49 protein-coding genes, 2 tRNA genes and 1 pseudogene (1 of these 52 running past the window's edge) are annotated in these 57,671 nt (G+C 36.8%); 29 read left to right on the forward strand and 23 right to left on the reverse strand.

Annotation, left to right across the window (positions count from 1 at the left end; genetic code table 11):
* The first annotated feature begins 74 nt into the window (after positions 1 to 74).
* The 6 genes from pspF to ACU5DF_RS03810 all read left to right on the forward strand — a co-directional run bounded on the left by pspF (position 75) and on the right by ACU5DF_RS03810 (position 6,458).
* The gene (gene pspF, locus ACU5DF_RS03785) at positions 75 to 1,091 is read left to right on the forward strand and encodes a phage shock protein operon transcriptional activator (RefSeq protein ID WP_446711841.1); all 1,017 of its coding nucleotides are present in this window, start codon (positions 75 to 77) and stop codon (positions 1,089 to 1,091) included.
* A gap of 84 nt (positions 1,092 to 1,175) precedes the next feature.
* The gene (gene sapA, locus ACU5DF_RS03790; protein WP_446711842.1) at positions 1,176 to 2,801 is read left to right on the forward strand and encodes an ABC transporter substrate-binding protein SapA; all 1,626 of its coding nucleotides are present in this window, start codon (positions 1,176 to 1,178) and stop codon (positions 2,799 to 2,801) included.
* Positions 2,801 to 3,763: an ABC transporter permease gene (locus ACU5DF_RS03795; RefSeq protein ID WP_045103653.1), complete on the forward strand. Its 963-nt coding sequence runs from the start codon at positions 2,801 to 2,803 to the stop codon at positions 3,761 to 3,763. The genes sapA and ACU5DF_RS03795 overlap by 1 nt, the downstream gene beginning before the upstream one ends.
* Entirely contained in the window at positions 3,750 to 4,637 is an 888-nt protein-coding gene (gene sapC, locus ACU5DF_RS03800; RefSeq protein ID WP_045103652.1) for a putrescine export ABC transporter permease SapC, read from the forward strand. Before ACU5DF_RS03795 ends, sapC begins: the two co-directional genes overlap by 14 nt.
* On the forward strand, positions 4,637 to 5,650 hold the full coding sequence (locus tag ACU5DF_RS03805) for a peptide ABC transporter ATP-binding protein (RefSeq protein ID WP_045103651.1): 1,014 nt from the start codon (positions 4,637 to 4,639) through the stop codon (positions 5,648 to 5,650). The genes sapC and ACU5DF_RS03805 overlap by 1 nt, the downstream gene beginning before the upstream one ends.
* Positions 5,634 to 6,458, forward strand: coding sequence for a peptide ABC transporter ATP-binding protein (locus ACU5DF_RS03810; RefSeq protein WP_045103650.1), 825 nt, complete (start codon positions 5,634 to 5,636; stop codon positions 6,456 to 6,458). The genes ACU5DF_RS03805 and ACU5DF_RS03810 overlap by 17 nt, the downstream gene beginning before the upstream one ends.
* Before the next feature lie 100 nt (positions 6,459 to 6,558).
* On the opposite strand, the gene ACU5DF_RS03815 is transcribed toward ACU5DF_RS03810, so the two are convergent.
* From ACU5DF_RS03815 to ACU5DF_RS03840, 6 genes are all read right to left on the reverse strand, one after another.
* A complete protein-coding gene (locus ACU5DF_RS03815) occupies positions 6,559 to 8,298 on the reverse strand; it encodes a glycoside hydrolase family 36 protein (protein ID WP_446711843.1) in 1,740 nt (579 codons plus the stop codon).
* Positions 8,299 to 8,585: 287 nt separating this feature from the next.
* On the reverse strand, positions 8,586 to 10,379 hold the full coding sequence (locus ACU5DF_RS03820) for a methyl-accepting chemotaxis protein (RefSeq protein ID WP_446711844.1): 1,794 nt from the start codon (positions 10,377 to 10,379) through the stop codon (positions 8,586 to 8,588).
* 316 nt (positions 10,380 to 10,695) lie between these two features.
* Positions 10,696 to 13,158, reverse strand: a complete 2,463-nt coding sequence (torA, locus tag ACU5DF_RS03825; protein ID WP_446711845.1) for a trimethylamine-N-oxide reductase TorA — start codon at positions 13,156 to 13,158, stop codon at positions 10,696 to 10,698.
* A gap of 22 nt (positions 13,159 to 13,180) precedes the next feature.
* Complete coding sequence (gene torC / locus ACU5DF_RS03830; protein ID WP_045103646.1) at positions 13,181 to 14,359, reverse strand: pentaheme c-type cytochrome TorC; 1,179 nt, start codon at positions 14,357 to 14,359, stop codon at positions 13,181 to 13,183.
* Between the two features lie 58 nt (positions 14,360 to 14,417).
* A complete protein-coding gene (gene torE, locus ACU5DF_RS03835; protein ID WP_045103645.1) occupies positions 14,418 to 14,591 on the reverse strand; it encodes a trimethylamine N-oxide reductase system protein TorE in 174 nt (57 codons plus the stop codon).
* Positions 14,592 to 14,917: 326 nt separating this feature from the next.
* A complete protein-coding gene (locus ACU5DF_RS03840) occupies positions 14,918 to 15,226 on the reverse strand; it encodes a cysteine-rich CWC family protein (protein WP_446711846.1) in 309 nt (102 codons plus the stop codon).
* A gap of 86 nt (positions 15,227 to 15,312) precedes the next feature.
* Between ACU5DF_RS03840 and ACU5DF_RS03845 the strand changes: the two genes are divergently transcribed.
* Together ACU5DF_RS03845 and ACU5DF_RS03850 are read left to right on the forward strand one after the other, a co-directional pair.
* Positions 15,313 to 15,831 carry a DUF2058 domain-containing protein gene (locus ACU5DF_RS03845; protein ID WP_045103643.1) on the forward strand — a complete coding sequence of 173 codons (519 nt, stop codon included), beginning with the start codon at positions 15,313 to 15,315 and terminating at the stop codon, positions 15,829 to 15,831.
* A 4-nt stretch (positions 15,832 to 15,835) separates the two neighbouring features.
* Positions 15,836 to 16,024, forward strand: coding sequence for a DUF2986 domain-containing protein (locus tag ACU5DF_RS03850; protein WP_446711847.1), 189 nt, complete (start codon positions 15,836 to 15,838; stop codon positions 16,022 to 16,024).
* Positions 16,025 to 16,159: 135 nt separating this feature from the next.
* Here ACU5DF_RS03850 and yjjG read toward each other — a convergent pair.
* The 5 genes and pseudogenes from yjjG to ACU5DF_RS03875 all read right to left on the reverse strand — a co-directional run bounded on the left by yjjG (position 16,160) and on the right by ACU5DF_RS03875 (position 20,916).
* Positions 16,160 to 16,841: pseudogene (gene yjjG, locus ACU5DF_RS03855) on the reverse strand (pyrimidine 5'-nucleotidase).
* A 37-nt stretch (positions 16,842 to 16,878) separates the two neighbouring features.
* Complete coding sequence (modC, locus tag ACU5DF_RS03860; protein WP_446711848.1) at positions 16,879 to 17,973, reverse strand: molybdenum ABC transporter ATP-binding protein ModC; 1,095 nt, start codon at positions 17,971 to 17,973, stop codon at positions 16,879 to 16,881.
* Positions 17,974 to 18,663, reverse strand: coding sequence for a molybdate ABC transporter permease subunit (gene modB / locus ACU5DF_RS03865; RefSeq protein WP_045103639.1), 690 nt, complete (start codon positions 18,661 to 18,663; stop codon positions 17,974 to 17,976).
* Positions 18,663 to 19,397, reverse strand: coding sequence for a molybdate ABC transporter substrate-binding protein (gene modA / locus ACU5DF_RS03870; RefSeq protein WP_446711849.1), 735 nt, complete (start codon positions 19,395 to 19,397; stop codon positions 18,663 to 18,665). The genes modB and modA overlap by 1 nt, the downstream gene beginning before the upstream one ends.
* 13 nt (positions 19,398 to 19,410) lie before the next feature.
* A complete protein-coding gene (locus ACU5DF_RS03875) occupies positions 19,411 to 20,916 on the reverse strand; it encodes a cobyric acid synthase (protein WP_446711850.1) in 1,506 nt (501 codons plus the stop codon).
* Positions 20,917 to 21,125: 209 nt separating this feature from the next.
* Between ACU5DF_RS03875 and ACU5DF_RS03880 the strand changes: the two genes are divergently transcribed.
* From ACU5DF_RS03880 to ACU5DF_RS03905, 6 genes are all read left to right on the forward strand, one after another.
* On the forward strand, positions 21,126 to 21,506 hold the full coding sequence (locus tag ACU5DF_RS03880) for a YgiW/YdeI family stress tolerance OB fold protein (RefSeq protein ID WP_446711851.1): 381 nt from the start codon (positions 21,126 to 21,128) through the stop codon (positions 21,504 to 21,506).
* Between the two features lie 83 nt (positions 21,507 to 21,589).
* Positions 21,590 to 22,129, forward strand: coding sequence for a hypothetical protein (locus ACU5DF_RS03885; RefSeq protein ID WP_446711852.1), 540 nt, complete (start codon positions 21,590 to 21,592; stop codon positions 22,127 to 22,129).
* Between the two features lie 115 nt (positions 22,130 to 22,244).
* On the forward strand, positions 22,245 to 24,131 hold the full coding sequence (locus ACU5DF_RS03890; protein WP_446711853.1) for a methyl-accepting chemotaxis protein: 1,887 nt from the start codon (positions 22,245 to 22,247) through the stop codon (positions 24,129 to 24,131).
* A 152-nt stretch (positions 24,132 to 24,283) separates the two neighbouring features.
* Positions 24,284 to 25,702 (forward strand): MltF family protein, encoded by a 1,419-nt coding sequence (locus ACU5DF_RS03895; protein WP_446711854.1) that lies wholly within the window; start codon positions 24,284 to 24,286, stop codon positions 25,700 to 25,702.
* Between the two features lie 142 nt (positions 25,703 to 25,844).
* Entirely contained in the window at positions 25,845 to 29,072 is a 3,228-nt protein-coding gene (locus tag ACU5DF_RS03900; RefSeq protein ID WP_446711855.1) for a hypothetical protein, read from the forward strand.
* Positions 29,066 to 29,968, forward strand: a complete 903-nt coding sequence (locus ACU5DF_RS03905) for a hypothetical protein (protein ID WP_446711856.1) — start codon at positions 29,066 to 29,068, stop codon at positions 29,966 to 29,968. The genes ACU5DF_RS03900 and ACU5DF_RS03905 overlap by 7 nt, the downstream gene beginning before the upstream one ends.
* Before the next feature lie 245 nt (positions 29,969 to 30,213).
* Here the strand turns inward: ACU5DF_RS03905 and ACU5DF_RS03910 are convergent, their stop codons facing one another.
* The 4 genes from ACU5DF_RS03910 to nrdD all read right to left on the reverse strand — a co-directional run bounded on the left by ACU5DF_RS03910 (position 30,214) and on the right by nrdD (position 34,815).
* Entirely contained in the window at positions 30,214 to 30,879 is a 666-nt protein-coding gene (locus ACU5DF_RS03910; RefSeq protein ID WP_446711857.1) for an ATP-dependent zinc protease family protein, read from the reverse strand.
* Positions 30,880 to 30,946: 67 nt separating this feature from the next.
* Complete coding sequence (locus tag ACU5DF_RS03915; RefSeq protein ID WP_446711858.1) at positions 30,947 to 32,134, reverse strand: amino acid aminotransferase; 1,188 nt, start codon at positions 32,132 to 32,134, stop codon at positions 30,947 to 30,949.
* A gap of 90 nt (positions 32,135 to 32,224) precedes the next feature.
* A complete protein-coding gene (nrdG, locus tag ACU5DF_RS03920; RefSeq protein ID WP_446711859.1) occupies positions 32,225 to 32,695 on the reverse strand; it encodes an anaerobic ribonucleoside-triphosphate reductase-activating protein in 471 nt (156 codons plus the stop codon).
* Positions 32,695 to 34,815 (reverse strand): anaerobic ribonucleoside-triphosphate reductase, encoded by a 2,121-nt coding sequence (gene nrdD, locus ACU5DF_RS03925; RefSeq protein WP_446711860.1) that lies wholly within the window; start codon positions 34,813 to 34,815, stop codon positions 32,695 to 32,697. The genes nrdG and nrdD overlap by 1 nt, the downstream gene beginning before the upstream one ends.
* 240 nt (positions 34,816 to 35,055) lie before the next feature.
* On the opposite strand from nrdD, the gene ACU5DF_RS03930 reads away from it, so the two are divergent.
* The gene (locus ACU5DF_RS03930) at positions 35,056 to 35,943 is read left to right on the forward strand and encodes an endonuclease/exonuclease/phosphatase family protein (RefSeq protein ID WP_446711861.1); all 888 of its coding nucleotides are present in this window, start codon (positions 35,056 to 35,058) and stop codon (positions 35,941 to 35,943) included.
* A 70-nt stretch (positions 35,944 to 36,013) separates the two neighbouring features.
* On the opposite strand, the gene ACU5DF_RS03935 is transcribed toward ACU5DF_RS03930, so the two are convergent.
* Complete coding sequence (locus ACU5DF_RS03935; protein WP_446711862.1) at positions 36,014 to 37,183, reverse strand: tetratricopeptide repeat protein; 1,170 nt, start codon at positions 37,181 to 37,183, stop codon at positions 36,014 to 36,016.
* Positions 37,184 to 37,589: 406 nt separating this feature from the next.
* Here ACU5DF_RS03935 and ACU5DF_RS03940 point away from each other — a divergent pair, with 406 nt between their 5' ends.
* The 6 genes from ACU5DF_RS03940 (at position 37,590) to ACU5DF_RS03965 (ending at position 41,495) form a co-directional block, all read left to right on the forward strand.
* Positions 37,590 to 38,534 (forward strand): TerC/Alx family metal homeostasis membrane protein, encoded by a 945-nt coding sequence (locus ACU5DF_RS03940; RefSeq protein ID WP_446711863.1) that lies wholly within the window; start codon positions 37,590 to 37,592, stop codon positions 38,532 to 38,534.
* A gap of 162 nt (positions 38,535 to 38,696) precedes the next feature.
* Positions 38,697 to 39,194 carry an ATP-dependent zinc protease family protein gene (locus tag ACU5DF_RS03945; protein WP_446711864.1) on the forward strand — a complete coding sequence of 166 codons (498 nt, stop codon included), beginning with the start codon at positions 38,697 to 38,699 and terminating at the stop codon, positions 39,192 to 39,194.
* Positions 39,195 to 39,276: 82 nt separating this feature from the next.
* Positions 39,277 to 39,367: transfer RNA gene (locus ACU5DF_RS03950), tRNA-Ser, on the forward strand.
* 38 nt (positions 39,368 to 39,405) lie between these two features.
* Positions 39,406 to 39,482 (forward strand) — tRNA-Asp (locus ACU5DF_RS03955).
* Positions 39,483 to 39,949: 467 nt separating this feature from the next.
* The gene (locus ACU5DF_RS03960; RefSeq protein WP_446711865.1) at positions 39,950 to 40,360 is read left to right on the forward strand and encodes a hypothetical protein; all 411 of its coding nucleotides are present in this window, start codon (positions 39,950 to 39,952) and stop codon (positions 40,358 to 40,360) included.
* Between the two features lie 4 nt (positions 40,361 to 40,364).
* Complete coding sequence (locus ACU5DF_RS03965) at positions 40,365 to 41,495, forward strand: diguanylate cyclase domain-containing protein (protein ID WP_446711866.1); 1,131 nt, start codon at positions 40,365 to 40,367, stop codon at positions 41,493 to 41,495.
* A gap of 51 nt (positions 41,496 to 41,546) precedes the next feature.
* On the opposite strand, the gene ACU5DF_RS03970 is transcribed toward ACU5DF_RS03965, so the two are convergent.
* Positions 41,547 to 42,068 (reverse strand): type II secretion system protein, encoded by a 522-nt coding sequence (locus ACU5DF_RS03970; RefSeq protein ID WP_446711867.1) that lies wholly within the window; start codon positions 42,066 to 42,068, stop codon positions 41,547 to 41,549.
* Between the two features lie 67 nt (positions 42,069 to 42,135).
* The gene (locus ACU5DF_RS03975; protein ID WP_446711868.1) at positions 42,136 to 42,408 is read right to left on the reverse strand and encodes a hypothetical protein; all 273 of its coding nucleotides are present in this window, start codon (positions 42,406 to 42,408) and stop codon (positions 42,136 to 42,138) included.
* 434 nt (positions 42,409 to 42,842) lie between these two features.
* Here ACU5DF_RS03975 and ACU5DF_RS03980 point away from each other — a divergent pair, with 434 nt between their 5' ends.
* Positions 42,843 to 43,592 (forward strand): substrate-binding periplasmic protein, encoded by a 750-nt coding sequence (locus tag ACU5DF_RS03980; protein WP_446711869.1) that lies wholly within the window; start codon positions 42,843 to 42,845, stop codon positions 43,590 to 43,592.
* Positions 43,589 to 45,781 carry an HD-GYP domain-containing protein gene (locus ACU5DF_RS03985; protein ID WP_446711870.1) on the forward strand — a complete coding sequence of 731 codons (2,193 nt, stop codon included), beginning with the start codon at positions 43,589 to 43,591 and terminating at the stop codon, positions 45,779 to 45,781. The genes ACU5DF_RS03980 and ACU5DF_RS03985 overlap by 4 nt, the downstream gene beginning before the upstream one ends.
* 48 nt (positions 45,782 to 45,829) lie before the next feature.
* Here ACU5DF_RS03985 and ACU5DF_RS03990 read toward each other — a convergent pair whose 3' ends face one another.
* On the reverse strand, positions 45,830 to 46,261 hold the full coding sequence (locus ACU5DF_RS03990) for a TetR/AcrR family transcriptional regulator (RefSeq protein WP_446711871.1): 432 nt from the start codon (positions 46,259 to 46,261) through the stop codon (positions 45,830 to 45,832).
* Positions 46,262 to 46,455: 194 nt separating this feature from the next.
* On the opposite strand from ACU5DF_RS03990, the gene ACU5DF_RS03995 reads away from it, so the two are divergent.
* Positions 46,456 to 47,688 (forward strand): sensor domain-containing diguanylate cyclase, encoded by a 1,233-nt coding sequence (locus tag ACU5DF_RS03995; protein WP_446711872.1) that lies wholly within the window; start codon positions 46,456 to 46,458, stop codon positions 47,686 to 47,688.
* A 27-nt stretch (positions 47,689 to 47,715) separates the two neighbouring features.
* Here the strand turns inward: ACU5DF_RS03995 and ACU5DF_RS04000 are convergent, their stop codons facing one another.
* Positions 47,716 to 47,952: a DUF3389 domain-containing protein gene (locus ACU5DF_RS04000; protein ID WP_446711873.1), complete on the reverse strand. Its 237-nt coding sequence runs from the start codon at positions 47,950 to 47,952 to the stop codon at positions 47,716 to 47,718.
* 299 nt (positions 47,953 to 48,251) lie between these two features.
* Between ACU5DF_RS04000 and ACU5DF_RS04005 the strand changes: the two genes are divergently transcribed.
* Positions 48,252 to 49,379 (forward strand): acyl-CoA desaturase, encoded by a 1,128-nt coding sequence (locus ACU5DF_RS04005; protein ID WP_446711874.1) that lies wholly within the window; start codon positions 48,252 to 48,254, stop codon positions 49,377 to 49,379.
* Between the two features lie 73 nt (positions 49,380 to 49,452).
* Here ACU5DF_RS04005 and ACU5DF_RS04010 read toward each other — a convergent pair whose 3' ends face one another.
* Positions 49,453 to 50,415 (reverse strand): S1 family peptidase, encoded by a 963-nt coding sequence (locus ACU5DF_RS04010; protein ID WP_446711875.1) that lies wholly within the window; start codon positions 50,413 to 50,415, stop codon positions 49,453 to 49,455.
* Positions 50,416 to 50,613: 198 nt separating this feature from the next.
* On the opposite strand from ACU5DF_RS04010, the gene ACU5DF_RS04015 reads away from it, so the two are divergent.
* Positions 50,614 to 51,630, forward strand: a complete 1,017-nt coding sequence (locus ACU5DF_RS04015; protein WP_446712472.1) for an acyltransferase — start codon at positions 50,614 to 50,616, stop codon at positions 51,628 to 51,630.
* Between the two features lie 3 nt (positions 51,631 to 51,633).
* Here ACU5DF_RS04015 and ACU5DF_RS04020 read toward each other — a convergent pair whose 3' ends face one another.
* Positions 51,634 to 52,539: a LysR family transcriptional regulator gene (locus ACU5DF_RS04020; protein WP_446711876.1), complete on the reverse strand. Its 906-nt coding sequence runs from the start codon at positions 52,537 to 52,539 to the stop codon at positions 51,634 to 51,636.
* Positions 52,540 to 52,733: 194 nt separating this feature from the next.
* Here ACU5DF_RS04020 and ACU5DF_RS04025 point away from each other — a divergent pair, with 194 nt between their 5' ends.
* Both ACU5DF_RS04025 and ACU5DF_RS04030 read left to right on the forward strand, forming a co-directional pair.
* A complete protein-coding gene (locus ACU5DF_RS04025; protein ID WP_446711877.1) occupies positions 52,734 to 54,785 on the forward strand; it encodes an alkyl/aryl-sulfatase in 2,052 nt (683 codons plus the stop codon).
* Positions 54,786 to 55,057: 272 nt separating this feature from the next.
* Positions 55,058 to 55,858 (forward strand): M48 family metallopeptidase, encoded by an 801-nt coding sequence (locus tag ACU5DF_RS04030; protein WP_446711878.1) that lies wholly within the window; start codon positions 55,058 to 55,060, stop codon positions 55,856 to 55,858.
* A gap of 64 nt (positions 55,859 to 55,922) precedes the next feature.
* Here the strand turns inward: ACU5DF_RS04030 and ACU5DF_RS04035 are convergent, their stop codons facing one another.
* The gene (locus ACU5DF_RS04035; RefSeq protein WP_446711879.1) at positions 55,923 to 57,098 is read right to left on the reverse strand and encodes a DUF5666 domain-containing protein; all 1,176 of its coding nucleotides are present in this window, start codon (positions 57,096 to 57,098) and stop codon (positions 55,923 to 55,925) included.
* 83 nt (positions 57,099 to 57,181) lie between these two features.
* Here ACU5DF_RS04035 and ACU5DF_RS04040 point away from each other — a divergent pair, with 83 nt between their 5' ends.
* Positions 57,182 to 57,671: the 5' portion of a response regulator transcription factor gene (locus ACU5DF_RS04040; RefSeq protein WP_446711880.1), read on the forward strand. It continues 176 nt past the right edge of the window; the window shows 490 of its 666 coding nt (coding positions 1-490); the start codon lies at positions 57,182 to 57,184; its stop codon lies off the right edge, out of view.

Raw genomic sequence — 57,671 nt, forward strand, 5'->3', positions numbered from 1 at the left:
GACCTCTAATCAGATTTAAGTGATGATTAAAACCACTATTTACTGGCTATTTTGACCAACATTGTGGGGCTATAATGAGAAAAGATAATTTAATTGGAGAATCCGATGCATTTCTATCTTCACTAGATCACGCCTCGCAACTTGCTGCAATTGACAGACCTATTTTAATTCTTGGTGAACGAGGCACAGGTAAAGAACTCATCGCTCAGCGTCTGCACTTTCTATCACAACGATGGGATGAACCTTTAGTGAGCTTAAATTGTGCTGCACTTAGCTCTGGTACGTTGGATTCTGAACTATTTGGTCATGATGCAGGAGCATTTACTGGCGCAAAACAACGCCATCAAGGACGTTTTGAACGTGCTGATGGCGGATCTCTATTTTTAGATGAACTCACAACGGCACCATTAACCGTTCAAGAAAAACTACTTCGGGTCATTGAATACGGTGAATATGAACGAGTGGGTGGTTCTCAAACATTAAGAGCTGATGTTCGACTAATTTGTGCGACTAACCAAAACCCTCAAGAACTCGTGAAAGAAAAGAAATTCAGAGCTGATTTATTAGACAGATTATCATTTGACGTAATTCATCTACCACCTCTGCGATATCGCGAACAAGATGTCTTATTGTTGGCTGAACACTTTGCTATTAAAATGTGTCAAGAGATGAACCTGAGTTATTTCGCTGGGTTTACTTATCATGCAAAACAACAGATTCTAGGCTATGATTGGCCAGGCAATGTACGTGAGCTTCGAAACTGTATTGAACGAGCAGTGTTTAAGCATAATCATGAAGAAGCACAAATTGATTATATTCAGCTCAATCCTTTTGCCTCACCTTGGGAAAAGACTCAACTAAGCATTCCTTCTTCGGCTATACTCAATGAGCAGAAGGAACAAGATACGACACCCTCATTACCATTGAATTTAAAACAGTTTCAAATCGAACAAGAAAAACAATTATTAGAGCAGGCTCTATTAAAAACACGACACCACCAACGAAAAGCTGCTGAAGAACTAGGCATAACCTATCATCAATTTCGTGGATTATTAAAAAAGCACCACCTCTTGACCACAATCAAGGGATAATCTTAGATATTTAAGTGCAGAACCAGTCACTTGAGTATAAAATGACAAGTTCATTAATTTAAATTGATAAAAGCTGCGATCATTATGAAGATTATTACGCGCATGCTCATAGCAGTGACGGGAATATTTTCCCTATCAGGCTGTTACGATGCGGGGATCAAACAGACAATTCATGAAACTGGATTCATCTATTGTGAATCTGGCAATGTGGAATTTTTTAATCCACAGATTTCTGATGAGAATAGTATTTTAGAAGCCATTAGCGCTCAAATATATGATCGCTTACTTATTATTGATCCTATAACACAAAAACCTTCTGCAAACTTAGCAAGCTCTTGGAAAGTTGATGACTCTGGTAAAGTCTATACTTTTACTTTACAGCCTAATGTTGCTTTTCATACGACCGAATGGTTCAAGCCAACTCGTTTTCTTAATGCTCATGATGTGGTTTTCAGCTTTAATCGCATTTTAGACCCTGAGAATTCGTACCATAATGTGAATTCAGGTAACTACCCTTGGTTTAATAGTATTAATTTTACTCAAACCGTTAAATCAGTGAAAGCAATCAACCCACATCAAGTTGAATTTACCTTATCTTCTCCTGATAACACTTTTTTATCTACGCTAGCGACATCATATGCGGTAATTCATTCTGAAGAATATGCATTAAAATTAGCGCTTGCTGATAATAAAAACCAAATCGATTTAAAGCCTATCGGGACAGGGGCTTTTAAGCTTTCTCAATTCCAAAAAAGTGAACTGGTTCGTTTAAAACGACATGATAGCTACTGGCAAGGTGCTGCTAGAATGTCACAAATAGTATTTGATATTTCAAGTCGCGGCACTGGTTCATTAGCAAAACTATTACGCCAAGAATGTGATGTAGTCGTTAATCCTATTTCAAGTCAATTACCGGTAATCATTCAAAATGATGATCTTACCCTCTTCTCTCAAACAGCAACTAATGTGGCCTTTATTGCTGTTAATATGAAGAAGCCATTATTGCAAGATCAAAGAATACGCAAAGCCTTAAACTTAGCTATCGATCGCTCAAGTTTGATTAATTCGGTTTACTATAATTCAGGAATAGAAGCTAAATCTATCTTACCGCCAGCTTCTTGGGCCTATGGAGATGACAGTTCATTTATTCGATATGATCTTAATTACGCTAAAGGGTTATTACGTGAAGCAGGGGTGAAACAAGGATTAACATTGACGATGTGGGTCCCTCTTGATAATAACTCTTACAACCCCAGTCCTAAAAAATCAGCTGAGATAATTCAGAATGATTATGAAAAATTAGGTATTAAGCTTAATATTATTACCAGTGATGTACTAAGTGAAAATGAATTAGAAAACAATGAGATAGATTTAATTCTAACCGGGTGGAATGCCAATAGCTCAGACCCTGACCCTATGATGAGACCCCTTTTATCTTGTGATGCGAAGCAAGCTGGATTTGGTGCTGCCAATTGGTGTAATGAAGAGTTTGATTCTTTACTTAATTTAGCAAAAGAAATTAATCAGCCTCGTTATCGTTTAAATATATATCGCCAAATTCAGAATCTATTAAGTGAAGAGTTACCAGTAATTCCATTAGCTCATGGTGTGAAGTATCAAGCTAACCAAACCTCATTGAAAGGATTTACATTAAGCCCATTCAATACATATTCTTTTCACAATGTTTTCAGAGTTAAGGAGGTAGAATAATGTGGTTTTACACTATACGTCGTTTTAATTTATTTATTATTACGTTACTTATCTTAACCTTAATTGGCTTCAATATTTTACGTCTAGATCAAGCTTCTGCTTGGTCTCAAGCTCCTTTTTTCTCTGGTTGGATAACTTATTTAGGCCAATTGGCGAATGGTAATCTAGGGGTAAATCAATATGGCCTTAATATGCTTGAAGAGATCCTTCGAGTGTTCCCTGCAACAATGGAACTCTGTTTCTTTGCATTCTTTATCGCCTTAATAATTGGAACACCCATTGGTACAATTGCTGGAATGCGCCAAGGAAAACCCTTAGATACACTTATATCATCCATCGCATTATTGGGATATTCAATGCCTCTATTTTGGATCGCATTGATATTATTAATGTTTTTTAGTTTAAAATTAGGCATTACTCCTGTTTCTGGCCGCTATAGTTTATTGTATGAATTTGATGCAAAAACAGGATTTGCCTTTATTGATGTACTGGCTTCTCGATCTCCTTATCGTGCTGAAATGTTGGAAAATATCATCCAACACTTAATATTGCCTACACTAGTATTGTCTATCGCCCCTATGACAGAAGTCATTCGTTTAATGCGCTCTTCAGTATCTACAGTGATAACTCAAAACTACATTAAAGTTGCACATACTAAAGGGTTATCTAAATTTGAAATCATGGTAAAGCATATTATTCGTAATGCGCTTCCACCAATTATTCCTAAGTTAGGTATCCAGCTGTCGGGGTTATTTACTGCTGCTATCCTCACCGAATCTATTTTTAATTGGCCAGGAGTTGGCCGCTGGTTACTTGATGCAATCATTAATCAGGATTTTGTGGCAATTCAAGCAGGTGTAATTACTGTGGCATCATTTATTTTATTCGCGAATATTTTATCGGATTTATTAGGTGCTGCTGTAAACCCATTAGTAAGGAAAGAGTTTTATGCTCTCAAATAGTGTCTATCAAGAAGAACATATTCCTACTCAAATAGAACGTTTCTGGTTGAGTTTTCGTGCTAATTCATTAGCCATGTTTGGATTTTGGTGTTTACTGCTGATTATTATTGTGACTGCAACGTCGTCTTGGCTCAGTCCCTATGATCCACAATGGCAGTCTGAAAATTTATTAATGCCGCCTTCTTGGAATGCAGATGGTGATGTTGCATTTTTCTTAGGAACAGATGATTTAGGTCGAGATATTTTATCAAGACTACTTATAGGCTCACAACTCACCTTTGGCTATGCCGTGGTGGTTGCGCTACTATCTGGCTTTGTTGGTTGCATTATTGGTATTTTTGCAGGTATGACTAAAGGATTACTATCTAGCGCCTTAAATCACCTGCTAGATACCATCTTATCAATCCCCTCTTTATTGCTGGCTATTATTTTTGTCGCATTTTTGGGGTTTGGTGAATTTAATATCTTACTAGCAATATGGCTTGCTTTGATCCCTCGTTTCATTCGTTCGGTTTATACCGCCGTACACAATGAAGTTGAAAAAGATTACATTATTGCGGCTCGCTTAGATGGCGCGAATAACTTTTATCTATTGTGGAACTCTGTATTACCTAATATTTTAGCCATTATCGTAGCTGAAATGACATTGGCGATCTCTGTAGCTATTTTAGATATTACAGCCTTAGGTTTTCTTGGACTAGGTGCACAAGCCCCAAGCCCTGAGTGGGGGGCTATTTTAGGTGATTCGATTGAGTTAATTTATATTGCGCCATGGACAGTGACGCTCCCAGGGATCGTGATTACTTTTACCGTTATCATCATTAACTTAGTCGGTGATGGGATCCAGCGCGCGTTAAATGCGGGGACAGAATAATGCCATTATTAGATATTCGTCACTTAACCATTGAACTTGAAACCCCTCAAGGTATGGTAAAAGCGGTTGATCGTATGAGTTTAACACTTAATGAAGGTGAAATTCGTGGTCTTGTAGGTGAGTCAGGTTCTGGTAAATCTCTGGTTGCTAAAGCTATTTTAGGAATAACCAAAGACAATTGGAAGATCAGTGCAGATAGAATGCGTTTAGGTAATATTGACCTATTGGCACTATCTCCAAAAGAACGACGACGAGTTATTGGCCGTGAAATGGCAATGATCTTCCAAGAACCATCGACCTGTCTTGACCCTTCTGAACAAGTAGGTAATCAACTAAAAGAAGCGATTCCATCAAAATATTTTACAGGTCGTTGGTGGCAGCGTTGGAATTGGCGAACAAAAGGTGCTATAGCGCTACTGCATAAAGTCGGGATAAAAGATCATAAACGCATTATGAAATGCTACCCTTATGAACTTACTGATGGTGAATGCCAGAAGGTTATGATCGCGATGGCAATAGCCAATAAACCTCGTATTTTAATCGCAGATGAGCCAACAGATGAATTAGATGCTGTGACGCAGTCACAAATATTCCGTTTATTAAGTCGTATGAATCAAGTTAATAACACCACTATTTTATTAATTAGCCATGATTTAATTACTCTAACCCAATGGGTTGATAGAATTACAGTTATGTACTGTGGGCAGTCAGTTGAGTCGGCAGGGCGTAAAGAGATTCTAAATGCACCAAAACACCCCTATACCAATGCCTTATTACGCGCAATGCCTGACTTTAGTAAAGATGGGATCCCCCACAAAGCAAAGCTAGAGTCTTTGCCTGGGACTATTCCTCCATTGCAGCATTTACCTATTGGCTGCCGTCTAGGTCCACGTTGTCCTCATGCTCAACGTAAATGTGTCCAAATTCCTGAAGGTCGAAAAGTGAAAGATCATAAATTTAGCTGCCATTTCCCATTAAATTTTGAGGAGAAAAAAAATGACTGCGCTTCTTGAAGTAACCGACCTTAAAAAAGATTATGTATTTCGTACTGGTCTTTTTCGCAAACAAATTAAGGAGGCTGTGAAACCTGTTAGCTTTTCTTTAGAAGCAGGACAAACGTTAGGGTTTATTGGTGCTAACGGCTCAGGAAAATCGACATTAGCACGTATGCTAGCAGGCGTAGTTGAACCAACTTCAGGTATTATCAAGGTAAACGGTGAAGTGCTCGATTATAAAGATTTTAAAACTCGTTGTAAGCTAATCCGAATGATCTTCCAAGATCCTAATTCATCATTAAACCCACGAATTCAGATTGGTCGTATCTTAGAAGGCCCATTAAAACGTAACACCAGTATGTCACTAGAAGCTCGTCAACAGCGTGTAAAGGACACATTACAACGTGTTGGCTTATTACCTGAACATGCTTACTTCTATCCTCAAATGTTGGCTACTGGTCAGAAACAACGAGTATGTTTAGCACGAGCATTGATTCTACAGCCATCAATTATTGTTGCTGATGAAGCGCTGAATGGATTAGATATGGCCATGAGGTCTCAAATTATCAATCTATTTTTAGAGCTACAACAAGAGATGGCAATTTCGTTTATCTACGTATCTCAACATATTGGGGTTGTAAAGCATATTACCGATAAAGTAATGGTAATGCATGAAGGTCAGGTGGTAGAGAAAGGTGTAACACAAGAGGTTTTTTCTAACCCTCAACATTCAATTACACAACGTTTATTAGGCAGCCATTTCGATGCCCCAACTCACGATAGGAAACAGCGTTTAAGTGCCGCGACACCAAAAATTGAATGCTAATGGTTTATAAACGAATAAGTTAACTCTTGTCACTGTTCCATCCATCCTTTATGCAATATAAAACGATGGATGGAACAGATAATTAAGACATTATATCAATCTATATAGAAACCAAAATTGCTCGGCTACTTAATCCATTTTCTAAAGTCAGCTGTAAAACTTGCATTGGCTCTTCGTTCAATTGTTCACCAGTCCAGAAATCACGCCAGATAGAGAGCTGATCTGTATTTAGTGTAAACTCAGCAATTTCATCATCATAATTAAAAATACAGTGCAGTTCATGCTGATGATTTAATCTTAACACACAGTGTCTATTTGAAAGAGATTGAAACTGCGCTGACTCTTGGGTCAACCTAAGTCGAGACAATAAATTTTTCCATGTTTTTTTAGCAAAAATATTCATCTCTGGTAATGGATCACCAGATAACGCTAGACCACCAGAAGCCAAGATGACTGTACGATGGAACTCATAATACTTTCTCTCTGTACCTTGATTTGGTAGCGACGTTAACGTAATACAGTCTGGATCTATTTGCCATAATTTACGATGCTGCCAGCTACGATAAAATGTTTCTTTTGCTATCTGCTTAAAACGTTCAGGGTTACGCTCTACATCATCTGAAATTCGCATCGCATCAACAAGACCTAAAGATGGCCACATTGGTGCATTACACCCAAGAATTAGTGCATCACCGGCACCATTAATAATGGCCTGCATTCCTAAACGATATGCTTCAATACCTGTGATCCCAGACTGAATTCGCTGTCCCTTTAGTGAACCCCAGTAATTAGCATCCAATTTAAATAACTCAACGCCCCACTCTTCTCGCATCGTACGAATAACATCTGTTAGGTGGATCTGAACAGCTTGTTTAGATGTATCTAAAATATACCAAGGAGTACAACGCCAACCACCATAAGTAATGTCTTCGGCTTTAAGTAAATCACCATTTTTATGTCGTACAAACCACTCAGGGTGTGTTTTAAATATTTCTGATTCTGGTTGGGCAATAAAAGGCGCAATCCAAATTGCTGGTTTTTTTCCTCTTGCTTTAATTTCTTTTAGTAACGCTTGAATGCCATTTGGAAATTTTTCTGAAGGTGTTAACCAATCTCCCATGAAAGCTTGATAACCATCATCCAATAAAACCCATTCAAGTTCTTTGTGGTCGTTACACATAACTTCAACATTATCTAGTACATTTTTCTCAGTAACATCTGCATAATAAGCATACCAAGAACACCATCCAATTGGAGCATTTTGTTTAACTCCTGGGCGAATTGGGTGTTGTTGCTGTACCTTTGCTGCATAAAGCTCATATAACTCCGTTAATGAGTCGGCTTTAATAACAGTAATAGCCTCCATTTGATTACTTGCCCAATCTTGTGGATGCGTATCTTCACCATTAAGAAAGGCTGCAACTGTGGTTGTCCCTTGATTTTTATGTAGTTCGAAGTAACCAGCAAAACGATAACAAGAAGTAAAACCAAATAGTGTAAAACCATCTGACTCTTCAATTACCAGGTAATTATAAAAACGTTTATGTGCCTTTTCAGAATACAATCGGTAGCTTGAACTATTATCTGGGCAACGACCAATTTCTATTGGTGCATCAAGTTGGCCTGCAGTCTGAGCCAGCATTTGAAATCCATCACCAAGTATTTTTGCATTAGATTCTAATTGAGTTGGAAATTGAAGAACGCAATAATGTTCACTTACTAATAAGTTGCGAATACCAATAAAGCGCATCATGACTTGATCATCTTTCATGTCATAAACTAAATCGGTTTGAACAGGAATACTTTCTTGTCCACATAAGAAAAATAATGGGTTCATCATGCACTTCCTATCGTTCTGTTCTCGTTAACCTATCATAAGCCAACCGTATAATTGATGTAGAATACTACTATTAAGAATACAATCAACAATAATAAATACAGACTCTGAAGCAGCCTATAAGTTCTACTCTATTTATCTTAATAAATGTCAGCTATATAGTATAAACCCAACTCGTTGGTATTTATCATATATTTAAACTATAAAAAAAGAGCTGCGATAAACAGCTCTTTTTATATGCTATATCTCACCAAATAAGTATATAAATATTCTTACTATTAATAGTGATATTAAACTCGGAAAGTTTTGGTGACTTCTTTTAGTCTACTTGCCAATTCCAACCCTTCATTGGCAAACCCTTCGATTTGAGTCGATTGATGATAACTGGTTTTGGCATGGTCATTTATCGCTACAATATTTTCATTAATACCTGAAACTACCTGAGCTTGTTGACTTGAAGCTGTCGCGATCTGTGCATTCATTTCTTCTATACTAGAGATAGAGGTCATGATCATTGTTAATGATTGATTTGCTTGCTCACCAATAGCAACACTCGCTTCTGCTTTTTGTTGACCAACACTAATAAGTTGTACTGATTTATCGGCTTCGCTTTGCAGGGAGCTTATCATCTGCTGAATTTCATTTGTACTCTCTTGTGTTCTACCTGCTAAATTTCGAACTTCATCAGCAACTACAGCAAATCCTCGCCCACTCTCACCAGCTCTTGCCGCTTCAATAGCTGCATTTAGTGCAAGTAAATTAGTTTGTTCAGCAATCCCTTTAATAACATCTAAAATTCCTCCGATATTTTGGGATTCAATCGCAAGAGTCTCGATTACATTTTTAACATCATTAATATCGGTTAACAATGACGACATTTCTTGGCTCATCATTTCTACAACCTCAGAGCCTGAGCTTGCTTCTGTTAATGCTTGAGAAGCCGACTCAGATGCAACCTGAGTATTACCTGCCACATCTGATACTGTGATTGTCATTTCATTAGCCGCTGTTGCTGTTTGTTCTAATTGTGCAGTTTGCTCTCTCGATGTGTTGGTCATTGTGGAAGATGCATCAAACAACGATTCTGATGTACGGCTTAATGAATCAGTTGCTGAATGAACTTGATTCAATAATCCTTTTAGGCTCTCAACCATCACTTGAATACTGGCATAAATACCTTCTGGCTTCTCTTTATTAGAGAACTCCATATCAAGCTTACCTTCAGATACTTTATCTAACAGATCTGAGATCTCTGATAGCTCACCACCAATAGGTTTATAGATATGATTAATGACAAAGTAATAAATTAACAGAGAAAAAACCACAACAATAATGATAACAACCGTAAAGGTAGACACTAGATTATTAAAGCTTTGCTCGTTAATAACATCAATAGCTTCATAATTGGCAACAATCCATGATGTCCCATCAATGCTGTTATGTGTGATGTAATTTAATAATCCTTCAGGGTCAACATATTCAAAAGATTCTTGAGAGCTAAATTGTCGAAATGATGGACGAACTTGATACATATTTTGACCAAAAAGGTCATTATTAGGTGCAGCTAAAACATAGCCCGTATTTTTATCAAAAACAAACACTTGATTGTTTGGGTTAAGCTCCCTTACATAATCACTGAATTCTTTGATTTCCAAACTGATAGCAATAGATGCTACTAATTTATTATTAAAATAAACGGGTTGCGCAATCGCAAATACGTCACTACCACTTGTATCAGTATAAATAGAGGTCAAGATGTTCTTTTTGCCTTCAAAAACCGTTGTATACCACTCACGACCAGAGGTTTTGGCATTAAAGCCACTTAAAAAACTACCTCCATATAATGTCTGCCCATTTTCTAATGCTAAAAATGCATCAGCACCTGTAATTACCGCTATTTTTTTTAACTGAATAACCGCTGCGTCAATATTTTCTAATCCACCCTCTTCGGTAAACATAAAATTTGCTGCATTTAATACATCAAAATAGCGGTAAATTTTTTGTCCCATTGATTTAGATGTCAACTCTGACGATACATGTAGCTTGTCATTAAATGCATCAAAGCTTGCCGATTTGAATTTCATATAACTCATCAAAGCGATGATTATAGAAAGCGTAGCCAACGCTAGTGTAAATACAACTATAATTTTACTTTTAAGCTTCACTGTGTAGTTCCTTGACATAACATGAAATCAGATTATTTAACTACCTTTTATATTATTGATTTAATAGATAAATATATTAATCTCTGATTGTACTCTACTTTATTATAGATATGAATTATGTTTACTGAAAAATAAATTAAAGATTTCACACTTAAAAAATGAACAAAAAAAAGCCAAGTACTAAAGTACTTGGCTTAGATATTAACTCTTATGAAATAAGCGTCACTTGTTGAGATTACTCAACAATAATTGGGCCACCAAATGAGGTTACTGGTGGAACTTTACCAGTGAACTTCTCAAAATCAACTAAACAAGTATTCGCTGATGTCGCCTGAGCAAGCTCAGATGATGGGATATCTTGTGTTAATGTATTTGGATCGCCATAAGTACAAATTGCGCCCACTTTTTCGTTTAATGGACCATACCATGCACCTTCTTCGATACGGATCACTCCTTCTGGGTAGCTGTCCGTTAGAACTGCACCTGCTAGAAGCTGACCACGGTCATTAAATACACGAACTAAATCGCCATCTTTAATTCCCTTCGCTTTTGCATCTTTAGGGTTAAGGTATACTGGCTCACGACCTTGAACTGAATAAGTTGCACGGAACTCTTCAGATTCACACATTTGTGAGTGCAAACGCTTATCAGGGTGACAAGATTGCATCCAGAATGGGTGTTTCTTAGAGCCTGGGCCACCATGTGAACGTTCAGATTTCTCGAACCACATTGGGTGACCTTGACAGTGCTCGTAACCAAAACGATCAATCTTACGGCTTGAGATTTCAATGAAGCCAGAAGGTGTACCTAGTGCATTGATCTCTGGATCTTCACGGAACGCCGCATGACGAACCCAAGGTTTACCAGTACCGAAGTCAAGAACACCTTTCTTCCAGAACTCATCAAACTCAGGCATTTCAAATTTACCTTCATTTGCTTTGCGACAATCAGAATATAGTGAACGAACCCACTCCATCTCATCCATGCCACGTGTATATTCTTTATGACGACCAAAACGGCGAGTTAGTTCAGTAAAGATATCGAAGTCTGATTTAGATTGGTATAAAGGATCAACCAATTTCTGCATTGCAAGTAGACCACGACCTGAGTATGAACCATAAATATCAATATCATTACGTTCCCACTGAGTACATGCTGGTAGCACGATATCAGAGAAGCGACATGTTGCAGTCCACGCAAACTCAATCGTTACAACTGTTTGAAGTTTTTGGAACGCCTTCTTCATACGGTTACGATCTTGGTGGTGATGCCATGGGTTGTTACCCGAGATAACCATCATTTTATAATCAGGCAGTTTTACTTTAGAACCGTTATAACGGATCTCTTTACCTGGTTCTAATAGACAGTCAATCCAACGAGCTACAGGAATCGTTTTGCTGTAACCATTAAAGTCATCGTTATTCCACTTAGGTACTTGACCTCGGTCAACGTTACGTGGGAAACCACCAGGAGCAGCAAAGCCTGTTGATGGAACACCGATACCTGAGTAATGGTGGCCGTAAGAAACACCACCACCAGGAAGACCAATTTGACCCGTCATTGCAGATAGTACAGCACCCATCCAATATGGTTGCTCACCGTGCTCTTGACGTTGAATACACCAGCCAAATAAGATTTGAGTACGACCACCAACAAGCATACGTGCAAACTCACGAATTTGGTCAGCAGAAACACCACAAATTTCAGCAGCCCACTCAGGCGTTTTAACTACTTTATCTTTAGTTTCACCAAGAACATACTGTATGAAATCATCAAAACCTAAGCAGTAAGTTTCAATAAATTTCTTATCGTATAGATCTTCTGTATATAACGTGTAAGCCGCTGCAAGCATGAACGCCACATCTGATTGTGGGTTAATGTACATATGCTCATTGTTTAAGTAACGCTGAGTTTTGTTTTTAACTGGGTCAACAGAAATTACGTTGATCTTACCATCTGCAACTTTTTGTTTCAGTTGCTCTAAGTATGGGTAAGATTCATGTGTTTCACAGTTCCAACCTACTTGTAAGTTTTTCACTGGATCCGTAGCCCAAAGGATCACGTTATCTGAATGTTCTAAAATCTCAGACCAAGATGTACCTTGTGCATATACTTCAGTTGAACCAAGTACGTAAGGCATGATCGTTTGACCAGCACCTGTTGAGTAATCACCCACTTTAGTAATGTAATTACCATGCATACCAACGGCACGTTGCATGTGACTTGTACAGCTGTGGAATTGACCCGTTTGACGCCAACCTGTTTGTCCTGCGTGCAGTGCCCATGGACCGTAATCTTTTTGAATACGCTCAAGCTCACGATAGAAAAGATCTAATGCTTCATCCCAAGTTACACGTACGAAACGGTTATTACCACGAGTCTCACCAGAGTACTTATGTTTCTTCAACCAATCTAAACGAACCATTGGGTAACGAACACGGCTTGGGCTATAAATAATGCCCTTGATGCCATTTAACATTTCTGTTGGGTGCTCATCAAGCTCTAAGGCTTTAATTTCTTGAACTTTACCACCATAGATGTGTGCTCGGAATGCACCCCAGTGTGAACCAGATACACGCCATGTTCCTGTTGTTTCCGCTGCATTTGCCTTTGAAGACATTAGTAGGCTTGGACCAACTAGAGATACTGCACTTGTTGTTGCAACACCTTTTAAAAAGCTTCTTCTGCTAATAGACATATTCTATCTACTCCGTTAATTCTTAGTGTTTTTCGTCAGAAAAATCTGAAGAGTGTTTTTGTAGGTATTTCAATACAAGTGACTTACTGTCTGTATCAAAGTTTACAAATGCCATCATACCGTCAAACATACCAGGCCATGTGTTTGCATCAAAATGCTCTTCAGCTGGTTGTGTGTGACATACTGAACAGTTAGTTTTATATGACTGTTCTGCTTTTTCCCAAATTGGTTGGTAATCAGGAAGAAGTGAATCTTTCTTCATCCATAGATCAACAGAAACACGCTGCCAAGGTAGACCTGTAAGATCATCTTCTTTTGTTTCAAATTGTTCAACGAATGTATCGTTTTGTGCTGTTTCTTTTAGAAGAGAAGCAACTGCGATGTTCATACCAAAGTCTTCTTGGATAACGCGGCCGAAACCTTTAACTTTACGCCAACCTTCAATTGCAACTCTGATTGCGTCGCCTTTCTCTTCAAGTACTTTGATTTGTGATGCAGGGTTTAATAGACCACCTTCAATCGTTAGTTTCTCATCTTCATATAATGGAAGATGACGAACAGATACATACGACTGACCATCTTCAAACTTAGTGTTACCTGCTAATTGAACAAGCTCACCAATCATACCACCTGAGCTATCCATGTTTGCAGGAAGGCTGTGTGCGATACCTTTATGACAATCTACACAACTTTGGTCACGCTCTTTAGCGCCCTTCATTTGAATACGTGCTGTTGGTTGCATTTTTGAGAAATCCATACCGTCATAATCATGACAGTTACGACATTCAAGAGATTTGTTTGCGCTAAAACGGTCCCATTCGTGCTGGGCTAAAACGATACGACGCTCTTCAAATTTCTCTGGAGTATCAATGAAACCAAATACGTGAGCGAAAACTTCTTTACTTGCTTGCATTTTACGAGCAATTTTAGAAGTCCACTCGTGTGGAACGTGACAATCAGGACACGTAGCACGAACACCTGAACGGTTTTTATCGTGAATGGTACCTGCGTATTCTGGTTGGATATTGTCCGCGTGACAACCAACACAGAACTCTTCTGTATTTGTTGCTTCTAGTGCAACGTTAAAGCCGCCCCAAAAGATAACACCTGCGACAAAACCACCAAGGGTAAGAACACCCAAGCTGATATGTACACTTGGGCGAGCGAAAACCGACCAAGCTTTTTTAATAAATGACATCATAATTGCTTCTCTTTTTATCTAATTCTAATTTATTGTTTCGGCAGCTTCTAAAATAGAATCAACCGTGACCTGGCATACCAAAAAACAGTACCTGCATAAACCATACAGAGAAACCGTACGCACCAACCACACCCACACTTAGAATTGGGAAAAGAACAACTGTAATGAAGAAAAATGCTTTCCATTCAGAAGAGCGTTGGTTTTCATCGTTTTGCTTTATTGCATTGCTCATAATTTTATTCCTAGTTATCTTTCTACTTTATAAATATAGAAAATGTTAACAAGTTGTCGAATCTATCTTCCACAATTTTAATCCCTCACAAATAGTGCTTCAATTAAATTTTTAAGATAAGCCCTTTTATTTAGTACTTTTTTGCGCTCATCCAGAGATATATTTAATTGAATTACAATGTGTAAATATATTAATTTTTATGACAGATTAATTTTATGTAATATTTGTTAAATTTGTTAAGTACTACTAAAGGATAGTATAAAACAGCAACATTTACTATTGATGTAAATCAATTAACACCACCTTACCGTCATAAATACTGCAAGTTATGTAATTATTTTTTTACTTAGACAATCACGACAAAGACAACTAGTCTGACTTCCACTTAAGGTCACTTCTCGCGTTTCTAAATCAAAACACCAACACGTTTCTTTACCCATTTGAATATCACATTGTGCAGGTTTATCACACTCAGGACAGGCATGAGTTACTGACTTTCCTGACAATCGATTCATCACATTTTCTCTCTCATTATCTGTCATTGATTTCCATTCTACTATTTCAGTAATGGTTCGTTTACAGCCTATACAGATACCATCTTCATTTTTACAAGCCGCAATACAAGGTGTTTTCATCTTTACTTCTCTCTATGTCCTTTAAATCCCACACAAGTCATGGGATAATCGTCAGAATTCGACATCGTTATCATTAGGAATTATTTATGGCACTAAGCTTACAAGAGCAAATGCTAAAAGCTGGGTTAGTGAATCAAAAGAAAGTAGCAAAAGCAAAGAAAGCTTCAAAAAAATCTCGTGTTCAAAATCGTGAAGCAAAAGCAGCGGTTGAATTAAACAAAGTAGCTCAAGCTGAAAAAGATAAAGAATTGAGCTTGCAACATAAAGCCGAGAAAGAACAAAAAGAATTAGCGGCTCAAATTAAACAGCTTATCACAGCAAATAAACTGGATCGCACTCATGGCGATATCGGTTACAACTTTACTGATGGTACTTTAGTCAAAAAAATGTACGTGGATAAAACCATGCAAACTCAATTAATTGCAGGTCGTTTAGCTATTGTTCATTTCAATGAAGATTATGAGATCGTCCCAGCAGGTGTGGCAGATAAGATCACTCTTCGTGATGAATCAGTGGTTGTACTTAACAACGTAATAGCGGAAGATGCACAGGATGAAGACGATCCATATGCGGAATTCGTTATTCCTGATGACTTAATGTGGTAATACAATGAGCCGTAAAAACAAAGTTAAAGAGACTCTTTTAAAGAAACACCGTAGAGCTCAAACGAGAAACAGCCGTTCACACAATAAACCAAAATACATCAGTAAAGCTGATCGTGAAAAAATGGCCCTTGAAGCAGAACAAGTAACGGTAGAGTCTGAAAATACAGAACAAGTAACACCATCAGAAGAATAATACTTTCTGAATTAGTGATAAAAAATCCTCATTGTTTATTATAAGAATGAGGATTTTTTTGCAATAATAATATCGCCTTAAAACTAAAACTAATCAATTACTTACTACGATTAGTATAACTGCGTAGAAACACTCTTAAATCCCATGTAGCAATACCTGTAGATCATTAAGTGTCTTAACAGTGTACGTTGGTTTAACACCTTCAGGGCATGCTTGTTGGGTTACGTTCAACCAACAAGTATCAACACCAGCATTCATACCGCCTAGCACATCTGAATCAGGGTTATCACCAACCATTAATATATTTGATAACTCAACTTCTCCCATCATAGAAAAAGTATGTTCAAAAATACGTTTATCTGGCTTAGCTACACCAACTTGCTCTGAAATCGTAATCAACTCAAAGTAATGACTAAATTCTGTTTTTTCTAAGCGGATCTTTTGTAATGCTGTAAAACCATTAGTAATAATCCCCATTTTTACATTACTTGCTAATAGTGAATCAAGTAGTTCTCTTGCACCGTCTAGTGGTGTACAAATTTCTGCCATTGCCATCATAAAAGCACTATTCATTGCTTTTGGCGTAACACCAACTTTCCTTTGCCCACTCTTCAAAACGCGTTTCTTGTAGTTGTTGTGCAGTGATTTCGTTATCTTGGTATTGCACCCACAATGGTTTATTTACCAGCTGATATTCAATGAACTGCTCTTTACTAAAATTAATGCCATAACCTAAAAACATACGTTGCAAACCCACAAACGCATCAAAATGAAAAATAGTTTCATCAGCATCAAACAGTATCCATTGGTACTTCATATTTACTTCCTTAATGGTGCTTTATTATTCAACATAATTACTTCGAGCAAAGGTCAGACTGTGTCACACTAACCCCTTTGATCTGTGCAAACCAATACTGACCCAGCTCTAACTCTAACTCTTTCTTCGCCCAGCGAGTGATATTTGCCCACAAGACATGCCCAGACAGGTTCAATTTAACTGCCACCACATCGTTTTCTTGATCTTCTGTTAATCCTTCAATCAAGACTGGTAAAATATTTCGTATTGAGCTTAATTCTGGCTGTTGCTTAATCAGTGAGACATCATTTGCTCGAATACGCAATCGTATGCTCTGCCCTTCTTCACTGCAATCACACGGCGATTTTATCCATATCCCTTGCTGACTATTGTTTAATGTGACTAAAGTCATTGGATGGTCAGAATGATGCTCTGTAATTGTTCCTTCCAATAATACAGAATGCTCTGATGCATTAAGCCAAGGGCGCATTAGTGGTGAACTCCATACTGACGTAATATCCCCTGTTAAGCTGACCTTACCTTCATTAAGTAAGACCATATGATCAGCCAATCGTAAGATCTCATCCAAACTATGAGAAACATAAATAATGGGGGTTTTAATCTCTTTGGCTAACTTTTCAAGATACGGCATAACTTCATGTTTTCTGGGTAGATCTAGTGAGGCTAGTGGCTCATCCATAATTAACAATGTTGGCTCAGACAAAATAGCCCGACCAATTGCTACACGTTGTTTTTCGCCACCAGATAAGGAGTGTGGAAAGCGCTGCAACAAAGATTCAATATCAAGCAACCTGACAACATCGTCAAAGCGAGCGGTTCTTTTTCCGTTACAACCATACAATAAATTACCTTCTACTTTATAGTGAGGAAATAAACGGGCATCTTGAAATACATAGCCTATATGACGCAGCTCTGGTGGCATCGATATGTTTGAGTTTGAATCAAACAACACTGAACTATTAAGAGTAATGCGACCAGAATCAGGAGAGGCAAGGCCACTAATCAAATTAGCAAGTGAGGACTTACCTGCACCTGAACGTCCAAATATGGCACTAATACCTGTTGATGGCAGTGATAATTGGACATCTAAATCCAAATCACCGAGTTGTTTTTTTATATCAATAACTAACATTTATCCCATCAACCTTTTTTTACTCGCTCTTGCTAACCATTCAGATAACAATAATGAAATTAATGCGACAATAATCGAAATTATACATAAGCGCGCCGCCTCCATTTCCGCTCCAGGGATCTCTATATAACTAAACATGGCAAGAGGAAGTGTTCGAGTTTCACCTTCAATATTAGAAACAAAACTGATCGTCGCACCAAACTCACCTAAACTACGAGCAAATGCTAAAACAGCACCAGTAAGGATACCCGGTAACATTAATGGTAATGTAATCGTGATAAATACTTTCGTTCGTGAAGCACCCAGTGTTCGTGCTGCTTGCTCTAATTTTTGATCAACAGATTCCAAAGCTAAACGAATGGCACGAACCATTAATGGTAAAGCCACAATTGCAGAAGCAAGCGCAGCCCCTTTCCAGTTAAAACTAAATGTAATGCCAAACAATTCATAAAACCATTTACCAATCACTCCTTGTCGGCCCATAGAAATAAGTAATAAGTAACCAATAACCACAGGAGGCAGCACTAAAGGCAAATGAATTAAACCATCAAGTACGGCCTTCCCCCTGAAATCACAACGGGCTAAAATCCAAGCAAAAAGAATACCAATAGGTAAAGAAAAGCCTACCGCTATACCTGCTATTTTCAAGCTTAAAAATAAGGCTTCTACTTCATAATCTGTTAATAGCATTAAACTGTTGTAAACCCATAAGAAATAAATATTTTCTTCACTTTTTCAGATAATAAATACTGATAAAAATGCGTAACTTGATCTGATTTTTTACTTTTAATTATTGCCATTGGATACACAATAGGATCATGAGAGTTACTAGGAAACTCTTCAACTATCGTGACGCTGTTTGACAATAAGGCATCTGTTTTATACACAATCCCCAATGGCGCTTCATCACGCTCAACAAACAGTAAAGCAGAGCGTACATTATTACCTGATGCTAAGCGCTTACTTACTTCTAACCAACGGTGCTGAGCCTTTAAACTCTGCTTACCATAAATACCAGCAGGAACATGCCTTGGATCTGCTATTGCAATTCGCATTTCTTTTTGACTAATAAACCACTGCCAAGCGTTCTGTTTTGGTGTACTTTTAGAGGCAATTAAAACCAAACTATTTTGCAATAAATCCACCTTGCTCGGGATTTCAACCCTATCTTGCTCAACCAAGTAATCCATCCATTTGATATTGGCAGAAAGATAAAGATCAGCAGGCGCACCATTTGCGATTTGTCGAGCAAGTGACGAAGAACCAGCATAACTCATACGTACTCTTTCACCGGTTTCTTTCTGATACAAATCTACAATATCATTCATCACATTAGTTAATGATGAAGCAGCATAAACAGTCACATTTGCTGATACTGATAAAGAGCTAAACAGCAATGCTAAAAATAATGTCAATCTAGACATAGTTATACCTTCCTTAATACGCTGCTTTCTTTTCAAATAAATTTGGCCAAATCTGTGACAGATCCAAACTCTCCTCAATAGACTCCGCGATGCGTTCAATTGCCTCTTCTTGGATTAAATTCATATCTATCGCTTTAACCTCTTTTAAACCAGCCCAAGATAAAATGGTTTCAAAAGCGGTTGGTTCATCAAAAATACCATGCAAGTAGGTTCCAAAAATGGTGTTTTCATCGTTGAGTGTACCATCATGCCTTACTGTATTTTCATTTGTAATTGAGATTGGGAAACAATCATCTAACGCGTGAGTATTTTCCTTCGTGTGAGTACTCACTCCGGCATGAATTTCATAACCTTTAACGTTAACAGGGATTTGATTTGAAAAACGTAGTTTCCCCTCAACTAAAGTGAGTTGCTTCTGTTTTTTCAACTCAGTTGCAATAGGTAAATAGCCTAATCCTGAAATAGAAGATATTTCTCCTTCAAGGCCGAGAGGATCTGAAAGACGCTCACCTAGCATTTGATAGCCACCACAAATACCCATAACTTTACCGCCATAACGTAAATGCCTTTCGATGTCTTTATCCCAGCCCTGGGACTTGAGATAAGTTAAGTCCGCTTGTACTGACTTACTGCCTGGCAAAATAATAAAATCAGCACCAGATAGAGAGTCCCCTTTGCCTACAAATTGAAGATCAATTTCTGGGTGTAATCGTAACGGGTCAAAATCAGTATGATTACTAATACGAGTAAGTACTGGCACTTTAACCACAAATTTTCCTTGTTCTAGTTGCTCACTCTTAATGGCATCTTCAGCTTCAAGGTTTAAACCATGTAAATATGGAATAACCCCGAGTACTGGTTTACCTGTTTTCTCTTCAAGCCATTTTAGACCTGGAACTAACAGAGATATATCACCGCGAAAACGGTTAATCACAAACCCTTTTACTCGCGCTTGTTCAGATTCAGATAAAAGTGCCAGAGTGCCATAAAGGTGAGCAAACACGCCACCACGGTCAATATCGGCGACTATAATAACAGGAACATCCGCAGCTTCAGCAAACCCCATATTAGCAATATCATTTTCACGTAAATTAATTTCAGCTGGACTGCCCGCACCTTCAATCATGACGCACTGATAATTGTTAGATAAATAAGAGAATGATTCTAATACATAAGGCATGGCCAGTTTCTTATAATCATGAAAACCCCATGCATCCATGGTTTCAATAGCTTTACCTTGAACAATAACTTGAGCTCCAATATCGGTATTTGGTTTTAATAAAATAGGATTCATATGAACATGTGCTTTAACTCGTGCAGCATCTGCCTGTAAGGCTTGAGCGCGACCTATCTCGCCACCATCTTCTGTTACAGCACTGTTTAAAGCCATATTTTGTGGTTTAAAAGGGGCAACTTGGATCCCTTTATTGGCAAGCACTCGGCATAAGCCTGCCACAAGAACTGTTTTACCAGCATCAGAAGTTGTCCCTTGAACCATTAGTGGAGAGAAAGTATGCATAATTCCATCTATTCTACGTTAAACATCAATCTATAATATTAACATTATTCTCAGTTGAGAGGCGAGGAACTGTTTACTTCTGCAAACCTAACTCAAGATGAATTGAATATGAATAACTTACTCACGATTGATTCAACCTAAGTTTGTTTTAATAGTTCTATCGAAGCAAAACGCTTAAAACAGCCCTATTATCAAACTAAGGATTTATTATGAAAAAGACAATTATAGCAATCACAGCAGCTCTAATCTTATCTCCAACAATTGCTCTAGCTGATAATGGTGATCACGATAATCATAAACAAGCTCAATTTAATTACACTGGTCCTGTCAGCACAATTAGCGTTGCAGAGCTATTAAAAGACACGGGGATGTTCACAGAACAGAACGCAATTGTAGATGGCCAAATTATTCGTCATATTCGTAAAGACAAATACCTATTTTCTGACGGCACAACAGAAATTCAAATAGAGTTAGACGATGATATTTCATTACCGACAGCAATCAATGAAACAACTAAAGTCCGTATTTTTGGCGAATATGAAGGTGGAAAAATACCAGAGATTGAAGTAGAACGCTTACAAACGTTATAAAATATATCTAAAACAAATAACCTGGCCTGCTTATTGCAGGCTTTTTCATAGATAAAATTCATGAATATCAGGTTAATTAAGTTATGGAATCAATTAAATACATTAAAAAAACCCTTCTTTTAGCGGCGGCTCTTACCTCTTCAAATGCAATGGCGAATAACTTCCCTTATAACTTTTTTGAAGTTCGCGTAGGAACAAGTCCTGGTACTTCTGGTGTACAAGTAAACCAACAGTTTACAGAGAACTCTCATATTATCGGTAAAATAGACACTAGATTCGAAGGTGATTGGGATATTAGCGGTGGCATGGGATTTAATGGCCCAGCCAATGAGTTTGCAGATATTTACGGTCAACTTTTACTGCACAATGTTAAAGATAAGTCGAGTGACAAACTTGGTGATGAAATGCTCACTGAGATAAACCTTGGTTTTCGCGTGTGGTTAATGCAACAAATGGAGCTTGGTGCTCAATACGGTCAATTATTCAGTAGTAATGTTCAAAAAGATGTTGGTAGTGTTCACTTTCGCTTCCATTCAACAGATCAATTATCAGTAGGCGCAGAAGCAAAATTTGGTGGCGTTTATGGCGGTCAAATGATGATGACAGCAAGGTTTACATTCTAGCCCTAACAAAAATAAAGTCAGCACTACATTAGGTATTAATAATATTAACAATTAATTTACCTAGATTTAATTTATGGTACGATATAGATATAAACAAAAGGATCGGGGGAAACTAATGTTACATAATATTTCTATAAAAAATAAGCTCACACTCATGTTTGTTGTCATCATTTTAGTGATGGGATCAATACAGACCGTAATGACTGGCCGACAGTTAATGGCTGAAACCTACAACTCTGTTAACCAATTTTCAGCAGCCTTAACTAAAGCAAGTGTCTCTGGCCTTGATAAATGGATCAGTGGACGTATTAATATTGTTGAAGCATCAACCAATGCCTTTTCATATGCCGATGTACCTATTACTTACTTCAATCAGTCTCAACGAGCTGGGCATTTCATCATCAGCTATGCAGGGCTTGAAACTGGTGAGTTTTTCCAAAGTAATGCTGATAATCCAGTTCCTGCTAGTTATGACCCTCGCCAACGAGGTTGGTACAGAGATGCCTCTTCAACATCAAACACCATTGTAACAAGCCCATATGTCGATGCGGGTAATGGTGGCCTTGTAATTACCATCGCGAAGGCTTTTAATACCAATGGCTATCGAGGTGTAATCGGGGCAGATGTTAGTATCCAATCTATCGTCGATGATATTTTAGCCATTAATCAAGATGGCGTATCAGCTTTCCTTGTTGATGGTGATGGTAACTTTGTTGCCCACCCAGATAAAAATATGACTATGAAATCTATCTCTGCGCTTGGTGATGGTTTTTCTCTTAATAAGATTCAAACACTTTCGAATAACCACTCTCAATCAGAAGTTATCGTTTATGGTAAAGAGGCTTTCCTAACAGCGGCTAAAGTTCCTCAAACTGATTGGTATTTCATAGCTGTTGTAGATAAAAAACAAGCGTTTGCTTCAGTTCGAAGTGTATTACGTGACTCTGCAATTATGACTTTAATTCAAATCGCAATCATTGCTGCCTTAGCTATGTTCTTAATTAAGCAAGCACTAGCGCCGTTAAATGTCTTAAGTAAGGCAATGGAAGATTTATCTAAAGGCAATGGCGATCTAACCCAACGTATTAGCGTAAACTCTAAAGATGAAATTGGTACTTTAGCTAGTCATGTTAATGGTTTTGTAGAAAAACTACAGAGTATAGTTAAAGACATCGCAACTTCCTCATCTGAGCTAAATTCACAATCTAAAGTCAGTACTCAAGTAGCAAGCCAAACCAATGAAGGGCTCTCAATTCAATTAAATGAGATCTCACAAATCGCAACTGCGGTTCATGAAATGTCGGCAACAGCTCAAGAGGTAGCTAATAATGCACAAATGACGGCAGATTCAGCAATCAATTCAACTGAACATTGTGACCAAGGTAAGCAGGTTATCATGCGTAACCAAGAATCAATTACCAACCTTGCAAGTCAAGTTGATAATGCTTCAGGTATCATTCAGGAGTTGAATAAGAATGCCCAAGACATTAATACAATTCTTTCAACCATTCGTGATATTGCAGAGCAGACCAATCTCCTTGCACTAAATGCAGCCATTGAAGCGGCTCGTGCTGGTGAGCAAGGTCGAGGCTTTGCTGTTGTTGCCGATGAAGTACGAGTACTCTCGCAAAGAACTCACAGCTCTACCGATGAGATCCGCCAAATGATTGAAACACTACAGCGCAATACTGCAAGTGCCGTTCATAGTATGGATGAAAGTAAAGTATTCGCTCAATCTAGTGTTGATGATGCTAATAACGCAACTCAAGCACTAGAGGAAATATCAACATCTATCATACAGATCTCAGATATGGCAACTCAAATATCTAACGCAGCAGCAGAACAAAGAACAGTAACGAATGAAGTTAGTATGAATATTCAATCAGCAAACGATGTTTCAGATAAGATGTCACATCAGGCTGAAGATTCACAAAAACTATCACAAGATTTGCGAAGTATTGCTAAACAACTAAATAACCAAGTGAATTTATTTAAATATTAACCATATTTAGAACGCACTTTATAAAAGCCAGAGTTGGTTCTTCCTGCTCTGGATTTTTTGTATTAAAAATCAGTAACTCTGCATAAAAATACTTGATCCCATTCGGTTTTTAACCTAACTTGTTATTATTGTGTTAATAATAGGTATTGCTTATGTTTTGGCTATGTAGGGTTTGGTTGTTGTTTTTATTATTATCTCCATTTTCTATGGCCCTTGAGCTTTCACCTATGGCACAAACACCATATACAGGAGATCTCAATACTCTAAAGAAAAAAGGGACAGTACGTGTTCTAGTATCTGCCGATCTTGGTTTTTATTATATAGAGAAAGGCCAACCAAAAGGAGTCATCGCAGAGTTCATTCATCATTTCGAATTACACCTACACAAAAATAACATTAATGTAAATGTGCAAGTTATTCCTGTTCCTCGTGATGACCTATTTCGCGCTTTAGAAACTGGTTTTGGTGATATAGCGGTTGCAAACCTCACCATCACACCTCAGCGTTTAAAGACTGTTGATTTTAGTGATCCTGTTATCAGTAATAGCCAAGAATGGCTTGTCACTTCAAAATCAATACCAGAGATCACCTCAATAGAACAACTATCAGGAAAAGAGATATGGGTTCGACCAAGCTCTAGTTATTTTGAAAGTTTGCAGCGCATTAATCAACAGCTTTCTAGTGATGGTATCCCTCCTATTAATGTTCATTTTTTAGAAGAGAACCTTCAAGATTACGAACTTATGGAGATGATAAATCAAGACATATTACCCATGACAGTCATTGATAGCCATAAATCTCAATTATGGTCAAGAATCATGAAAAACATTACGATCAATGAAGACCTACCAATCAGGACTCAAGCTAATATTAGCTGGGCGATAAGAAAAGACACTCCTCAACTTAAATCTATTGTAAATAAATACATAAGGAGAATTAAACAAGGCTCATATTTAGGCAATGTTATTTACAACAAATATTTAAATAACACCCAATGGCTAAACAAAGCAATAAACCCAAAGACCATGGACCAATTTAACAACCTATCCACTCTCTTTAAGCAATATGCAGAGAAGTATGAATTCGATTGGCTAATGATCTCAGCTCAAGCTTATCAAGAATCAAGGTTTAATAACCATTTAGTTTCTCATAAAGGAGCTGTGGGGATCATGCAAGTACTACCTAGCACCGCGAATGAGCCGTATATTAATATAAAGAACTTTAAAATTTTAAAAAATAATATTCACGCGGGCGTAAAATATATGGATTTTGTACATAAGCGTTATTTCTTAAAGCCAGATATCACTAAAGAAAATCAAATGTATTTTTCACTGGCCGCCTATAACGCAGGTCCTGCTAACGTAAGAAAAATGCGTAGAATGGCAGTAAAACATGGCTATAACCCTAATATCTGGTTCAATAATGTTGAGATCATGGCACAAAAATACGTCAGTAAAGAACCTGTCAATTACGTAGCTAACATTAGTCGTTACTATGTTATTTATAAACAAATCACCTTACTTCAAACACTCAGAGAGCAACAAAATGCCTCTAATTATAAATTGTTTTGATAAAACGCCCAAAAAAGACATTTAGGAAATCTATATCATCAACGGTTATCTATAACCTGATTTTTTTTATAAAAGAGATTTATAACCTGTAAATAGCTGATTACATTTCATATAATACAAAAAACCTCTTTTTTGGGCATATATGAAAAACAATAATCACATAGATGTACTTATTCGCCAAATTCAAAACAGCAATGACATAAATTCTACCGCTATAGCTGAATTATATTCCGAACTAAAACAACAAAAACCAGCATCCAATGATGAGGAATTTAACAATCAATCCCAATGGCCATTTATTCATCTCGTCATTAGTTCATTAAAACAACTAACTAGTTACTATGATCTCTTTCTTCATGAATTAAAAAATGACATCGATATAAAAACAATACGAGATAAAGCCATTACTTATTTAGAACGCCATTACGGACGAAACTGCATTCATAAAGTGATTTATAACAGTAACGATCTAAATAGTATCAAAGAAACGCTTCAAAGATTAATCACTGACATAGAAGATCGCTCAATATTCAACAGCCTAAATACACGCGATAACATCATTTACACATTTTTTGATTCAGAAAAAGATAATACTACCGCTTTTGTTGGTCAAAATGAACAACATTACCGCCAAGCTCAAGCCTCTGAGAATCACGGTAGCTTTTATTTTTATGAACAATGGCAAAAAGAAAGAAGGGTTAATCTATTCTCCCTCGCAGCTAAACATGAAGAGTTAAGAGGTTTAGTGCTCAAATACATCAAAACTATTGATGAGTGCCAGTTCACGGAAGGCACAGAGTTTGATTTACGCTATCAACGTAGCCAAGAGTTACTTTTTGAAGCTCCATACCGAGGATTATTTAGTTACAGCGATCAATTTATTCTTGATTTCATTGATAGTTATGGAACCTCAGATCGTTGGCACTTAGTTAATACGGAAGATCTTATCCATGAGATCATATCTCAATATCCAAATTCACCTTATCTCAAATACCTTTACTCAGCATTACCTTATCGTTTATCAAGTGATAACGAACAAGCTCCTGAGTTTACCTCTTCTTTTATTGAACAATTAAAAGATCCCAACTTTATTGATGAACTATGTTTAATCACTGCAACCGAAGCAATTAAAAATCAAATTATTTTCCAGTCTGATGCTTGTTATAAAACACTAGAAGATATTGATAATGATGAAGATATTCAATCAAGTTTAACCGACCTTTTATACTACTTAAAGCAATCATCAATAACTGATGTTACCAATGAATCACTGTATATTTTCCATAATTATACAGCTAGGTTGGCTGCTGAAATCACAGGATTAGAGAAAAACATAGATAATATCCCTGCTATTATTTCCCAAATGGATAAACTCAATGCCAAAATATCTCATTACATTAAGTGTATTTTAAACCAAAACATAGACCCTGCTTTTACTCTGTTTTATGGATATGAATCTTATCGAGTAAGGCAAGAGCGTTTACGTGAAGAACGACGAGCTACTCCTTTATTTGCTATACATAATAGTCATAATTTTCGTTGTGTTACTTACCAAGAATCCCCTTATCTTATTTATAGTACTGCCGAAAATCTTTATATTTCTGATCTCACCCAGCATAAAGGAGTCTCATGGAGAAACTTCGAAGAAAGCAATCTTTATGATTTTGATGCCGCAGAAAAAGCAACATCATCAAGTATTGCTCATGTCGTTACTTATGACGATGAGATAGGTGTAATAAAAGGTTGGCACTTAGGGAAGATCGACCCTGTATTTCATTTAACTGCTAACTTACACTCTGAGGGTTTACAACTTTCAGATGATGGTAATATATTGTTATTACGATTAGCTCAAGAAGTAGAAGATTACGCTGAGTTCAATCCAGATAATCTTGATCTTATTACTGAAGTTGAAAATACACTTGTGGTATTTGACCTTATAACCTTTACCGAAAAACTCCGCTTTAATTGCTTAGATTCTACAAAATCAATAATAATGAGTTCAAATGGTAAGTTCGCAATTATCGTTGAAGATCCTTATAGCTATACAAATGAAGAGATCATTTACATTGATTTAGCCACTGGCTTACGAACTTCGCTTAATCACCCTTTTGAAAGCGCATTAGGCAGCGATGAAATTGCTCTCTCGCCAGACAACCTACATTTAGTCTATAAAAATAGTCTGTTTAATATTGAAAAAAATACCATTGTCGCTCAACTTTCGATTGATGACTTTATCTATCAATATACCTATAGTGATAACGGAAATTACATTCTAGCTGACTGTGATGAAGAGGGATTAATTACCATTTTTAACTGCCTAGATGGTAGCTTTGTTGGATATTTGCAAGGAGATCCTGAAGCGGCAACCGATCATATATACCTCGATGAAAAACAAGGCATTATTTATCGAGACGAAAGCGCTAGCATTTATGCTTACGATGTAGCTAATATGCTCTCCCTTGAAAGAGAAGCACTTCAGCCTATTGATTACCATTTTGGTGTCATTGATAGTAATACGATAGGGCCTAAAGTCGATTATTTACTAGGAAATAACTGCTGCGACACTTTGTTGATGCAGTTCACTGCTAAGGAATTTGGATTTTACCACCCCCAATCCGATTCATTTTCTCGCCCAACTCCTGTCAAAAATCAAAGCAATATTTCGACTATTGGTTGTAGGTTTAAGGTTGAAACAAGAGGATTTAGCCGCATACATGGCGTAACTATTAAGCTCCATCACCCTAAAATTAATGGTAAAAACATTACACAATGGGAGTCAATCATCAGGCACAACCAACCTTTTACTTTAATTGCTCCTTTTGAAACAGAGCAATTGGTATTTGGTCAGTACCATTTTGAAGTTTATTCAAATGATTCTGAAGCCTTTCTATACGCTCAACACACCATTCCTATTATCAAAGCAGCAACCTATACCTGTACTGCCCATACTGAGCAATATGGCCTAAAGATGACTGGTTCTGATTTTAATAATCAAGAAATAGTCACCAATAGTGATAACGCCGTCTTTGGCTTTAAGTTACGTATAAAGAGTGATAATTCAGACGATATTCATCACCTGATCTTAAAGATCGAAAAGGAATACATACCTAAATCAAGTAATCCTCGTAGAACTAAAAGAGCAAAGAAAAAGTATACATTAACGAGAATTATCACTGTAAAAAGTGGCGAATTAATTAATGCTTATTTCCCTACAAATAGCTGTGAATTATTCAGAGGAAAGTGGTTATTCACATTAACTCAACAAACGACTCAAGCAGTAATTTTTGATGGTAGCCTTAACGTTATTGAGATTGATGATGAAAACACCATTGCAGGACAACAAAATATTTGTAAGGAATCATTATGCTAATGAAATTAATGCGCCATTTTGCCTCACATAAACAAGTCATTAAGCTGGATGTAAACCCTCTTAGTAGCGAATCATTAGAACAAGCTCTAGATACACTAAACAACGAATATCTTTCAACAATACAAGCAACGTACGATCTGGCTTATCAGGATAAAGACCGTTGTAAGTTATTACGTTTAGAGTTTTGCTATCAAGGTAAGCTGCTTTCTCTCCACCACTCTTTATGGAAGGGAGATTCAAGTAAAGTACAGCAGATTGGTAATTATATTAAAAAATTAGATATTGATACTAAAAAATATGATTACGGCACATCTGAATTTATCTTCATTTGTTATGCACTTCAACATGAAAGATTACATGACAAAGTTATCGCATTCATCGATAAGCTAACCGTTTACAGCTCAAGATCAGAATATGCACCATTACAGTATCCAGATCTTTCTCCTTTGGGGGCATGGGCAGCTTTAGCTGTTGCAATAAAAATACCTAATGAGATAGATTCTGTCGTGTCTTTCTTTAATGAATACAGCACATCTAAAACTGGCCTGTATTTTTCCTATAACTTAATGCCTTTGCTAATTCAAACTTACAATTTAATTAATGATCAAAAAGCCTTTATGACTCTTTATTGCTCTCAAATAAGCTCTTACTTATGGGTTACACCTAAGCATTGGGCAAAATTTCAACACATAATTAATCCTGATAAATTTTTAGACCAACAAGAACTAAAAATGACACTTAACTCAGAGCTAACGCGTTGGACAAATAGCTTACCTCTAGGTGAACATGAAGACTATGTTCAGACCTTTATTAATCCTATTTTGAACGATGAAGAAGATAGAAAAGAAATTAGATATTTGCTAGAGAAAGCTCAAAGACAAGCAGCCTTTAGATAAGAGTTACACTATGCCATAAACCAAAATGCCCAAAGATAATATTTGGGCATTTTTATATTTAAAAGTTAGTTCACTCACTCTATTATACCATTGCCATTAATTAAATGGTCTATTTATTACGCAGGAAAACCACTTAAGAGCAAGACAAAAATTCTGATAAGTAGTTATTCTACTTAAATAATTTTTAACGAAGCTATTATGTGATTTAACCAGTAATAATGACTAGAGAATTACTGGAATTGGTATTACTTAGTAAGCTTTACTTTTGGTTGAATAAACTTCTTACTTACATCCACAATAGCCACATCACGGAAGAAGGTTCGACCGAGTAAAACTGGAAACGTCATATGGGTACGGTCATTTAGGGTAAATTCCGCTTTCGTTTTCAAATCCCCAATCTGTACCCAAGCTTCAATCACAGGGCGATCAGTTCTCTTTTCAGTACTTGACTGTCTAATGGTCACAACACGAGAAACTGGTGCTTCAAACTCCTTGGTTTCACTACCGCTATGAGCCAGTTTGAATTTAACCCAATCTTTTCCATCACGCTCAAACATCTCAATATCAATCGCAGATATTGATGATGTAGTTGCTCCGGTATCAATGCGAGCTTTTGCGTTATGATTAATTGCTTTAATGTACATCCACTCTTCTTCACCTAAGATTAATTTACCATCTGCGGTTTTTAGGTTTGTGGCAACTGGCTTCTTCACTGGTGGTTTAGGATCAACTTGTGGTTTTTGCTCTGGTTTAACAACAGGTTTAGTATCTGGTGTCACTTCAGGGCTCACCGGTTGTTCGACCGCTGGTTTGTCTTCGACTTCATCAGGTGTCGTTGTTGCTGTCGTAGACATACAACCGGAAAGTAAAATAGGTAAAAGTAACGTTGACCATTTTTTTGCTATCTTCATGCGTTTTCCTTTACGGTATTCATAATAATTCATTCTATTATTATAGTAAGAACCTCAAAAAAATCTGCTACTTATTTGCAACAGAGGCTACAGATTTTGCAATATAATCAATATGCTGCTTTTGCATACCTGCAATATTAATACGACCATCCCCTACCGCATAAATACCATGTTCAGATTTTAAACTTGCCATCTGCTTAGGAGTAAAGCCAATGACAGAGAACATACCTTTATGTTGTTCAATAAAATCAAAGTCTGTTGATTGCGTTTCATCACGCAATGCCGCACAAAGATCAGTACGCAGGCTTAATAGCCGTTTTTGCATCGCATCTAGCTCTGTGCGCCATGATAACGTTAATGCTTCATCATTTAAGATCCGACCTACAATAGCCGCACCGTGATCGGGTGGCATGGTGTAGGTTGCTCGTGCCATTTGCAATAATTTAGCTTTCGCGTTCATCGCTATGTCAATATTGGCAGCAATCACCATCGCTGCACCAGTACGTTCACGGTACAAACCAAAGTTTTTCGAACATGATGTGGCAATAAACATTTGAGGTACGCGATCAGCCATAAAACGCAGACCTGCTGCATCGGCTTCTAATCCATCCCCAAAACCTTGGTAGGCAATATCTACAAACGGGATAAAACCATTCTTTAGTGCCAATTCAGTAATCGCAATCCAATCAGCAAGGCGAATATCAGCACCCGTAGGGTTATGACAACAACCGTGAAGTAAAATAATGTCTTTAGGGCCAGCTTTTGCAAGATCAGCCATCATCGCTGCACTATCCACTTGTTTCGTTACAGGATTAAAATAATTATAGTGCTTAACCTTTAAACCAGCAGCTTCCATGACTGGTTGATGGTTAATATAGCTTGGGTTACTTATCCAAACCGTTGCATCAGGCTCTGTTGATTTAATCAGATCAGCAAGCATACGTAATGCGCCACTCGCCCCTGGGGTTTGAATGGCAGAAACACGCTCGTAAGCAGAGGTGTCACGTAGCAGTAAATCAACCATGCTTTGGTTAAACACTTCACAACCAGCAAGACCAACATAGGCTTTTGTGGTTTGCTCAGCGGCGATAGCTTTTGCTGAATCACTAACCGCTTGCATGATTGGAGTTTGACCTTGGTCATTGCGGTAAACACCAATGCCGAGATCGACTTTGTTGTCACGATCGTCAGCACGGTATTCAATAGAAAGAGAAAGAATGGGATCTTTAGCAGGGGTCGCTATATTTTGCAGCATATTTTCATATCCTTATGATCTGTAATGTATTTAAATTACCATCCAGATAGGAAAATATCACGGTTTATTGTTTAATTTTTCACATTTTTCTTACAATACATTAATTGTATGAATAATTTGATTGCTCGAACCACGCCACTCCAATGACGGATCGGCTTTATCTTGCTCAAAACGACCATCAATGAGTGTATCAATCAGAGCCACTATCTCTTTTTGTGTCTCGTTAAGCTCGTTTAATTCGTAACCTGTCCACATCCAAATGTCTTTATTTTCACATTCAGACTTAACTCGTTTGACTAATTTAAGTACTGCTGCACAATTCATTGGGTGCAGGGGATCACCACCAGATAACGACAAACCTCGACGATAAATACGCGTATCGTTCAAATCAGCAATAATCTTATCTTCTAACTGCTGACAGAAAGGATGTCCTGAATTTGGATTTAATGTGGCTTTGTTGTAGCACCCTTTGCAGTTGTGCTCACAACCAGCAACAAACAGGGTACAACGCGTACCCGGTCCGTTAATCACATCAATCGAATGATAGACGTGATAATTCATTATAAATGCTTCACTCGGCGTTGGACTTCTTCTTGCTTACCAAAGTTAAATGGGCGCGCATCTGGGCTGCCTAAGTAACCACAAACACGACGTGTTACCGATACTTTAGTTGAGTCGTGGTTACCACATTTAGGGCATGTAAAGCCTTTGCTTGTACACTCAAACTCACCGGTGTAACCACACTCATAACACTCATCAATTGGTGTATTTGTTCCGTAATAAGGCACGCGGCTGTAGCTGTAATCCCATACGTTTTCTAACGCTTCAATATTGCGTTGCATGTTAGGGAATTCACCGTAACAAATGAAACCACCACTTGAGATTTCTGGGTATGGCATTTCAAAATCAATTTTGTCGTATGGGTTTACAGTTTTTTGTACATCCAAATGGAAGCTATTCGTGTAGTAGCCTTTGTCTGTCACTTTATCAATCACACCAAATTGGGTGTTATCAAGTTTACAGAAGCGAGAACATAAGTTTTCACTTGGCGTTCCATAAAGACTAAAACCAAAACCAGTTTCTTTTGTCCAAATCTCTACTGCATCTTTTAGGTATTGAATGATCTCTAATGCTTTAGCTTGAAGTTCAGCATTATCATATAAGTGATCATCACTACCGAACAATGCTTCAATCGTTTCATGCACACCAATGTAGCCTAGAGATACAGAAGCACGACCATTTTTAAAGATGTTGATGATGTCATCATCTGGCTTCAAACGAACACCACATGCACCTTCCATATAAAGAATAGGAGCAACTCGAGCTTTCACACCTTCAAGACGAGAAATACGTGTTTCTAATGCACGACGACAAAGAAGTAGACGCTCATCAAGCAATTTATAGAATGCAGTAACATCACCTTTTGCTTCAATCGCTACACGAGGAAGGTTTAAGCTGATCACACCAATGTTGTTACGACCATCATGGATTTGTTCGCCATTTTCTTCATAAACATCTAAGAAACTGCGGCAACCCATTGGAGTTTTAAATGAACCAGTCACTTCAACCACTTTATCGTAGTTAAGAATATCTGGGTACATACGTTTTGATGCACATTCAAGCGCAAGTTCTTTAATATCGTAGTGTGGATCTGATTTCTTATGATTCAAACCATCACGAATAGCGAAGACTAATTTAGGGAATACCGCTGTTTTACGATTTTTACCTAAGCCAGCAATACGATTAGCTAAAATAGAGCGTTGGATCAGTTTAGATTCCCACGTTGTACCTAAACCAAAACCAAAAGTAACAAATGGCGTTTGGCCGTTAGCTGTGTGGAGTGTATTTACTTCGTACTCAAGAGATTGAAAAGCGTCGTAACACTCTTTTTCTGTTTGTGCTTGAGCAAATGCTTCAGCATCTGCAATATTCCATTTCTCAGCTAATTTTTTTGCTTTTTCATAACTAACGGTTACGTATGGCGCAAGAATTTCATCAATGCGGTTGATAGTTGTACCACCGTAAATATGGCTTGCTACTTGTGCAATAATTTGTGCTGTTACTGCTGTTGCTGTCGCAATCGATTTTGGCGTATCGATTTCGGCATTACCCATTTTAAAGCCACCTGTTAACATGCCTTTTAAATCAATCAGCATACAGTTGAACATTGGGAAAAACGGTGCGTAATCTAAATCATGGTAATGGATCTCTCCACGCTCATGTGCTTGAACAATATCACGAGGCAAAATATGACGCGTTGCATAATGTTTTGCCACAATACCAGCAAGTAAATCACGCTGTGTTGGGATAACTTTACCGTCTTTATTCGCGTTTTCATTAAGCAATTCAGCATTGCTTTGCTCAATCAGACCACTAATTTCTTTATTTAGTACACTGATTTTCTCACGAGCGATATCACGATCATGACGATATTCAATATAAGCACGCGCGAGCACTTTATGTGGCCCTTGCATTAATTCATTTTCAATCAGTTCTTGGATCTGACGAATACCCACTTCTTTTTGGCCTTTTAAAGCCACTTCAACAGCATGAGCCACTAATTGTGCATAACTCTCAACCTCAGGTGTCACTTGCTCTGCGGCACCTTTAATTGCATCAATAATACGAGAATTCTTATAAATGGCGCGACTTCCATCTCGCTTGATTACAGTTATATTCACAATGGCTCCAAATACTAAATAGTGGGGGTATTAGACTGGCTAACACAAGATGTGGTGTATTAAGCTCTATCTGACGATAAAATACTTTGATCTAGATCAAGGTATTTCTGAGGGTGTTTTTAGTTTCACCACTGCTTTTATCTGGTTCTCAAACTCAATGCAATGTATGAAAATGAAACACTTTTTTGGGTGCTATATAATAAAAATTTCATTAAAATGCTTGCGATTTCTGGAGGACTTATGAATCAACGAATTACCTATTCACTATGCTTTTTTATTCTTTTATTTAGCTCATTTACTAGCCAAGCTGTCACTTTATCAACCTGGAATTTAGAATGGTTAACTCTTAATCCTTCTGAAAAATTTCCTTCGTCAGAAAGAAGTGAACAAGATTTCTCACAGCTAAATAACTATTTTTCTCAATCTAATAGCCAAATTTTAGCTTTTCAAGAGGTTGACTCTATAGAAGCAATACAAAAAATAGTTGGGGCTGATTATCAGATATTTATCTCAGATAGAACTTCTAACCCAAAAAAGCAATTTGATGACATTAATCAATACACTGGATTTGCGATTCACGACTCTATTTCTACTATAGACCCTAATGATTTTTCACTTTTACCTAACAAAAAAAGCAGTAAATTGCGCTATGCAACTTATGTGATTACCACGGTTAATGAGCAGCCAGTCCATCTTCTTTCTGTGCATTTAAAATCTGGATGCTTGGGACAACAAAAAAATAATTACGCATGTTCTACGCTAGAGCAGCAAACAAATGAACTAACTGAGTGGATAAATATAAGAGAAGAAAATAATGAAATTTATATGATTCTAGGTGATTTTAATCATACGCTTGCACATCCTAGAAGTTGGCTATGGAAACAATTAGAAGAGAAAACAACAAATACACCAAAGCTATTAACTAAAGAGACAAAAGGAAGCTGCACCGTTAAGCAATGGAAGCGGGGTTGGCCTAAATATACGACTTTCACTCGATTGATTGATCATGGTCTAACTAATATCTCAGAAAATATATTTACCATCAGTCAGCAATCTTTCAATCAGACTGATGTGAAAAAATATCAACTTTCTGATCATTGCCCCATCCTTTTTGAAGTAAATCTGTAAATAAAAAAGGAGCACAAAATTGTGCTCCTTTATATAAATTAAACCCCTTTAATATAAATAAAGAAAAGGTCTAAAATTTAGAGCCACTGTCCATTTTAGTTTGACTAAAATCTACCTTGTCTTTTTCTTCATCTTTTTTTTCGCTACCAGGCTTTACTTCTTTTTTCGTATTTGTTTCTGTCTTGTCAGTCTCATCAACTTTACTTTTTCCCTCACCAACAAGGAATTCATTATCACTAGGGAAGTAACTTTCACGTTGATACAGTTTATCAAGTGATTTAATGACAGCGTGCTTTTTTAGTTTCCCTTTCATCATTTTTTCATATAAAGGTTTAGCCATACCTTGTAATCCGATAACCGCATCAACACCAACAAGATGACCAACATGGTCTCGACGATGAATAGCTGCCTCTATACCATTTTTAGCGGCAATCCATAACCAGATATAAGCAATAGAGTTACCTTTTTCATTGGTATCTGCTCCCATTTCACCTGCAAAATACTGCGCTTTTGCATCACCAGTTTCAGCTGCTACTTCTAACCAGTACGTTGCTTTTTTAGGGTCAACAGAGACACCTCGTCCCTCGGCATATTGTTTACCAATTCGTATTTGTGCTTCAACATTATCAAGCGTTGCTGCTCGTAGATTCCATTCCGCCGCTAATTTAGCATTAGGTTGAGGGTTAGATTCAGCAACATACCAATCTGCAATAAATAATTGAGCAGGAACGTGATCAAGTTCAGCAGCTTCTGTAATTAAACTAATCCCTTTTTCAATATTCGCTTCAACACCATTTCCTTGTAAAAAAGCAATGCCTAAAGATAGTTTGTCCTCTGGCCCACCTTCTTGTGCCGCTGCAACTTTACTCCAAAATAACGATTTTTCTCGTAACTCTGGTTCTTCACGTCGACTATCACATAACCTGATCATTGATCGTATTGCAATATTGTTATCTAATTTTGCAGCCATTTCATACCAATGTAAGGCTTCTTCAAAATTGTTCATTTCAGCTTCTTTTGCTAAAAATAATTGAGTTGATACATGTCCAGTTTGAGCTTTGTAAACTCTCTCTTGACGTTCAGCTGCGCGCGCCTCTGCTAATGCTCTACGATAAGAGCTTTCGTCTCTTTCTTTTTGTTTTTCGATTTTCTTTTGTTTGCCATTCGCAAAAAAGAAATTTATACACACCAACACGAGCAAAACAACAAGCCCAACGACAGAGATTTGAATCCAATTCATGCTACACCATTATTCTATATTTTTAATATCACCTCTATTATCGGCCTTTTAGTTAAAAACATGAGAACTTTCTTTGTGACCCATCTTCAAAAATTTCAAGCATTTACCAAATGCTTTATAAAATAATTTAATATACGTTATTTTTTATTTGAATAATTCAAGATTCAGGATTACTATCCAGATCTTGGGGAGTAGTCACAAGGTTTAATACTTAATCTTGTTCAGATATCGTCATCCCGAAGTAAGTACTAATCATGTATCTGACTTCCGGTATCTGTAAGTGGGCAAATGAATGCCAATCACTTTGACAAGACCAAATACCATAACGTTAATTTTATTGTTTATGGTGGAAGGTTTACTCACTCATTTTAGCGGGACTCCTTTCACCTACTTGTAAGGAATTATTATGTCACCGTTAACTTGGGAACTCTTTGGTTTCGTTGTTCTCGCTCTGTTCGCTCTAGATATGTTTCAAACAAGAAAAGAAGCTCCTAGCTTAAAAAAAGCTTTAGTGTGGTCACTTTTCTGGTTCGTGCTTGCTTTCATTTTCTGTGCAGCTCTTTATGTTTACTGGCCATTAATGGCACCAGAAAGCAGCTATTCAGCGAAAGACGCTAGTATCGCTTTCATTACGGGTTACTTACTTGAAAAGATGCTTAGCGTAGATAATCTATTCGTCTTTGCATTAATCTTTAGTCAATTTGCTGTTCCTGAATCAAGCAGACCACGAATTCTATTGTGGGGCATCATTGGTGCACTTGCATTACGTGCTGTTATGATTTTTGTAGGCGCTGGTTTACTCGCTCAGTACCACTGGATATTATACATTTTCGCCGTGTTCTTAATCATCACGGGTGTAAAACTGTGGTTTGCGAATACTGAAGAGAACAGTGATTTCTCATCATCAAAATTGGTAATGTTTGCGAAAAAATACATTCCATTTGATGACAAGTACGATGGCCATAAGTTACTTACAAAAATAAACGGAAAACGAATTGCAACGCCACTACTGTTAGTCGTTATTGTTATTATGTTTACTGACATTATGTTTGCATTAGATTCAATTCCTGCAATATTTGCTATCACTCAAGAACCTTTCTTAGTGTTTGCAGCGAATGTATTTGCATTATTGGGTTTGCGCTCTTTGTATTTTGTTCTTCAAGGCATGTTAGATAAGTTCTGTTACTTACAACCTGCTTTAGCATTTATCCTAAGCTTCATCGGTATTAAGATGTTCTTGGTTGGTACTGCTTATGAAGTTCCTACTGTTATTTCATTATTAACCATCGTCGGTATTATTACATTAGCGATCATTGGTTCTATTATGAAAAATAGAACTCAAAACGCTTAATCCCCATATTACAGCGGTAATCCATTACGGATACCGCTGTTTATTTCATTTTTTGCATAAATCTGTCCTATTCTTTACATACCATTGAACTCAATTCAGATTTAAACGTCTATTATTTATAGCTACTTTATCATTTCATCAAACTTACAATAAAAGGCATCCATGAAAAAACTTATCCTCTCTACATGCTTATTGTTACTTTCTACTTCCAGTTTTGCTGCAGAATCATGCTTTAATAAAACCATCGTAGGTCAAATTGAAACCATCCATGTAAAAGAATTAGACTCTAATTACGAAGCTCGTATTGATACGGGTGCTGCGACTACGTCAATCCACGCAACGAATATTGAAATTCTTGGGAAAAAAGATGAAAGCGAAGATATGCGTGATCATTTAGGTGATACTGTTAAGTTCACTACTTACAATGAAGAAGGTGAAGCGTCTGAGCATACTGGTCGTATTATTAGAGTGAGTAAAATCCGTAATGCTCAAGGCGTTGAACGTCGCTATGCCGTTCGGATGCATTTAGAATTTGATGGAAAAAATAAAAAAATAGCAGTAAACCTGCGCGATAGAAGTAAGTTAGATTATAAACTTTTGATTGGCCGTAATTGGTTAGAAGGTGATTACTTAGTCGATGTAGAGAAAAATGCAGAATAACGTTTATTTTTTATACAGTTAAGTTCTTTTTTTCAAAAAAGGCTTTACATAAAAATCAAAGCTGACTATTATTCACCGCACTGGAGGGATGGCTGAGTGGTCGAAAGCACCGGTCTTGAAAACCGGCAACCGTTAATAGCGGTTCTAGGGTTCAAATCCCTATCCCTCCACCACTTTTGAAAATTCAGATAGAGTCTGGGTTTTAAAAATTGGAGCGGTAGTTCAGTTGGTTAGAATACCGGCCTGTCACGCCGGGGGTCGCGGGTTCGAGTCCCGTCCGCTCCGCCAACATCAACGAAGCCTTGTCAGAAATGACGAGGCTTTTTTGTATTCTTTTGGATATGGATTTCATGCACTTCGAATTTAAGTAAGTCATTATTCTGCATTAATTTAGCCTTATAATACCATTGCCATTAATTAAATGGTCTATTTATTACGCAGGAAAACCACTTAAGAGCAAAGCAAAAATTATTTAAGTAGTTATTCTACTTAAATAATTTTTAACGAAGCTATTATGTGATTTAACCAGTAATAATGACTAGAGAATTACTGAAATTTGTATAAAGAATGACCACGAGCTTAAATATTGATTAGAACTGCGTTATAATCAATATTTACAAGAGAAAAACTCTTATTTTTATTTATTCGCAAGCAAAAAAAGGACAGCATCCATTAACATTATAAAAACCCTACTAATTCTCATAATATCTAGCTTTCAATCGCTTTCTTTTGCGAGTACCGATACTAAAGCGGCAATGAAAGTTAACTTTCCATCTAGGGATGTAAGCTATTCTTATACGATGAAAGAACTTAAAAACGTCGCCCCAACAATGCTTACAACACCACTCCCTTGGGAACGTAAACTCATTAAATATAATGGTGTTTACCTCTATGATTTACTTAATAACCAAGAAATAATTTCGAAGATTAATTATATAGAAGTAAGTGCTGCTAACGGTTATAAAGCAAAAATAACTGGTGACTCATTAGAAAAAGAAGCATTTTTTTTAGCTTACCAGGCTAATGGCCGTGACATATCAATAAGAAAAAAAGGCCCTATACTAATAATTAGTGATTTAAGCAAACTTAGTGAAGAAGAAATGTCAGAGCTTTCATTAAGCTATCACTTGGTTTGGTTCGCTACTGAAATTACAGTTTATGAGTAGAACAATGAAAATATTACTTTACGATAAAATAAAATGGATAATTGCTTTTTTAGTTTTATTAATAGTCGTCTTTCTTACCGTTAATAAAATAAAACAAGACCACGCAGAGTATGATCGTGAAACCGTTAAATATATCGAACTAATAAAAGCATCTTATTGGGCCTCTTGGCGCTTTGGTCGTGAAGTTCAACTCTTAGAGTTAGAAATTATGAGCGCTATACATAACGGTCACAGTTCACAACAAAAAATCTTAGATAGAATTGATTATCTGATTGTAAATTATGAGTTTTTAGCCACTGACACAAATGTCTTCAAAAATATACAAGGCTACGTAAATAGATACCTTGATGGACATATAATTAATCTTGATAATAATTACGAGCTACTTTTATCCAATGATAACTGGGAAAGTAATCTTCCTTCAACTTTAGTAACAGTACGAAAAATTAAAGACACGTACGATGACATGGTACTTTATGAATTTAAAGGATATGATTTAACTGAGTTTGTAAATAAAATTAAGGATGATAGGCAAGACCTTCTCTACTACATCTATATCGCTCTTATTGCTGCGACTATTACTATGCCAGCTCTTACCTATATGTCTAAAAGTCTGAGAGCTAAATCTAAAATTTTAGAAACTGATTACCTAACTGGTCTTAAAAATCGAAAGTATTGTATGAGCGTATTAAAAACAAAGATTGCTCGTGGTAATAACATCGCTTTTTGCTTTATTGATCTGAATGGGTTCAAAGAGGTTAACGATACCTTGGGCCATGATGCAGGTGATCAACTCCTTAAAATCATTGCGAGCCGAATTCCAAAAGCAATTAAAAAAGGCGATACATTTGCTAGATTAGGTGGTGATGAATTTGGTTTAATACTTGATGGCTGTACAAACGAATCTGACATTGTGTCTGCTTTAGTACGTATTATGACTATGATAAGTGAGCCAATGAAAATCGAAGAAAAAATAATTACCGTTGGATGTTCTTCTGGCATCGCTATTAATAATAGTGAGATTAATTCCTCAAAAAATTTAATCGCTGCGGCTGACCTAGCCATGTATGATGCCAAGAAGAGAAAACATACTCAAACCAATGTATATGAATTTTATCGCGGGGTTTTATCTTAAAAAACCAGACAAATATATAATTAAAAGTCTGGTTTTTATGTGCTTACTTTTTTAGCATTTTTTGACAGTTAATACATAATCACTTGATTTCTCATCATCACCAGCATTCACTACGACTGCTTCATATTTCACATAACATGAATCATTTTTTATTGTCGGAAACCCAGAATCATCGATGATATTATCAGAAAATGTAAAAAATAATGTAGGAGCTGATGTTGCCTCTATCGTATAAGCTAACTGGATATCTTCCCCTTCCCCAACTCCATTAACTAGTGCATAAAATGTGTCAAAATCTCGTTTAGGATATCCATAAGAAAATAAACACTGTCCGCATCCATCAATTGGCACTTCTCCTGGTAATAGAAGAGCCTCGCTCTCTAACCCTTCAATTGCCAGCTTTCCATAAGCAATGTTCAGTGCGCTATCTATTGAGCTTTTAATTCCTTTAATTACCGATGTTTTAGCATCGTCTTGTAGGTTAAGAAAACGAGGTGCTGCAATTACTGATAAAACACCAAGCATAACAATAACAACCACTAGTTCTATTAATGTAAAACCTTTATTTTTCACACTATCCTCTTACTGTATCTGTACATTGCTACGTTTAATTTTTAATGTCAGTTTAAACATTTATTATCTAATAATTCACAATCTCACTTAACGCTTGGTGAACAAGTCTAAAATCACCACTAGAGTCAGATTTAGCGTTAATCAATAAATGATTAATAATCCCAGTCGTAATTATCGCTTCCTTACCAATATTTAGTATTACTGTTTGCTTTGCACCAAGCGCTTTATACATATGAATCTCGATATTTTTTCCGCTATTTACAATACGAACCGTTCCGTAAGAGCTATACAAGTAACGATTAGTACTGCCATCAAGCAAGGTTGTAATGATGCTATCCATTTAATTTCCTATGTTATTATTTTGATTGTTCGATATATAACCAATGTATACTGCGACTCCACATACTACTAGGCTATGAATTAGTGTCGTTCTACACTTCATTTCCCATTCAATGTTCCCATCACCGGTGATAAGGTGTTACAATAAAAAAAGGACGTCGACCTTTTATTGGTGAGAATAATAAACCTCTAATTTACTATCCGTCAAATTTATTTTTTATATTGTAATAAATCACCGTCAATGGAGAAATAAATAGCAAGAGAACGTTAAATAGAAAATTTTAATTAAGGGATGGAATGCAAATTAGATATACCAGGAATTCAACTACATTGATTAATATTTATAGAAATAAAACCTAGTATTTCAATTGATTGGGATACAGAGTGAAACATAAATTTTAAACCCATAAAAATAAAAAGAGAAAGGCTTACATAGTGAAATCGAGAATAAATGCAATGGTGCTAGCCATTTCCCTTATCATGTCATCAATAACCATAGCAAGAGAAAGAGTTGTTCTTGATGTCGCATTAATAAACGAAGACCGTTACCCATATTTCATCCAACCACAACGTGGGTCTCCTGAAAATGGGGTCTATATTGAATTATTAAACCAGATTGGAGAAATGAACGACATAGAATTTAAATTTAAATTTTTTCCACAATTACGAGTTAGACACCTAATGAAATACCAAAAGGTGGATGTAGAACCTGGCATCGCAAAAGAGTGGAGAACTGAAGAACTAGAAATAAAAAACAGCATATATAGTATTCCATTATTTAAATCGTCCGAAGTTATCATATATCGAAAATCTCTTTTTGATATACCACCAAGTAAAGAAAGCGACTTTAGTCACCTAACATCATGCTCAGTACTTGGCTTTCACGATGTGAATATAAGCAATATCGACAAAGATATCACCACAGAAGTAAACTCAGCAAAAATGGTAGATATGGGTAGATGTGACTATATGCTTATGCCTTTAGATATTACCAACTCAGCAAATATCAATAGAGATGTGATAGGGATAACACCAACAATCAAACAATTTGATCTTACGCTTAGACTAACCAAGAAAAATGCAAATCTATTGCCAAAAATTAATCAAACTATTCAGCAATTAGTAGACGATGGCTACATTGAAGATCTCTTTAATAAATATCAAAAATATGGAGAAGATCTATGACAACAATAAAGAGTACATATCAAGTCGCTATCCTTTCAATCATTTTGATCGCTTATTTAATTTTCCTTACCGTGAAGCAAGACGTTAAAAGTCCAGAAATTAAACAAACCACTGCAGAATTAACTGCTGTGAAAATTTCAGACCTAATCGCGTACCACCTCTATAACCTTGATGAAAAAAACCTAAAAAAAACAATAAAATCAATTATTGAACATGAGCAGTCAATAAACAGACTTATCATAAAAGATGCGGTTAGTGGAAAGAACTTTCTTACTTATTCAAGAAATCATATTGGAGGCACATTTGACTCAGGTACCAATGATAATCTTGAATCCTACTCAGAGCATGGTGAATCAAATATCGTTTATGACGGGCTTGTAGTTGGTTCTATCTATGTATTTATTAATGATGAAGTGTTTAACAATAAAGATAGATTCAACATATGGTACTACGGCACCATTTTTATTTTAGTGATCCTACTGCTGTGGGTAAGTTTCAGTATTGCATCAAAAATAGCAGACTCAAAACTATCTAACCTCAGGATCAATTCAAACAAATTTCTCTACTCCTTTTTATTATCGATAGCATCTTTCATTTTAATTGCCATGTTCGTATGCTTTCTGCTCATTGAGTCTAGTGAGAGATACGCACTTAATAGGACAGAAAGCGACTTAATCAAGGTGATCCACAGCTACAAGGATGATGTTAAAGAGAAACTAAACATAATGAAAATAACACATGCTTATATCACATCAACCCCCGAGTTTATCGATATATTTGAAAGCCTTATCATAACTAGAAATAATCCAATTACTGAGGAGGTATTAAAGACAAAAAATAGACTTATTGAGGTATTCAAAAAATACGAAACTCTTCATGTAGGAAAAACCAATGCTTTTGCTATCCTCACAACAAAAGGAGCAAAATTAGCGAGTTATGGTAAAAATATCGGATATAGAGAATTCAACGAAGATGTTTATCCACATTTTTTGAATGCACTTAAAGGCCGATCTTCAATATTCTCTATTGGTGCATATTTTGATCATGCAGATCAAGGATACAAAGGGAATCTATTCTTCTCTACACCAATAGTAAATGGCAAAACCGATGAAATTTATGGCGTAATCATTAGTGAAATAATCACTGATGAATTGTTCTTTCCCGATAGCTACAAAAAATACTTTCAGAAAACCGGTGAAATGATTGCAGTTGATCATGATGGCGTAATTATATCGCGATGTAAAAGTGGAAATTGTCTCGGTAATAAAAAGAGCGGCATAATCACGTTCACTAGCCCTCCAAATAATGGCGATGTAGGTAAAATGGAGATAACTACTGATTACTTAGGAAATGAAGTATTTGCAGTAACCAGTTGGCAAAATGCATTCAAAGCTAACTTCATAGCGAAGATTAATGTAGATGAAGCTCTTACGGAACATAATGACTTCAAAGAAGCCTTAATACTCATTACTTCAGGAATGAGTATTTTTGTCATTCTGTGTATAGGTTTCACTTTAATAATAGTTAGAAAGGTAACGAACAAACAATCAGAGCTCAACAGGAGCCTGATAGAAAGACTCGGTAATGCCGCTGAATTTAAAGATAACGATACTGGTATGCACGTCATCAGAATGAGCCATTACGCAAAGATAGTTGCCAAAAACTACGGATGTACTGATATATGGTGTAAGGACTTATTTACTGCAGCCCCTATGCACGATATCGGTAAGATTGGTATTCCAGACAAAATATTGCATAAACCAGGTAAGTTGACTGAGTCGGAATGGATAATAATGAAAGAACACCCAATATTCGGAGCAAAAATAATTGGTGATCACAGCGACCCTTTACTAATTATGGCCAAAGAGATATCTATCGCTCATCATGAAAAATGGGATGGCTCAGGCTACCCATATAACCTAGCCAAAGAAGATATACCACTTTCAGCAAGGATTATCGCTATTGCAGACGTGTACGATGCGCTAACAACAGAAAGACCCTATAAAAATGCATGGAGTGATAAGAAAGCCATTGAGCTTATTAAATCAGAATCAGGTGTCCATTTTGACCCTAAGGTCGTTGATGCATTCATTAGATCTATAGATGAAATATTAAAAATGAAAGACAAGTATTGCGATATTAAATGCAATCCAAAAACCCAAGAACATTTATATTTTATTTCAAATTAACAAGAAAGCCAGTCAGACTAACTGACTGGCGTAATCTATACTGCTCGCCTACGATGAGTGAATAACTGAATAGCCGATACACATATAAACACACTTTTGAATTTCTTCCTCATTACCCTTAATGATATCAAACAATCCTTTAATACCATCCAATTTTGGAATGATTGGTCCTGCAGTTAATACTGCTGATCTAAATTTATCATTACTCTCAAAAGCATGTATCCAAGACTCATAGAACTCTTCAGGTGAACCAAACCTCAGAGGCTCTTTAATTATACTCTCATAAATAGGAGCTAATTCTGCAGCAATATCCGATTTTCTGTCAAAATGAGCATTAATACCTGATTTAGAGATACCCGCCGTTTTTGCTATATATGTAAATGTAGCTGTATCAAAGCCATTCTTAATAGTGATATCAAAAGCAGTATCTATAATTTTCTGCTTAGTCATCATCGCTTTATTCGTTGTCCCCTTTGTCACTCTTACCTCTCACCATAAACTGGCTATCATATATAATGCATTAATCATAACAAGCATAAAATCGTACAGAAAGATCTTACCGAAAATGGAAGGAAAAATAATGCGATTCACTGTTTATTTCTATCATGTGGGTTTATTTATCTTTAACGAAAGTATAACATGGAGCTATACATATATATGAGCTAGGATACGTAATGAAAGCCATCCATATCGACTCCACCTATGGTGTGGTAATCCATCGTAATTTTCTCCCTCTTTATGTAGATGAAAAATATGCTCAAATGTTTGGCTTCAAATCTACTGATGAAGTAATGAATCTTAGTTCTCTATTTGAAATCATTGATCCTAAATTTCATAATACTGCTCAGCAAGCTTACCATGATGTTATTTCAGGTAAAGAACAGCCTAAAGTACGCTCTTATGTAAATCAAAATAAACAAGGCCAAATATTCTCAGTCTTAACGGTTGATCATGTCATTGATTGGGAAGGTGAACTAGCTCTTCAAATTACCGTGATCGATATGTCAATGATAGACCAAACCAATCAGCGTATCTTAGAGCAAGAACAAAAATACAAAGATCTTATCTGGAATTCACTTCAAGGGATCATAGTACACCGTAATTTTGTTCCATTAATGGTAAACCCTTCATATGTTCGCGCAATTGGAGCTAAATCCGTTGCTCAAGTAATGAGCATGCCATCCTTAGAGTGTCTTATTCCTGAATCAAATCGAAATAATGCGAAAGCAATCTATCAAGAGTTAATCTCAGAAGAAAACAAAACAATAAATAATATTGTAGAAAATATTCGACTCGATGGTAAACATCGTTATTTTCAGATCTATGAAAGCGCAATAATCTGGGATGATAAACCTGCCGTTCAAAGCTCAGTAATTGATGTCACTGAAAAATATCAACTAGAACAACAAATAAAATACCAAGCCTCTCATGATGATTTAACCGGGTTACTAAACCGTCGTGCAATAACCGAAAAATTAAATCAACAAACAAGTAAGAATACTTGTCCTTCTCAAACTTGTCTCCTAATCGATATTGATAATTTTAAGTGTATTAATGATCAATTTGGTCATTCTGCTGGGGATGAAGTCATTAAACGCTTCGCGCTGCAATGTAAATCTATCATCGATAATCAAGGCTTTGTTGGACGGTGGGGAGGTGAAGAATTTATTATTTTCCTTCCAGATAAAAACCTTGAACAAACAAATGAGATTGCCGAACAGATTTTACATACTTGTAAACAAGAACCGTATAAGTTTTCAAATAAAGAGCATACAGTCACTGTCAGTATTGGTATCAGTCTATGCCAAGCAAAACAGTGCAATTTAGAAGTATTAATTCAAACTGCAGACAGCAATATGTATCAGGCAAAACAACAAGGTAAAGATCAAATTGTTCTGCCTAATTAGGAGCATTGGTAGATATATAGGTTACGATTAGTAAAACTCAATCGCAACCCCTATCTCTTTTGAAAGTAACTCCAATTGCTCTGCATTATCAAGTTTAATCGACCATTTAAGCCCACTACCTACAGCACTGAGCACATTTGCGCCCCCAATAAGAGTTAACCCATCTACCTCTGCTTGCAACATTGTTTTAGATGTATTCTTAAGCCGTACGACTAATTCATATTGATTAGTTATAATGTCGCCTTCTGAAAAACTAAGTTTCATCGTTGTTCTACTTTTATCTCAATTGTATATGCCTGACATTATATCAAATCTATTTTAACTTCTTCAAATAACTCTTCTCATCTTTAATAGCAACACTATTATGCTATACCCTAGCCCCCTATAATTATCAGTTCATTATTACCCATAAAGCCGCAGCAGTTGTAATTACACTACTATAATCTATAAGATCCTTCTCATTTCATCACATTTGTTACAAATTTACTTTCACCTTTTCTTGACTAAAATATCGACACAACTTATTCTAGCGCACAACTGTACGCCTAAATGGAATGTTTATTATGCATCAAGGATCAAAACCACCAATCATTTGGTTAAATGTATTTATATTTACCTCAAGCCTATTACTTGCTTTAGTCGCGACTCCTCTTTATGCCTATTACCATGGTTTAGGAGCTGAGCATTGGATATGGCTGCTTCTTGCTTTCAGTTTTTGTAATCTATCTATTACAGCTGGTTACCATCGTCTCTGGTCGCACAAGGCTTATAACGCCCATCCTGCTTTACGCTTTATTTTTGCTTTAGGTGGCGCTTTCGCTTTACAAAATAGTGCATTACATTGGTCTTCCGATCATCGAGTACACCATCGCCATGTCGATAATAATGATAAAGACCCATACTCTGCAAAGCGTGGCTTTTGGTATTCTCATATTGGTTGGATGTTACGTCACTACCAATCCTCTGCCTGTAATGAATATAGCAATTGCCGCGACCTTCAAAAAGACAATGTAGTTATGTGGCAACATAATCACTATGTACCACTTGCTCTTCTTATGAATATTGGTATTCCAGTGCTTCTTGGCGTTATCTACGGGGACATTATCGGAATGTTACTTATGGTCGGTGCCGTACGTTTAGTATTAAGTCACCATACGACTTTCTTTATCAACTCACTTGCTCATATTTGGGGTTCTCAGCCTTATACTGAAAAAAACACCGCTCGTGATAATGGCATTTTGGCTGTATTTACCTTTGGTGAGGGGTACCATAATTACCACCACATTTTTGAAAATGATTACCGTAATGGTATTTACTGGTGGCAATATGATCCTACAAAGTGGTTTATTAAAAGCTGCTCATGGTTTGGTTTAACAACTAAATTACGAGTTAGCCCTCAAGCTAAAATAGAGAAAGCTAAAGCGCTTATGCTGCGAAAAAAAGCGGAAGATAAAATTGCTACATTACACAATTATCACATCGTAAAAGAACATTTAGAAGCTGAGTATGATGCGCTAATTGAACGCATGTCAGAGTATTACGATTCAAAAAAACAGCTCCTTGATAATAAGAAAAATTCGTTATCGAAGAAATATGAATTGGCTGTTTTACGTGTTCAACATAAACAGATAAAACTGCAATTTGAGCAACAAAAGAAAGCTTGGAATAGCTTAGTCTTAAGCTATACCTAAAGCTATTTAGTACTTAAGAAAGAAAAAGGGCATAACATTACGTTATGCCCTTTTTTACATTAACTCACATAAATTAATGATACTTACGGTAAAATCCAAATATTGAAAGAACAAAAATCATACCTAGAGGAATTGAACCTCCAGAGCTTTCACTATAGCTATCTTCTGTAACGGTAATGACCGAAGACAACTCTCCTTTTTGTGCTTTTCTAATCCAATCTTTATACTGGCTTACGTCTGTAAAGACCGATTGGCTATTTAATCTGCCATCCCCACAAATCAATGGACCAAAACTCACGATTCCAATTTGGGAACCATTCCAGATTAGCGGACCACCAGAGTCCCCCTGACAAGTTGCTGTCACTAAATTACTATTATCAAACGAGCGTCCCGTTGCACATACTTGCTTATTCGATGTCGTATAATTAGCCCAAAAATTACAATCTGTTGGGTTAACATAAGTAACTTGAGTTTCTCTAAACTCAACACTTTTATTCTTACCATTGTTATCATTGCTGGTACTAAAACGACCATAACCAACAGCTGTAAATTCCGTCATTGGCATTCTATAGTCTTGATCTGACGTATCTCCTAATTTAACTGCGTGTTTATAAGTATAATTAGGTAGTGATTCTGACAATTCTAAGACAGCTACATCATTAATTAGGGTAGAGTTATTATAGTTATCTGGATAATAAATCTTTTTTACAGCTACTTTTTGAGCTGCGGCCATACCCTGTCCATCATTAACTTCGATCGCCACTTTCATATTGGCAACTTGAGAAGGTAAAGTATCATATACACAATGCGCTGCGGTTAAAATATGTCGCTCATCAAGAACAGATCCACCACAAAATGGATAAACAACACCAGGTAGAGTTTTATATTCAAACATTAATGAGGCCATATAAGGGTAATTAGCAACATTTGCACTAACCCCACCAACAATATATGGCGTGACAGAAATCTCTTCTGCTGCTTGACTAGCAACAGAAACCACAGAGCATGATAAAATTAACCCTACTATCGCTTTCATACTTAATCCTTTATATGTTAATAATACATATAAATAATACATGATTTTTCGACTTTAATTTTAGTTGATTTATGATATCTGGCTATTTTTTATAAAAAACAACTTATATATCAAATGCGACCGCTTTTATATATAACAAATAACTATAAATTGGTTGTTGGTTATCACTTATTACGCAAATCTTGGAGCACTGTGCATATTATGGGAAGAATTTTCTTTTTTGATTTACTGAGATGCATTGCAGCTATTGCAGTCGTCGCGATTCACGTATTAGCTCCCTACCGACATGAGTTGAATTCAATTCCTTTTGACCAGTGGGCAACTGCGGTATCGGTAAACAGTTTAAGCCGCTGGGCTGTTCCGGTGTTTATTATGATCACCGGGGCATTAATGCTCAGTGACAAAAGAGAGTTTGATGCGCCTTATTATGTAAAGAAACGACTCGGGAAAGTACTTGTTCCTTTTCTTTTCTGGTCGGTATTTTATGCATTATTTTCAGGATTAACCGCGCAGGGTTATGATTTTGAATCAGCAAAAATGGTACTTATCGACCTACCTTTTGAATACACCTATTACCATTTAGGGTTCTTTTATTACTTTCTTCCCTTATATATTGTGATCCCTTTCTTTAGAGTCATGGTTCAAAAGATGGATAACACCGCTCTCTTCTCTGTTATTGGAGTATGGCTACTCACTACCTGTTTCTTTCTTGTCAAATTTGAAGGATTCTGGAGTACTGAGATCTGGCTGTATAGTGGTTACTTACTATTAGGTTATGCACTATACCAACGAGTTTCATTAACTAAAACAAACACCATCATCGCACTGTTTATTGGTATCACTGCATTAGCAACAACTGTTTATATGGTGATAACCCAAAGTGTATTACTGGGAGAATATACCGTAGGCAGATGGTTATCTTACAAAACTATTAATACTGTTGCTGCAGCTGGAATGCTGTTTTTTGTTTGTCGTTATTATGGAGAATCACTGTCTGATAAATCCCGAACCATTGTTGGATTTATCAGTACCTACAGCTTAGGAATTTACTTACTCCATCCTCTATTCTTGTGGCCAATGAAAAATTATGCATGGTACGAAGGACAAAACCCTATGTGGGTTATCCCTGTTTGGGTAGTCCTTAGTGGTGCTGGCGCACTTGGCTTAAGTTGGTTACTTTCTAAATCTAAAAAAACAGCATGGCTTGTGCCTTAGCCCTTAATTCTTTTCGGCTGCGATAATTAATTGTCGCAGCCATTGGTTTGCTTTATTGTTTTCAAACTTAGTTGGCCAAAGCATGTGTATTTTGGTTGATCGTACAGGAAAAGGAACATCCAATAATTGTAAACCAAAACTCTCTTTATATTGAGAGATCAAACGTATCGAATTAATACCAATAAAATCCGATTGTGCAACACACGCCATCATTCCCATCATAGAGGTATGCTCACTGCCCATTTTACGATTTGGCAGCACCTCTTCAGCTAAGTAATCTGTTATGGTTTGTTTAAAACGACGGATATTTAAAAAGGCATGCTGCTCTTCAAAAAACATATCTCTAGTAATACTTCCCATTATTCTTGGATGATCACATCGCGCAATACAACAGATTTTATCTTCTGACACCACCAGACTTCTCAATGATGATTGTCTTGGTTTCATTACATCTAATACTAAATCCACTTTCTCTAGCATCAGAGCATCAAGGATCTCTTCTTCATTACTTGGTAACTCTTTTAATGTAACCGTTATACTGCTTCCTTTAAGCAATGCTTTTAATCGGATCTGTAGCTTTGGTAAAACGGACTCTAATGCATAAATTGAAAATGAGCGCTTTGATATATTAGGATCAAAACCCTCCCCTTCATCGACGACGCAAGCTAATGCCATAACAGAAGGCTCTACTTGCTTAAACAGATTCTCTCCATAATTTGTCATCTCAATGCCACGACCAGAACGAACAAACAGCTCACTACCTAAAGACGCTTTTAAGCGACGAATGGCATTACTCACAGATGATTGAGTTAAATCGAGTTCTTCAGCAGCTTTGGTGAATGAACCTGTTTGGCATACTGAAACAAAAACCCTTAATAAGTTCATATCAAAATCTTTTTGCTTTGGCATTATTCATTCCTCTCTGTTTGCTACTCATTAAATCACCCAATACATTTATATTGTAAATAATAAGTATATCTTTTTCTCTATTTTTAAAATGAATAGAGATCACTAATATTGGTTTCAGCACTGAGGCAAAGCGTGAATTTAATGTCTCACACAATTTTACTATTCAAATCTAATTTACTTAAATAGGTGGATTTATGAAAAAGACTATTTTAGCCGTTGTTATCTCATCAATATCTTTAGGTGCAATCGCAGCTGAACACGACCATGAACACTTTAGTGAAATAGGTAAGCAAGGCGGTAAACCAGCCACCAAAACAACCATTAAAAACAATGAAGCCTTTGCTAAAACACTAAACTTTGCTGATACTCGTGCCTTTGAAAATAATAACAAAGGTCTGATAGCTTCCTTCGATAAAAAGACGGGGGATATTATCCGTAACAGCTTTGACTTTATCGACCCTTCTATAGCTAATGCAGATAATGCACCAGATTCAGTAAACCCATCATTGTGGCGTCAGGCAGTATTAAACCAAGCGGCAGAAGGACTTTATGAAGTCGTTCCAGGGAAAATATATCAAGTACGAGGTACTGACTTAGCTTCAATCTCTTTCATTCGTAGTGATAATGGTTGGATTGCCTATGACGTATTATTAACACGTGAATCAGCGAGCCAATCATTAAAATTCTTCCAAGAAAATGTGCCAGAAGGTGGTGATTTACCTGTTGTTGCCATGATCTATTCTCACTCACATGCCGATCACTTTGGTGGCTCTGCAGCCATTAAAGAAGCCTTTCCTGATGTGAAGGTATACGGTTCAAAATTCATTACCAAAGAAATTGTTGATGAAAACGTATTAGCCGGCAACGCCATGTCTCGTCGTACTGCTTACCAATACGGTGCGACACTAAATCGTCATGAGCACGGAATTGTTGATGCCGCGTTAGCTAAAGGCCTATCAAAAGGTGCTATTACTTATGTATTACCAGATTACGAACTGAACCATAAAGAAGAAATTGAAACACTGAACATTGATGGTTTAGAAATGCAATTTATGGATGCCTCTGGTACAGAAGCCGCGTCAGAAATGGTGACTTACATTCCAAGCATGAACGCATTATGGACGGGGGAATTAACATACCAAGGTATGCATAATCTATATACACTCCGTGGTGCCAAAGTTCGTGATGGTTTAAAGTGGTCTAAAAAAATCAATGAAATGCTAATAACTTGGGGTTCGAAAACAGACGTACTGTTTGCCTCTCACTCTGCGCCAGTTTGGGGAACAGAAGAAATCTCTGATTACCTAAAAATGCAACGTGATGCTTATGGCTTCACTCATAACCAAACACTTCGCTTGGCAAACGACGGTGTAGTTTTACAAGACATGGGCGATGAAATATATACCGTAATGCCAGAAAGTATCCAAAAAACGTGGCACACCAATGGCTACCACGGGACTTACTCTCACAATGCTCGTGCGGTTTATAATATGTACTTAGGGTATTTTGACATGAACCCTGCAAATTTAAACCCACTACCAGTAAAACCTGAATCAGCAAAATTTGTAGAATACATGGGCGGCAGTGAATTAATCCTAGAGAAAGCAGAGGCTGATTTTGAAAAAGGCGAATACCGTTTTATTGCAACAGCACTAAACAAAGTGATTCAAGTTGAGCCTAAAAACGTAGAGGCGCGTAAATTACTTGCTGATACTTATGAGCAACTAGGCTATCAATCAGAAGGGGCTGGTTGGAGAAACATTTACCTTACTGGTGCTCAAGAATTACGCGTAGGTACATTACCAGGTACACCAAAAACAGCCTCTCCAGATGTATTAGCTAACATGACAGTTGAAAATTTATTAGATTATCTAGCCGTGCAAGTGGATTCAATGAAAGCTCAGCATACACCATTTACATTAAACGTAGTATTACCAGATAACAAAGAGACTTATTTTGTAGAAATGTCTAACGGTAACTTAAACAATATTTTAGTTGATAAAGAGATGAAAGCTGATGCGACACTATTAATTAATCGAGCTGATGTATCACAAATTTTACTAGAGAAAACGACACTAAGTGAATTATTAGAGAGTGGAAAAGCAGGCATTAAAGGTGACAAGTCGGTACTACAAAAACTGACAGGCTCATTAACTCATGCAGACGAAAGCTTTGAGATTGTTCCTCGTCCAGAAAAAGGCGAAGAAGTTGACGCAGAGCTATATGAAACAGCTCATAAACACTAATCTTATGCCACACTAAGGCCTTATCATAAAAACCAACAGTCGATGCCTAACACATCGACTGTTTTTTATTACACTTTAATTTTGTGATAAAAACTCATTTATAACTATAACAAAAAAACATAAAGCCGATTAATACTCCAACAAGGCCACCACACACTAAAAACATAGCGATGCTACCGACACAGTTAAGAACTTCATTTTTCAAGCTATTGAAATTAACTCTCTACCTGCATACCATACCCACTATTACTTATTCGCTATATGGATATACAATGACATTATCGATGAAAAAAAGCACACCCGTAATCTTTGCATCTATCCTACTCAGTGCTTGTAGCTCTTCACCCACAGGACGTAATCAAGTAATCCTATTTTCAGATGCCGATATGTCTCAGCTCGGCGTTCAATCTTTTGAGCAATTAAAACAGCAAGAAAAAATAAGCACCAATACAAAAATCAATAATTACGTTCAATGCATTGCTGGTGCAATTACTCGCCAAGTTGGCACAACTAGCGCATTTAAAGAGTGGGAAGTCGTTGTTTTTGATAACGACCAAGTCAATGCCTTTGCTCTTCCCGGTGGAAAAATAGGTGTCTATACAGGCCTATTAAAAGTGGCTGAGAATAGCGACCAATTAGCCACGGTGATTGGCCACGAGGTCGCTCACGTACTTGCTCACCATGGCAATGAACGTATGTCTCGAAGCCAAATTGTGAATAGTGGCTTACAAATATCAAGTGTTGCCTTAAAAGGCTCTGAATATTCTCAATATCATGATTTAACCATGGGCGCTTTAGGGCTAGGGGTTCAATACGGCGTAATGCTGCCTTACGGCCGAGAACAAGAGTCAGAAGCTGATATTATGGGCATAGATTTAATGGCAAAAGCTGGGTTTAATCCTAATCAAAGTATTGATCTTTGGAAAAACATGGCAAAAGCTTCAGGAGGAAATCAACCACCTGAATTGCTATCGACTCATCCATCACACAGTACTCGAATTCATGACCTTTCTGCTGAAATAAAGCGATTACCTAACTACACAACTCCACAACCAAATTGCGGCTCTATATAGTTCCAAGTAGATAGTTAAGAAAAAACCACTGACGATTAATCAGTGGTTTTAAAACAACAACGAATTAATCGTTATCACTCTCTTGCTCAATTTCAATCGCCATATATTGGCCATTAACCAAATACGTTTCAACCTCTACAAGCATGCCTACATACAAGTTATTCAGGGTCAGGTGGTCATCAAACTCTGTTCTTTGAGTAATAAATATCGTTTTGTTACCCTGTAGTGTTTTAATAACAAAAGAATCTGATTCACTTACGTCAAAGTCAGTTGATACTATCATCCCAGTGAGTTCAAGTCCGTCAGAACCGATCCAATCGTCATCAAGCCCTTCAAATTCAATTTCAATTACTTGATTTTTCCCATTAACTTGTTTTGCCGTCACTTCAACTTGTTTTCCAATAGCTAATAACTCTTTGCTACCATTATCTTCATATATCGTATTATTAGTAACAACGAAGCGACCTTTATAGTTGAGTTCAAATGACGATTTATCATTCTCAACCCAAGTGATAACACCTTCGATATCCGTATTTTGGTCTAAATCATTATACTCTTCGACTTCAATACTTTGGGCGTTGAATACCGACCCATCCATTGTCCCCATAACTTCTACCCATTGGCCATTGCTTAATCGAGCATTGTCTTCAATCTGAGCATTCTCGTAATTTACGATTAAATTTGAGCCTAGGATAAACTGATGAGCTTCAAGGTGATTTAACATACCTTCCATCTCAACATAACCATGATCACCAGACTCAAATTTCACAATAGATAAAACATGATACCCCGCATTGGCTGTCGGTAATGAAGATATCATTACCCAATCACCATTATCGATTCCAGTTAACAGTGCTTTATCAGCAGAAAGAGCTACGCCATTAATTTTGAAATCACCAGAGACATGATTAATATTGGTAATAACACCAACCATAGTTGGTTCTAAAGTTAGCTCTGCACTTACACTTGATACACGATCATCACTTTGAGTGGTTAATCTCACCATCATATTTGGTTGAATATCACTTAATTGCAGTTCTTGAGCGTCTGAAAAAGTAATTTTTGTTATATTGTATGCATTGCCATTCAAAGTCACTTCATTATTTGGGACATCAACATGCTCTATCACACCTTCAACAACACTTGATTTCATATGAGAAGGTTGACTATTTGAACCATCCTCACTACCACAACCCGATAACATTGCAGATCCTAATAACAAAATAGCGATTTTTTTCATTTTTTAACCTAATAATTATCATTAATTACACTCTATAGCGCTACTATAGTGAGAAGTGTGTGAAGGATTCGTGAAGGGATAAAATGAAAGTCTTAATTGTTGAAGATAACCATCATGTAGCAGAGACCATTGCTGACTATTTAGAATTAGTAGGCATAGACATTGATTGCGCTTATCACGGTGTTGCGGCGATTGAAATTCTAAAAAAAGAAAGCTTTGATGTGATAATAATGGACATCATGATGCCAAAATTAGATGGTATAAGTACCGTGGAGACATTACGTAACGATCACGCTTGTAGTACTCCAATTCTCTTTTTAACCGCCAAAGATACCCTTGAAGACAAAGTTCATGCCTTTGAAGCAGGCGGAGATGACTACCTTGTAAAACCGTTTGCAATGGAAGAGTTACACATGCGTTTGCTTGCTTTATCCAAACGAGGTCGACGCACCGATATTGGAAAACTGACTTTCGAAGACATGGAAATGGACATTAAAGCAGGCACTCTATACCGACAAGAAAAACTCATTAAATTAGCACCAATTCAACTAAAAATTATTGCATTATTAATGA

This window comes from Aliivibrio wodanis (assembly GCF_052920805.1).

Coding starts and splice junctions, on each gene's coding strand:
- torA (WP_446711845.1), bottom strand. CDS start 13,158: ATGTCTATTAGCAGAAGAAGCTTTTTAAAAGGTGTTGCAACAACAAGT.
- ACU5DF_RS03945 (WP_446711864.1), top strand. CDS start 38,697: ATGAAAAAACTTATCCTCTCTACATGCTTATTGTTACTTTCTACTTCC.
- ACU5DF_RS03915 (WP_446711858.1), bottom strand. CDS start 32,134: ATGCTGCAAAATATAGCGACCCCTGCTAAAGATCCCATTCTTTCTCTT.
- ACU5DF_RS03995 (WP_446711872.1), top strand. CDS start 46,456: ATGAAAGCCATCCATATCGACTCCACCTATGGTGTGGTAATCCATCGT.
- ACU5DF_RS03840 (WP_446711846.1), bottom strand. CDS start 15,226: ATGAAAACACCTTGTATTGCGGCTTGTAAAAATGAAGATGGTATCTGT.
- torE (WP_045103645.1), bottom strand. CDS start 14,591: ATGAGCAATGCAATAAAGCAAAACGATGAAAACCAACGCTCTTCTGAA.
- ACU5DF_RS03890 (WP_446711853.1), top strand. CDS start 22,245: ATGTTACATAATATTTCTATAAAAAATAAGCTCACACTCATGTTTGTT.
- modC (WP_446711848.1), bottom strand. CDS start 17,973: ATGTTAGTTATTGATATAAAAAAACAACTCGGTGATTTGGATTTAGAT.
- ACU5DF_RS03845 (WP_045103643.1), top strand. CDS start 15,313: ATGGCACTAAGCTTACAAGAGCAAATGCTAAAAGCTGGGTTAGTGAAT.
- ACU5DF_RS03875 (WP_446711850.1), bottom strand. CDS start 20,916: ATGCATACTTTCTCTCCACTAATGGTTCAAGGGACAACTTCTGATGCT.
- ACU5DF_RS03805 (WP_045103651.1), top strand. CDS start 4,637: ATGCCATTATTAGATATTCGTCACTTAACCATTGAACTTGAAACCCCT.
- ACU5DF_RS03895 (WP_446711854.1), top strand. CDS start 24,284: ATGTTTTGGCTATGTAGGGTTTGGTTGTTGTTTTTATTATTATCTCCA.
- sapC (WP_045103652.1), top strand. CDS start 3,750: ATGCTCTCAAATAGTGTCTATCAAGAAGAACATATTCCTACTCAAATA.
- ACU5DF_RS03795 (WP_045103653.1), top strand. CDS start 2,801: ATGTGGTTTTACACTATACGTCGTTTTAATTTATTTATTATTACGTTA.
- ACU5DF_RS04005 (WP_446711874.1), top strand. CDS start 48,252: ATGCATCAAGGATCAAAACCACCAATCATTTGGTTAAATGTATTTATA.
- modA (WP_446711849.1), bottom strand. CDS start 19,397: ATGTCTAGATTGACATTATTTTTAGCATTGCTGTTTAGCTCTTTATCA.
- ACU5DF_RS04035 (WP_446711879.1), bottom strand. CDS start 57,098: ATGAAAAAAATCGCTATTTTGTTATTAGGATCTGCAATGTTATCGGGT.
- sapA (WP_446711842.1), top strand. CDS start 1,176: ATGAAGATTATTACGCGCATGCTCATAGCAGTGACGGGAATATTTTCC.
- torC (WP_045103646.1), bottom strand. CDS start 14,359: ATGATGTCATTTATTAAAAAAGCTTGGTCGGTTTTCGCTCGCCCAAGT.
- ACU5DF_RS03910 (WP_446711857.1), bottom strand. CDS start 30,879: ATGAAGATAGCAAAAAAATGGTCAACGTTACTTTTACCTATTTTACTT.
- ACU5DF_RS04000 (WP_446711873.1), bottom strand. CDS start 47,952: ATGAAACTTAGTTTTTCAGAAGGCGACATTATAACTAATCAATATGAA.
- ACU5DF_RS03975 (WP_446711868.1), bottom strand. CDS start 42,408: ATGGATAGCATCATTACAACCTTGCTTGATGGCAGTACTAATCGTTAC.
- ACU5DF_RS03880 (WP_446711851.1), top strand. CDS start 21,126: ATGAAAAAGACAATTATAGCAATCACAGCAGCTCTAATCTTATCTCCA.
- ACU5DF_RS04010 (WP_446711875.1), bottom strand. CDS start 50,415: ATGAAAGCGATAGTAGGGTTAATTTTATCATGCTCTGTGGTTTCTGTT.
- ACU5DF_RS03820 (WP_446711844.1), bottom strand. CDS start 10,379: ATGAAATTCAAATCGGCAAGCTTTGATGCATTTAATGACAAGCTACAT.
- ACU5DF_RS03935 (WP_446711862.1), bottom strand. CDS start 37,183: ATGAATTGGATTCAAATCTCTGTCGTTGGGCTTGTTGTTTTGCTCGTG.
- ACU5DF_RS03885 (WP_446711852.1), top strand. CDS start 21,590: ATGGAATCAATTAAATACATTAAAAAAACCCTTCTTTTAGCGGCGGCT.
- ACU5DF_RS04025 (WP_446711877.1), top strand. CDS start 52,734: ATGAAAAAGACTATTTTAGCCGTTGTTATCTCATCAATATCTTTAGGT.
- ACU5DF_RS04020 (WP_446711876.1), bottom strand. CDS start 52,539: ATGCCAAAGCAAAAAGATTTTGATATGAACTTATTAAGGGTTTTTGTT.
- ACU5DF_RS03930 (WP_446711861.1), top strand. CDS start 35,056: ATGAATCAACGAATTACCTATTCACTATGCTTTTTTATTCTTTTATTT.
- ACU5DF_RS03965 (WP_446711866.1), top strand. CDS start 40,365: ATGAAAATATTACTTTACGATAAAATAAAATGGATAATTGCTTTTTTA.
- ACU5DF_RS03985 (WP_446711870.1), top strand. CDS start 43,589: ATGACAACAATAAAGAGTACATATCAAGTCGCTATCCTTTCAATCATT.
- ACU5DF_RS03810 (WP_045103650.1), top strand. CDS start 5,634: ATGACTGCGCTTCTTGAAGTAACCGACCTTAAAAAAGATTATGTATTT.
- ACU5DF_RS03960 (WP_446711865.1), top strand. CDS start 39,950: ATGAAAGTTAACTTTCCATCTAGGGATGTAAGCTATTCTTATACGATG.
- modB (WP_045103639.1), bottom strand. CDS start 18,663: ATGCTATTAACAGATTATGAAGTAGAAGCCTTATTTTTAAGCTTGAAA.
- ACU5DF_RS03900 (WP_446711855.1), top strand. CDS start 25,845: ATGAAAAACAATAATCACATAGATGTACTTATTCGCCAAATTCAAAAC.
- ACU5DF_RS03905 (WP_446711856.1), top strand. CDS start 29,066: ATGCTAATGAAATTAATGCGCCATTTTGCCTCACATAAACAAGTCATT.
- pspF (WP_446711841.1), top strand. CDS start 75: ATGAGAAAAGATAATTTAATTGGAGAATCCGATGCATTTCTATCTTCA.
- ACU5DF_RS03815 (WP_446711843.1), bottom strand. CDS start 8,298: ATGATGAACCCATTATTTTTCTTATGTGGACAAGAAAGTATTCCTGTT.
- ACU5DF_RS03940 (WP_446711863.1), top strand. CDS start 37,590: ATGTCACCGTTAACTTGGGAACTCTTTGGTTTCGTTGTTCTCGCTCTG.
- nrdG (WP_446711859.1), bottom strand. CDS start 32,695: ATGAATTATCACGTCTATCATTCGATTGATGTGATTAACGGACCGGGT.
- ACU5DF_RS04030 (WP_446711878.1), top strand. CDS start 55,058: ATGACATTATCGATGAAAAAAAGCACACCCGTAATCTTTGCATCTATC.
- ACU5DF_RS03850 (WP_446711847.1), top strand. CDS start 15,836: ATGAGCCGTAAAAACAAAGTTAAAGAGACTCTTTTAAAGAAACACCGT.